Source organism: Metasolibacillus sp. (assembly GCF_025291715.1).
Taxonomy (GTDB): domain Bacteria; phylum Bacillota; class Bacilli; order Bacillales_A; family Planococcaceae; genus Metasolibacillus; species Metasolibacillus louembei.
On record NZ_JAMBIZ010000023.1, the window covers coordinates 1 to 56,803 of the forward strand.

Sequence of the window (56,803 nt, forward strand, 5' to 3'; positions counted from 1 at the left end):
TTTTTTTATTCGAAGAATAGATTACAGAAAATTCAGTATTATTTACCGTGTTAAATTATTTTAATGCGACGCTTGTGTTCTTCCATCAATATTATTCTTTTTCCTTGTATCGCAGTGGATCATGATTCCAGTATTGTTAGTTAGCTTAGGCATCTTTTTTTATCTGCTTTCTAAAAAACATAGAGTATGGATGGATATTACAATTGTTTGTATTGGTGGGGTATTAGCTAATTATTTAGCTAAGTTTATTTTGTATTTCTTTTCGCAGGGAAATAATTTTATATATGAATTGTTGTATATTTGCTCCTTTTTACTTATTTTTATTGCGTATATTTATCTTTATAAACAGCTTATACAAAAAATTAATGAAATTTTGATGTTATCAACAACTAGTAAATTTTTTATTTTTCTTATTTTATTTTTAACAGCGTTAGCATTTTATTTGAATATTTATTTTGCAGAACATATGAATTCAACATCTACATTAAATATGAATTTGATGATTCAGCTTTTGTATTTTATTATAGTGATTATTGTTTTAGGTGTATTTTTATATAGCATACATAACACATATAGGGCAAAGAGAAAAGTGCTAGAAACTGAGCAATTTATGCAATACATGACTGCACTTGAAGAAGTTAATCGTGATATGCAGAAATTCCGCCATGATTATACGAATATATTGCTGACAATTCAGGGCTATTTAGATCAAAAGGACATGGAAGGATTGCAATCTTATTTTCAGCAAAGCATTGTGCAAACAGGACGACAAACGTTGGTGAAGCATCAAACATTAGGACGGCTAGACAATTTGGAGTCAGTAGAATTAAAAGGCTTGCTTGCAACAAAAATATTGCAGGCAGATGCATTAAATATCCCATCTATTATTGAGATTCCTAGACCTGTACCGATGCTACAAATGAGTATTGTTGATATTGCAAGAGTTGTGGGGATTTTACTGGATAATGCGCTAGAGGCTGTAAAAGAGCTGCCAAAAGGCAATATTCGTGTGGCTATTTTCCCAACTGATAATGAAATGGTGCAGCTACTTATTGAAAATAGCTATGGAGATATGTCACCTAATATTGGAAAGCTATTTCAGCAAGGTTATTCTACAAAAGGTCAAGGACGTGGTAGCGGTTTAACGATAGCGAAGGCGATTATTGGGAGCTATCCAAATGCTATGATGCATACAAGGGTAGAGGATGGCAAATTTATTCAAGAGTTGAGCATTTATTAAGGTGGTGTATTTTTATGAAAGTAGTAATTTGTGAAGATGACTCACTTCATCGTCATTTGATTTATACAGAGCTGAAAAACTATGAGATGTTCCATAATCCAAGTGTAGAAATTGTATTAGAAACGGCAAGCCCTGAGGAAGTGCTTGCTTATGCAGCAGAGCAGCATGTGGATTGCTACTTTTTAGATATTGACTTATCGCATGAGTTAACAGGAATGGATGTTGCTTATGAGATTCGCAAGGACAATCCTTTGGCGAGCATCATTTTTGTAACAACGGATGCAGAGAAGTGGCATCTTGTGTTTAAATATCAGCTAGAGGCACTTGATTATATTGTCAAAGATACGCAAGAGAAAATGGCTGTGCAACTACGAAAAGTGATTCATACAGCCTTTGAAAAATATCAAAAGCTAGGGCAAAAGGAACAGGCGAATGTTTATCAATTAAAGGTTGATAGGCGTATTGTTAACATTCCATATGAGGATATTTATTTTTTCTCAACATCACCACAAGTACATAAAATCGAGCTGTATGCGAAAAATCATTATTATGAATTTTATGGCTCGATGCAGGAATTGGAAAAAATAGATGAGCGTTTTTATCGTTGTCATACAAGCTATGTGATTAATTTGCAGCATGTTGCCGAAGTTAATGCGAAGGAACGCACAGTAACGATGACAGATGAAAGTATATGTAAAGTGTCGTTTCGTGCGATGCGGACTTTGCGCAAGAAACTAGAAGCTAATTAAAAAGCTATCGAGGCAAATACTGACCTCGATAGCTTTTCATTTACACCTGTGCGTCAAATAATTGACCTTTATACGGGTGTTCAGCAGCGGGAGCAGGCATTTCTGCTAGCATTTCAACGACGCCAGCACCAGCATTTAATGTTTTGTCTAAAATCGACATTTGCAATGTTTGCTGTAGCTGTGCGAGTTGGCTTGACATAATTGAATTAATTTCCATTGTCACCCCTCCTTTGCTTTTATATCGGATTGTCTTTTTTAATTTGAATAAAGAACAGGCGATTTTGGCAACAATAGCAGTAGGAGGGATTATCATGTATAAAATAATTTTACTGAGCACGGCTTTATTATTATCGGGCTGTTCACTATTTCAAGCGAAAAAAGAAGAAGTAGAAGTGCCTGTTCATGCACCAAGCGCTGCTACAGCAACTGCGAAAATGCTCAATAGCAAAGGTGAGAGTGTCGGAGAAGTGACATTAAAGGAAGTAACAGAAGGTGTAGAATTATATGCAGAGCTACACAATTTGCCACCTGGAACACATGCTATTCATATTCATGAGGTAGGAAAATGTGAAGCACCATCATTCGAATCTGCGGGCGCACATTTTAACCCAGAGCATAAGCAGCACGGCATTGAAAACCCACAAGGGCCACATGCAGGTGATTTACCGAATTTAGAAGTAGCCGAGGATGGCACTGTAGAGCTTGAATTTACAACAAAGCTCGTGACATTAATGAAAGGTCATGCAAATTCGCTTTTTGATAAGGATGGTAGCTCCATTGTGATTCATGAAAAGGCGGATGACTATAAAACAGACCCATCTGGTAATTCAGGGGATCGCATTGCCTGTGGTGTCATTGAATAATGTGAAACTTCAATCAGTGGGGAGCTTTCTCCACTGATTATGGGTGTTGGCTGGAAGTTAGCTTTTACAAACAGTGAGCTTGTGGTGATACATGCCACATAATAAGGGATTAACAGACTAGTTTGACAACTGTTTTGATCCTCTGTAAAATGTAGAGTGATTAGCAAAAGAGGGGGGTTATGTTAATAATGAAGAAAAACAGTATATTATTCACAATTTTAGGTATGCTTTTACTTGTCTTAGCTGCATGTGGTGCAGGTGAAGAGGGAGGTAAAGAAAATACAGGTACAGATGGTGGCGATAAGCAATCGTTTGATGTAGATTTCTTATCTATTTTAACAGGTGGTACGCAAGGGACTTACTATCCATTAGGTGGAACATTTGCTGATTTGATTACAACTGACACAGGTGTAAAAACAACAGCAGAGGTATCTCAAGCGTCTGCTGCTAATATGACAGCATTACAAAATGGTGAAGGTGAAATCGCTTTCGTACAAACAGATATTGCTTACTATGCAACAGAGGGTACATTAATGTTTGAAGGGCAAAAGATTGATTCAGTAGTTGCTCTTGGCGCTCTATATCCTGAAACAGTACAACTTGTTACATTGGCTGACTCAGGCATTAAATCATATGAAGATTTAAAAGGTAAAAAGGTATCAGTAGGTGCTCCGGGTTCAGGTACTTATGCAAATGCTGAGCAATTGCTTGAAATTCATGGTTTAACAATGAATGATATTAAACCTCAAAATTTAGACTTTGGTGAATCAACAGATGGCATTCAATCTGGACAAATCGATGCAGCATTTATTACAGCTGGCTATCCAACAGGCGCTGTTGAAGCATTAAATGCGACAAACGGTGTATATATTGTTCCTGTATCAGATGACAAAGCAGAGGAGCTAATTGCGAAATATCCATACTATGCAAAAGATGCAATTCCAGCAGGTACTTATGGTTTAGAGGAAGAAATTCCAGCGGTATCAGTAGGTGCGATGCTCGCAGTGAAAAAGGATTTATCAGAAGACTTAGTGTATGCAATTACAAAGGCGATTTATGATAACACAGATAAAATTAGCCATGCAAAAGGTGCGTTTATCAAGGCTGAAAGCGGATTAGACGGTATTGGTATTGAAGTGCATCCTGGTGCTCAAAAATATTTTGATGAAGTAAACAACTAATCCGAAAGAAGGCTCTGTTGCGTATTGCTTCAGAGCCTTTTCTTATTTGAAGGGTAATAATTATGAAAAAATGGTATCTCCTCATTATTAGTGGCATATTGCTTATTATTCTTTTCATACCATTAGAAAAAGCTTTAACATTTACTGAAACAAGAGTAGAAAAAGCAAGAATATATTATTTACCATTGCAAAAGGAACAACAATTTCAACTATTGTTTATGCACTCTATCCATAAGACAGATGTGATTGAATCCTATGAAGTGCTGCCAAACAATGAATTGCGTCTGCTATCCATGCAATATGAAGATGTGGCAATTGGCATGCCAGGCTATCCGGAAGAAGGGCAAACATTAGTATATGATAAAGGTATCTACACTCTATCCTATGATGATGCTACATTGCCTAGCTTTAACCTATTTATAGCGAACATTGATGCTACATTACAACTAATTTATCAATCTAATTATGTAGATTTGAAGAAGCAATTAGAAAAGGGAAAATCCTATGTATTCGAAGTGAAAAAACTATCACTCTATGACAGGATGAAAGGAGTACGATTGTATGGGGAAAGAAAATAATACAAAGCCGGTTGCTCAAGATGAAGGCTTTGAACAGCTTTCAGCAGAGGACCAGCAAGCATTACTTGAAAAATATGATATTGAATCAAATACTCGTAATATTTCAAGTATGTTTAAATATGTGATTTATGCTGGATTATTAATATTTTCTTTATTTCAACTATATACAGCTATATTTGGCTTATTTCCAGCACAAATTCAACGGACAGTGCACTTAGGCTTCGGTTTAACATTTATCTTTTTGTTATTCCCAGCTCGACGTAAATCACGTAAAGATGTTATCCCGTTTTATGATTATATTTTAGCGATTGTTGCGATTGTAGTAGGCTCTTATTGGACGATTAATTATGAGCGTTTAGTACAAAGCTTAGGCCAGCTAGAACAAATGGATTTTATAATAGGTCTTTTAGCAGTTTTACTAGTTTTAGAGGCTGCTAGACGTGCTGTTGGTTTGCCAATCACAATTATTGCCTCACTGTTTTTATTGTATGCTTATTTTGGTCAACAGATGCCAGCTTTCATGGCACATAGAGGACAAAGTGTTGAAAGCATTGTCAATTTAATGTTTTATTCAACAGACGGTATTTTAGGTACCCCGATTAGTGTATCTGCCACATTTATTTTCGTGTTCTTATTATTTGGTGCCTTTCTTGTAAAGACAGGCGTAGGGCAATATTTTAATGACCTAGCTGTATCATTAGCAGGAAAGCTAACAGGGGGACCAGCAAAGGTTGCTATTTTCTCATCTGCATTACAAGGGACAATTTCAGGTTCTTCTGTAGCAAACGTAGTTACATCAGGCTCTTATACAATCCCAATGATGAAAAAGCTTGGCTATAAAAAGGAATTTGCGGGCGCAGTAGAAGCCTCTGCATCAACTGGTGGTCAGCTGATGCCACCGATTATGGGGGCGGCAGCATTTTTAATGGTTGAGTTTATTGGACGCGGTGTAACGTATTGGGATATTGCCAAGGCAGCAGCAATCCCTGCATTGCTTTACTTCACAGGTATTTGGATTATGACCCATTTTGAAGCAAAGCGCTTAGGCTTGAGAGGCCTTTCTGATGAAGAAATGCCAAATCGCAAAGAAGTATTGAAGAAAATTTATTTGTTAGTGCCAATTATTTTGATTATTGTTTTAATGCTAGTAGGTGTACCAGTTATGCATGCGGCTCTGTATGGAGTACTTGCTTGTATTTTAGTAGGTATGTTTAATAAAGAAACGCGTTTAGGACCTCTTGATATTTTAGATGCACTAGTTGATGGCGCACGTACAGCGCTTGGTGTGGTTGCAGCAACGGCTTGTGCGGGAATTATTGTAGGAGTTGTTGTGAAAACTGGTTTAGGTTTATCATTAGCGAACAGTTTAGTGAAGCTAGCTGGTGGTAGCATCTTACTAACATTAGTATTTGTAATGATTGCATCGCTTATTTTAGGGATGGGTGCACCAACAACAGCGAACTATGTTATTACATCGACAATTGCAGCTCCGGCAATCATTGCGCTATTAGCACCAAATACGCCACAAGATTTAGTGCCAGTTGTCGTATTGCTATCTGCACACTTCTTTGTATTCTATTTTGGTATTATCGCAGATATTACGCCACCAGTGGCGCTCGCTGCCTTTGCGGCCTCGGGGATTTCAGGGGGAGACCCAATTAAAACGGGTGTTAACTCTGCAAAGCTAGCAATTGCGGCATTTATCATTCCGTATATGATTGTATTTTCTCCAGCGTTACTAATGGTTGATGTAACAATCCTGCAAGTTATTTGGGTAGTGTTTACAGCTATCATGGGAATGATTGCGATTGGTGCAGGTATTATTGGTTATTGGTATAGAAAATTATATTGGTTTGAAAGAATCATTGTCATTGTAGCAGGGTTAGCGATGGTTTACCCAGAGTCAATTTCAGATATTTCAGGGCTGATTGTCTTCGGTATTATGTTCGTGATTCAGTTTATGACAAAAAATAAAAGTGGCGGCGTCACAGCAGCTAAAGCTTAAAAACTTGTATCAAACCTATCTGTTTCATAGATAGGTTTGATACTTTTTATGCATATAGTGAATTAATGACTTGCACATAAAAAAGCATCATAGTATTATATGAATAATCAGAAAATTCATTTAAAGGAAAGGGTGTTGTTTATGGGCAAGATTTTATCATCAAATCTTGAAACGTATTTGTTGGATGAGGAGTTAGAGCTTGAGCGTCATGAGGAGATGGATGTCTTTAAAGAGCATGATGGCTATGAGCAATATCCAGCAGGCTTCTTTACAAGCTTATAGAAAAGGCGAATGTTCAACTGAGCATTCGTTTTTTGTTTGCGTTATAATGATGGAGTGTGAAAAACAGAACAGTGTGGTGACAAAATGATTTTTCAAGGATATTTAGGTGAACATGAATTTTATGTACAGCCTCTAAAAAATACACAATTAACTCAAATCCAAAAGTTGCAGCAGGTTGTTTATGATGTATTAGAGGATAAGACAATTTTACAGCCTCTTAGTGATGAGGAGCTTTTATATATTTTAAATGGTCATGGTGTTATGATTGGCGCATTTGTTAACGAGCAATTGGTTGCGGTTCGTGCTTTATTAGAGCCAAATTCAGATGAAGAAGAGCATTTAGGGCTTGATATTGAGGCGGAGGATTTGGCACGTGTGCTATATCAGGAGGTTTCGTTTATCCATCCAACATTTAGAGGCTATGGACTACAGCAAACATTAGCAAGTATCATTATGTCACAAGTGGATATTGAAAAATATGATTGGGTATGTGCAACAGTTAAGCCATATAATATTGCCAGTCTAAAAGATAAGCTTGTACAAAATATGCATATATATGCGCTGAAATATAAATATGGTGGTAAACTGCGCTATGTGTTTGCAAAACCTTTACATAAAGAGCCAGTTTTCGCAGGTGAAAGGTTAATAATTGCGATGGGGGACACAGAGGCACAGCAGCAAGCTTTATGTAACGGCTACCGTGGCGTAGCAATTGAGCAGCAAGAGGATGAATGGTTTGTCCAATTTAATAGATGAAATAAGAGCGTAGTGATGCTACGCTCTTATTTTATTTCAACGGACAAAATCCACAGGCCATTAAGCCAGGGATATCCTTGGATTGGCAGCAGCTTTTGCGAACAGGTCTGTTTAACAGCTGCGAAGGGTGGTTGCCATCTGTATAATTTAAAAATAGCGATTTATCGGAAATGTAGCGCCATACTTTTGTATCTTCTAAAATTTCTAGGTCTTCATAGGCTCTATCAGCTAGCGCAGGGTTTTCAAGCAATGTATGGTAATGCCATAATAGGTAACCAAAAATGTTTTCCCACATAACGAGTGGTGAAATAGATGTTGTTTTACGTAGCTGCTGAATAATTTCAAAAGTTTGCTTATACAATATTTTTTGAATCACTGCCTCACGTTCATTATCCTCCACATAGCGAAAATCATTTGCTGAAATAAATGTGCCAAGCGTATTGATACCGTATTCGTGAACGAGGGCGAAGCGAATGTCCTCTAGTTTGCCATCCCAAACCTCATCATAAACTGCAAGCATATAAAATTGCATTGCAACAAACATACCGTAGCGACGAGTGAAATGGGAAATAGCAGCCGTTTCTGTAGCTGCCTGTGTAATGCCCATCATTAAGTTGCGAAAATCTGTTAAATAAAAGTCCTTTTGCAGATTTGCCAGCGTAAATAATGGACGCTCAGGATTTTCTGTATAAATGCTATAAGAATTTAATTGTTGAATTTGATCATAGGATAGTGCGGGCATAAACTCACCTTTTTCATTTATCATAACATTTTTTGATAAAAAATTATTTAAATAGTGTTGACAATCTAAATGAAAACGATTATCATTATCATTGTAAGCATTACTCATATGCAATACAGTGCTTATGAGCTTGAACTTTAGCTACTTTTCTCCAGAAGTTCGCTAGTTCAGAAAATACGTTCTACCCCCCTCATTTTAGAACGTAATTTTTTACCCTTTATATTTTCTTCAAAGCTTCTCTTTTGAGAGCCAATTTGAGCCGATCCCTAGCCATAGGATCGGCTACTTTTTTTTTATGCGCCAATAAAAAATCATTCTGTAGCTATCCGAGCACGTTTGGCGGCAAGCATTGTATGATAGCTATGCAGAAGCATACCAATAATGATAATTGCTAATCCTACAAGTGCAATTGGTGTCGGAAGGGGGATGCCTAATAAAAGCATTTCACCAATGATAACAAAAACAACCTCCGTTGATTGCGTTGCCTCAACCGCAGCAAGCTTTCCTTGATTGTCACGCACACGATCAGTTGCGATAAAGAATAATGTTGTTGCAATTACGCCTGAACTTAGTCCAACTAATAATGATTGAAATACTTGACTGCTTGAAGGTAGCCCAACGGTCATTATAGCGTAGATTGCCATTAAAATCCATACAGGTAAGGAAGCAATCGTCATACCGAGCACACGCTGAAATGTATCAATGCGCCCGTCGCATATGTCCATCATTTTGCGATTACCTAATGGATAAGCAAATGCTGCAATTAATACAGGTAAAATACCGAGAAGCAGAGCGGTTGTTGACACGGATTTAGCATGTGGGATTTGAATGAGCAATATGCCAATTAAGATCACACTGGAAATTAAAAGTGACACCATTGGGATTTTTTGCCGTATCTTTTGCCCTGCAATAATTGTTACGAAAAGTGGTGCGAGCAGTACCCCCGCAACGATTGTAAACTGCCAAGTACCCGAAACAAGCCAACCCGGACCATAGGCAGCCGCAAATGTAAGTGGTGCATAAAATAATACAAAACCTACGAAGCTCCACCCGAGCCATTGCCAAGGCCGTGCCTTCATTTCATTATGTAGCTGTCGGTAATTTTTTCTGTATAATACGATAGCAATTAAAAAGGGTAGCATAAAGAAATAGCGTAAGGAAGCGCTCCATAGCCAGCTGCCACCATCTAATTCCATAGAGTGATTTAAAATGAATGTAAAGGCAAAAAATAAAGCTGCAATAATACCGATTAAAATTTCTTTCATCGTATAAACACCTCCTATATAACTGAATATTCAGAATGGTAAAAGAAGAAAAAATGCTAGCATGATGCTAGCGCTTTTTCTAAATGATTATGCGCGTGCCTCGAAAGCTTGCACGATTTCTAAAATAACTTCAGTTGCTTTTTCCATTGTTTCTGCTGATACATATTCAAATTTACCGTGCATATTTTCGCCGCCAGCGAAAATATTTGGTGTTGGTAATCCCATGTAAGATAGCTGTGAGCCATCAGTGCCACCACGTACTGGCTCGATAATTGGTGTGATGCCAAGCTTTATCATAGCATCTTTCGCAATATCAACGATTTCCATAACAGGCTCAATTTTTTCTTTCATATTGTAATATTGATCTTCAATTTCCACAGTAATCGCATCTTCACCAAACGTCGCTTTAATTTTTTTCTCGGCGTCGATAAAGCGTGCTTTTTTCTCCTCGAATTTTGCACGATCATGGTCACGAATAATATATGTTAATGTTGCTTCCTCAATATGCCCATTAAAGCTCATTAAATGGATAAAGCCTTCATAGCCTTCTGTTTTTTCAGGTACTTCATCTAAAGGCATTTCATTTTGGAATTTAATCGCCATTGTTGTCGCATTAACCATTTTATCTTTAGCAGAGCCTGGATGCACACTTGTACCACGAGTTGTAACTTTAACACCTGCTGCATTGAAGCTTTCGTATTGAAGCTCGCCAAGTGGACCCCCATCTAACGTGTAAGCATACTTTGCGTCAAATGCTTCTACATCAAATTTATGTGGACCGCGACCGATTTCCTCGTCTGGAGTGAAGGCAACGCGAATTTTACCATGCTTAATTTCAGGGTGCTGTACTAAATATTCCATCGCTGTCACAATTTCTGCAATCCCTGCTTTATCATCAGCACCAAGCAATGTTGTCCCATCTGTTGTAATTAATGTTTGCCCAACATAGTTTTTTAAATTAGGGAAGTAGCTTGTTGACATAACTAATTGCTCGTTTAATTGAATATCGCCACCATCGTAATTATCAATGCGCTGTGGCTTGACATTTGTGCCAGAGAAATCTGGTGTTGAATCAACGTGTGCAAGGAAGCCCAATGTTGGTACATCACTTTTTTCTGTATTAGCTGGTAATGTGGCAAATAAATAACCATACTTGTCTAACGTAATATCTGTTAAGCCAATTGCTGCTAGCTCATCCTTTAAAACGTTTAATAAATCAAATTGCTTCATTGTTGAAGGTGTTGTAGTGCTTGTGAAATCTGATTGTGTATCGATTTTTGCATAGCGAATTAAGCGTTCGATTAATTGTTCTTTCATGGAATAATCCCCCTTGTTATCATACATCTACATTATTGTATCATTTTACTTCGCAGTGCGGAATATTGAACGATGCTGAGTGCGATAAATAATTGCGCTGCGTAGTATGTTAGCATGATCAATATATGTGAGTATGGGATATCTGTAATAAAGCGATTGATTGCTAAAATGGAATCGGACGAAATAAATAAAAGGGCGCCGATAATGGCGAAGCTGCTCGCTGTTCGAAACGAATTCCAGCCCATTAATAAAATGGCTCCAATATAAGCGCAAACGGCTAGTGCTAAAATGTAGCCTCCATCAGGTAAAATAAAGCTCAATAAAAATACCATCATAAAGCCTCCATAAGCAATTAACAGCATTTTCACTAAGCGATGAATTTCCCCCTCATTTGTTTGCTGGAAGGCAATGATATAAAAAATATGTCCGATTAAAAAGCTAAAAAGCCCAATGATAAACCATTGCAATGTATAATCACCAATTGCACAAAAAATAAGCCCACCAATAATAATTGTTTTATACTTTTTCTCGCCTTTTGAACGCAAGGCTAAAAAAATAAGCAATAGCATCGGAATCAGCTTGAACACCATTTGCCATGAAGCGGCAATTGTATAAAAGAAAAGGATATAATAAATACTGAAAATTGCAAATAACAATAAGATAATTTTTTTCTCCATCGAACTGCTCCTTTCTTAATTTAATGAAACTTTCCTGCACTCCATACGTAAAAATAAATAGAGGTGATGACAGTGGGACAATTATTTATAACAGTATTGATTGTGGCAATCGTCGCTACAATTTTAATAGTACCTTTAACAAAAAAGTTACCGAAGGGTGAGTTGACAGGTAAGCAGTTTGGAATACTATTAGCTTCCGTATTTTTCGGTAGTTTAATTTTAACATTTTTAACGGTTTATATTTCGAAAATTGATTTACATTGGACAATTTTCTTATACGTAATTCCTGTGATGGCATTAGTAGGTGCGTTATTGGCAGCTGGTATGGAACAAAAAGCGAAATCTGTAATTACGCTACTGTCAATTGTAGCGGTCGCTTACTTGTTAGCTGCCCCAATTTTTAACGCAGAGAAAAAATATCAATCCTCTGAAATGGAGGAGCAGGTGGAAATTCAGCCATTTGATGAAACAAAAACACCTGCAAGTGTGCCACCGAAGTTTGTGAAAAATAAAATGAAAAAAGCATTTGGGCAAGTGCCGAATACGAGCTACTATGAGCTAGGTCGCCTACAAATTCAAAAGGTCAATGGTGATTATGTGTATATTGCGCCAGTGGAATTTTCAGGGCTTTTTAAATGGTTTAACGGCAAAACAACACCAGGTTACTTCATGATGAGTGCAACTGATTCAAGCGACAATCCAAAGTTTATGGCGCACGATATGGCTTATATCCCATCAGCCTATTTTAATAAAAACTTAGAGCGCCATATTCGACTTCAATATCCAACGTTGATATTTTATGGCGATGCACAATTAGAAATTGATGATGATGGTGTGCCATATTATATTCGAACATATGGCAATTTCATTTCTGCCCGCAATGGCTTTGACGTCAAAGGAATTGTTAAAGTAGATGCGAAAACAGGGCAATCTGAAAAAATTGCCTTAGCAGATGTACCAGAATTTATTGACGGTGCGATTTCACCAGAGTCAGTGAGCTTACAAAATAGCTATTATGGTAATTATGTACATGGCTTCTGGAATAGTTTGTTTGGCAAAAAAGATGTCAAGCTGCCATCAGATGAAGGAACGGAGGCAAACGTTAGCCCTGTCTTTATGGAGGATGGAGAAATGTACTATTTCACAGATTTCTCTAGCCCAAAAGAGGGTGTCGATTCGATGCTTGGCTATTCTTTAACACATGCGCGCACAGGTCAAGCAACATATTACACAGGTAATTTAGAGGAATCATATATGGATTCACAAGGTGCTCTGGAAATTATCGAGAAGAAGTTTATCGAAAAAGAGTGGGAAGGTGAAATGCCAATTTTGTATAACTTCTACGGTGAAGCAAGCTGGCTTTCAGCAGTGTTAGATTCAAATGGCTTCCTGCAAAACTACTTTATCGTATCTGCTGCAAATCCAGAAATTTCAGCATATGCTTTGACACCGAAGGAGGCATTGAAGCAATATAAAACTGCGCTTAGTCGTGGGGGCAGTACAGTAGATGGCTCTTCAAACGCAGAGGAAGCACAGCTCATTGCCAAAATTGTTCGTGTGTATAAAGAGCGTATTGGTGACTTTACGGTTGTGTCACTGTTAACAGATTCAGGGCAAAATTTCATCGTTAGCTCAGAGGTAGCGCCACTTGCTATTTATTTAGAGCAGGGTGATGAGGTGAATATCACTTATTACGCAACAGGAGAGCAATTCCAGCCAATTAAGCAGCTTGAAATTGTCAATATGGAAAGATAGTTAAAAGGCTATCGGGAAATTAGGCTATTACCTATATTTCTCGATAGTTTTTTTGCTAAAAAAATTTGTTTAGCATGGATGATTTTGAAAGTTGTTATGATGAAAAATGTCGAAATATGTAGTATACTAGCACATTTGTATTTTCTTATTAAGAAATGCTAGCTAAAAATAAATGGGGAGCAATGCTTATGAAGATTAAATCGATGTTAATGATGGTTTCAGCAATTGCGGTAATTTTATTTGTGATTAATAGTGTTAGTTTAGGTCTTCTTGTGATGAACACCAAACAGCAGGTGCAAGCATTTCAAAAAGAAAATACAGTGCTTCAATTAAAGGAACAGCTTGTGATGGTATCCGATTATTTAACAACAGAAGCACGTGCTTATGTAAGTACAGGGGATAAGGCATTTTATGAGGCGTATATGAGAGAAGTAAATGACACGCAAACATATGCTAAGGTTATTGCTGAGTTTGAAAAAATACTACCAGATGATATATTAACGATTGTACACAATGTGCAATCAGAGTCAGGGCAATTAGCTCAAATTGAGGCACAAGGCTTTCAGTTAATGCAGCAAGGCAATCAACAGGCTGCCATTGATATGATGTATGATGATAATTATTTTGCAGGAAAAAATCGCATTAATGATTACTTACAAGCCTTTAATGATGAAGTCTCGACATGGGTGGATGAATTATCTACAACAGCTAAAAATGGTGTAACAATGAGTATAGTTATTTTAATTTCATCTGTTGTCATTTCATCTTTGTTTAGCATAATAGCAAGCATTTTAATTATTTCTAAATTTAAGCCGCTGTTTGCTGTTATTCAGCAAATTGAAGAAGTGGCAGATGGCAATTTAATGATCCAGCCTCTTACAACAAAAGAAGGAGCAAAGGATGAAATTTCCCAGCTATCTATCGCGTTTAACACGATGTTTGGGAATTTAAAAAACACTATTGTAACTGTGAATGATGCAAGTATGGAATTATCGGCATCTACAGAGCAATTAAGCGTCAATGTTAGTCAATCAACAGATGCAACAGAGCGCGTAACAGAGGCTACAGATGGCATTGCTGGAGGAGCACAAACCCAGCTTGAGCAAATACAAGAAAGCTCACAGGCGATGATGGAAGTAGCACAAGGTATTCAACATATTGCGTCAGCGGCATCTGATGTAGCAACTTCCTCTACAGAGGTATCGAAACAAGCAGATGAAGGAGGACAGGGCTTGCAGCATGCGATTGAGCAAATGCAGGAGGTTGATGTAGCTGTAAATGAGGCGATGTCCTCTATCGAATCTTTATCAACACAATCTCGAGAAATTGAAAATATTGTAGAGACGATTACAGGCATTGCAGACCAAACGAATTTATTAGCATTAAATGCTGCGATAGAGGCAGCAAGAGCAGGGGAAAGTGGAAAAGGCTTCGCTGTTGTGGCGGATGAGGTACGTAAATTAGCGGAGCAATCAAACCAATCTGCTAAGCAAATTGCTACTATTATTCATATGATTCAAGGAGATATGCAGACAACTGTCCAACAAATGAATAAGGTTAACGATAAAGTTTCGATAGGAACCCAATCTATTACGCATACTGGTACATCTTTTGCAACGATTATTCAAGCTATCCAAACAGTAACAAATCAAATTCAAGAGGTTTCGGCAGTTTCTGAGCAGATGGCAGCAAGTGCACAACAAGTTTCAGCCACTTTCGATTCATTGCAGGTAATTTCACGCTCTTCAACAGAAACGACACAACATGTAGCGAGTTTATCTGAGGAGCAGCTTGCCTCTATGGAGGAAATTGCTTCGGCGACACAGATGCTTAATCAATTAGCAATGAATTTGAATAATGCTGTAGGGAAATTCAAATTACTATAATAACAAGGAGCGCTATGCGAAATCGTACAGCGCTCCTTGTATTTTAGTGAGAATATATAGGGGATGATGGTAGTTCCTTGTCAGCATAATGCGCTGGAACTACAGGTGGCTTTGCTGCCAGAGCTAAGACGATACCTACTACAATCACTACAAATGTTACAGCAAACGATGCGTTGTATGAGCCCGTTTTATCAGCAATCCATCCAGAAATAAGTGGGCTCAATGTGCTAACAACGGATAAAACCCAACTAACAGAGCCTTGAATAGCCGCAAAGTTTTTATTGCCATAGTAAGTATAGAAAACAGTTTATTGTTTATTCAAAAATTTATAGCTGTAGCGAATAATGATGTCATGAATACAATTGTTGAAAATTTAAAGGATCGAATTATTATGAAGTTCATAACAGGGTGGAAAATCAATCCTAATGTAACGAATTATGGCGCGAATAACATCAATACATTATTGTTAGAGGCAATTAAGGCAAATGACTATAAAGAGGCGGTAGCTATTTTAGAGAAGGCAAGTGCGCTCGTAAAGGACCAGCTTGTTACTCATCATTTATTGTAGAAGGGCAAAAAGTTGCAACTTTTTTAGAGGTACTAGCGTTCATATAGCATAGAGGAAATTTGAAGGAGATGTGGACTTGGAAAAAAGTGAAGTAATCAGCTGGATTAAAACAATCGTGTTTGCTGTTGTATTGTCTGTCGGGATTCGCGTCTTTTTGTTTACACCTGTTAGCGTTGAGGGTGCTTCCATGATGCCGACATTTGAGAATGAGGAAAAAGTAATTGTTAATATTATTGGTCCTGCATTATCGGATTATAACCGCTTTGATGTGATTGTTTTTAAGGCGCCAAGTGGAAAAAATTATATTAAACGCATTATTGGTTTGCCAGGAGATCGTGTAGAATATCATGATGATGAGCTGTTTATTAACGGAGAGAAGTTTGATGAGCCTTATTTGGAGACGAATCGAGCCGAGCTATTGGATAGCGGAGATTTAACAGGAGACTTTACTTTGCAGGATACACTCGGTGAGGAAGTTGTACCTGAAGGACATTATTTTGTACTTGGAGATAATCGCCGTTACAGCTCTGATAGCCGCGATATACGAGTTGGCTTCGTAGCACAGGAAAAAATACTGGGCACAGTACCGGTTGTTGTTTGGCCATTACCAAATGCACGGGTAATTAAAGACTGAAAATAACAATTTGCACAAATGCAAAAAGGGAGCTGTTTAGAAAGTTATCACTTTCTAGACAGCTCTTCTTCAATATATTGAAGCATTTTTGCATAACGCAAGGTGAGTTGTTCTTCTGCGAACAGTTGTAGCTTGTCAAAAGCTTGCTGCTGTTCTTGAACAATTTGACGTTCCTGTGTAAAAGCGATAGCAGGCTCATGCTGGAAAATATATCGTAAATGAAATAGCTGAAGCATTGCAACTTCAGGGCTTTCTAGATTGTATGCGAATTTCATATTCCAAACGGTTGTATAAGATATATATTGATTAATATAAGCTGTAGCATGCTGGTATTTTGCTTCATCAATCATTGGCTGAATCTTTTTATGAACATCAGCCAATGCTAAATTAATATCGGCAATGGCGTAATAAAAGCGACGAATCGATTTTAATTGCTGGCGCTCGATTGATTTTGCTGTATGTCTATTCATTTGCATAGGCGAACACCTCATAATACTTTCATGTATTGTAGGTATATTTTATCATGATTCAGTAGAAAATGCCCACCTCTATAGGTGGTGCGATGAATGCTTAGACTACTTTGATTCAGTAAGTGTTCAAACGCCTACTGAATCATAATAAAGCCTCCGGCGGATGTCAGGGATTTTGAAAGGAGCCCATTGTGCAAGCACAATGCAAAATCCCGACGCAATTACGCCAAGGCGTAATTGATCATGATTCAGTAGGAAATTCCTAGCTCTACAACATGCCTTAAGCAATCTATGATTCAGCGACTGTCACAAAAAGCTTGGACGCAACTATGCGAAAGCATACTTGCTGATGTGCAAAATAACCTTGCTACTATTTCCAAGTAAAGCCTTGCTGTGCAAGGTAGTCTTTTATGAATGGGCGCTTTTGCTCAATTAAATAATCCGCCATTTGCTTTGTCCATGTTGCCGTTTTTTGATTGGCTGAGCGGCTTGCATAATAGCTTTCCATCGTTGCATCATATTCATCTAATAAAGCGTCGTATTTCATCACATCATAGCTATTTTCATGTAAAATAGCTGCAACAGGCAAGCGCGGTTTCGTTTCGTTGCGCTTTGTTGGTGTGCCAATTGTCATGGCGAATAGCGGAAAGACATTTTCAGGTAAATTAAATAACTCCGTAATAGCTGCTGGGTTGCTACGCGCGCCTCCAATATAGCAAATACCGTAGCCATGTGCCTCGGCAGCAATGACGAAGTTTTGGGCGAATAAAGATACGTCCGCTACACCAACAAGTAAATTTTCTGCTGAATCCGTGACGATGTTTGTACCATGCTTTTGCCCCGCTACTTGTAAACGTTTGAAATCAACACAAAATAAAAATGAAGCACCTGCTGTTTGAAATTGAAATTCATTTTTTGATAATTCACCAAGCTTTTTCTTTTTATCCTCATCCGTTATCCAAATGACGCTATAGGCCTGCACAAAATGTGAGCTAGCTGCCATTTGCGCTGTTTCGATTAAATCAATAACTATTTCGTGTGAAATTTGTTCCCCTGTATATTTACGCACAGATGAATGACTGCGTAAAAGCTCTCTCGTATCCATTTCCATCCCCCTAAATAGATGTATTCTCCTCACTATTTTATACTACTCAAGCTAAATAACCAATCATGTTGGCTGGGGGTGATGATTCTAGCAATTTAAAAAATTTTAAAAATAATAGTTGACTTCTTGGTTTACAATGATTTATACTCAATTTCAACGATGGAACATGAATCAAATACTCTTATCAAGAGTGGCGGAGGGACTAGGCCCTAAGATGCCCAGCAACCGGTAGGCGACAAGCTTACAAAGGTGCTAATTCCTACAGATTCGAATTGGAATCTGAAAGATAAGGGGAGGAAAACTTGCTCATTTGCAACCCTCTTCTTAGGAAGAGGTTTTTTTGTTTTTCTACCCTCCTCAAAATTCACTGCCATCGAATAAATTTTAGGAGGAATATCATGTCAGCATTACGGCCAGAAACATTGCTACTACACGGTGGGCAAAAGCCTGATCCAGTAACAGGAGCAATTGCAGTACCTATTTATCGTACAACTGCCTATGCATTTAATGACACTGCTCATGCGCAGCGACTATTTGCATTAGAAGAAGCTGGGAATATTTATTCTCGCATTATGAACCCAACTGTAGGAGCATTTGAAGAACGTGTCGCCTTGTTAGAAAAGGGCACAGCAGCAGTAGCACTTTCTTCAGGAATGGCAGCTATCTCATTTTCCATTTTAAATATTGCTGGTGCAGGAGACCATATCGTATCGGCAGGCTCTTTATATGGTGGTACTTATAATTTATTTGCGACAACATTGCCACGCTATGGTATTACAACAACATTTGTCGACGAAAGTGACCCGGAAAACTTCCGAGCAGCAATTCAAGAAAATACAAAAGCAATCTTTGCAGAAACAATTGGTAATCCAAGCTTAAATGTACTAGATATTGAAGCGATTGCTAAAATCGCACATGAGCATGAAATTCCATTAATTATTGATAATACATTCCCTTCTCCATACGGCTCTAACCCAATTGAATTTGGAGCGGATGTTGTCATTCATTCGGCAACAAAATGGATTGGTGGACATGGTACAACAATCGGTGGCATTGTTGTTGATGCAGGGAAATTTGATTGGACACAAGGTAAGTTCCCAGGCTTTACAGAGCCAGATTTAACATATCACGGCATATGCTATGGAATTGATACAGCAGCGGCTGCATTTGCCACAAAGCTACGTGTACAATTATTGCGTGATTTCGGTCCGACATTGAGTGCGGATGCGGCATTTAATTTCTTACAAGGGTTAGAAACGCTTCATTTGCGTGTAGTAAGACATAATGAAAATGCTAAAAAAGTAGCTGAGTATTTACGTGATCACCCATTCGTGGAATACGTAAATTACAATGGCTTTGAATATGCTGACTCGCATTCATTGGCGACAAAGTATTTGAAAAACGGCTTTGGTTCTATTGTAACTTTTGGTATTAAAGGTGGCAGAGATGCTGGGCGAGAAGTAATTGATAATGTTCAATTATTCTCACATGTAGCGAATGTAGGAGATGCGCGCTCCCTTATTATTCACCCTGCATCTACAACGCATCAGCAACTATCTGCGGAGGAATTGAAAATCGCTGGTGTATCAGAGGAGCTCATTCGCTTATCGATAGGCTTGGAGGCAGTAGAGGATATCATTGCAGATTTAGAACAAGCATTTCAACAGCTTTCACTAAATAAGTAAAGACAAAGGCTCTGTAGGCTGCATCATTTCGCAGTCACAGTTGCCTATAAAAAATAATACCTAGTATTTTTATAAGAATTATTGACTTCTTCTGTTTTATGAATTACAATTAAACCAACCAACTTGCAGGGAATTGAAATGATAAATAAAAGGAGTGTTGGACATGGGACGTACATATAGTGCACAAAATATCGCATCTTATATCGTATATGAATTAAATGAAACGTATACATTTGTTAATGCACAGGCGATTCAATTATTATTGGCAAATGTTGAAAAGATGTGGATGAAAGTATTTGGACACAGTGCGTTCTTAGAAACAACATGCGATTTATCAAATGGCTATATTATTAAGGAAGTTTACGATGCGTATACAGACTGTGGAAGTCACCATATTGATATACCAGCAAAAGAATGGTTTTTGCGCTATGGTGAATTCCAGCTTATCCAACGCACATATGCAGTGCCTGCGTTTACAGCTTTAGAGGAAAAAATTATGCAATCAATTTTACAAAATTACCGAAGTAGACAATTGACACAAGTCAGCTGAAATATTTCTTACTATATAATAGAAGAAATTCCCCCATTTCTTTTATTCATAAATGTCAAGGGCTGTCGGGAATTAACTTCCTAGCAGCCCTTTTAAATTTCGCAACGCACATAAAGTGACCTCTCTGAAAAAACAAATGTCCATTTAAGGTAGAATTTCCTTGTAATATCCTAAGGATTGCGCTAGAATCACTATATAATAACTAGAACGATGCATCAAAATAAAGTCTTTAGTGCAAATTTTGAAGTGATTATCCTAAGGAAATTTAGATAAAATGGCACTAAGATAAAACGAATTGTAATTTTTGTACATCATACAAAGTATGATTGGTCGTGAAAGGAAATTTGGAGGCGAATTAGATAATGGCAACAATAAAGGCAGCCATCCTCGGCTTTGGAACCGTGGGGCAAGGAATTTATCATATATTAAAGGAGAGGAAGCAGGAGCTCCTAGAGAAGCTAGGTGTGGAGCTCGAGGTAGCAAAAATATTAGTAACAGATGCAAGTAAAGAGCGTGTACCAAATACACGGCATTTAATGACGGAAAGTATTGAAGATGTATTGGCAGAGCCAGGCTTACACGTTGTATTTGAAGCAATTGTCAACGAGGAGCCAGCATTTTCTTATTTAAAGCGCGCAGTTGAGCATAAATGTCATGTGATTACAGCGAATAAGGTGATGTTTGCAAAGCGCGGGCAGGAGCTTGAGCAGCTTGCAAAAGAGCACGGTGTAGGTGTAGGGTATGAAGCATCTGTAGCAGGTGGCGTACCTGTTATTAAAACGTTGAAAAATATACTGTTAGTAAATAATGCACAGCGCATTCAAGGGATTTTAAATGGAACGACAAATTTTATTTTAACAAAAATGCGCATTGAAAATGTTCCCTTTGAGGAAGCTTTAAGTGAAGCACAGCGCCTAGGCTATGCAGAAGCAGACCCCTACAATGATGTCTCAGGGCAAGACGCCTTCAAAAAACTAATGATTTTATCAAGCTTAGCATTTGGTGAACAGCCAAATTGGGCAGAAATAGAAGTAATCGGTGTTGATACAATTTCTCAAACGGATATGGAAGCAGCAAATTTACAAAATTCGCGTTATCGCCATGTTGCTGAAATTGAGCGTTTAGCAGACGGAACGCTAGTTGGCAAAGTGACACCGCTATTAGTAGACAATATGCATCCATTATATTCAATCGATGATGTAAATAATGCTGTTACCGTTGATACAGACTACATTGGAACAATTACACTTGTAGGACCAGGTGCAGGTATGTACCCAACTGCAAGTGTGATGGTAGAAGATTACGCAGCAATTATGTTGAAGGGCGTAGGGCAGGCTGTATCCATCTAAATAAGTGCCAGGCACAGAAACAATTCTGAATTGTTTCTGTGCCTGGCACTTTTAATCTTCATCCTTTACATCAATATCTTCAGGAATGGGTGTATGACGCCAAATTTCAATTTCCTCTTTAATACGTTCAATTTGCTCATGATATGTATCGAATTGACCGCTGTTAATTAAAAATTGTTCCCCATCGTGTACTGCTTTGATGCGGCCGTTATGAATATAATGTAAAATTTGTTCTTCTGGCATATTTAAATCTATCGCTGTTTGGGCTACAGTTTTATACATAAACGACATTTCCTTTCCACTTCTTCAGAATTTCTTAAGATTTACAATAAGCAATACTTCATTTTTATCCTTTATTATAACATTATAAGAACTTATAGTGAGGTGAACGATATGACAAAATTGACGGTATTAGTCGTGGATGATGACCAAGATATTCGCGATGGTATCGAGATTTATTTAAAAAATGATGGCTATCATGTATTGAAAGCTGGAGATGGTGTAGAGGCTTTAAATATGCTGTCACAGCATGAGGTGCATTTAATCGTTTTAGACATTATGATGCCTAATATGGATGGCATTACAGCGACTTTTAAAATTCGAGCAGAGCGCAATATCCCTATTATTATGCTGAGTGCAAAGGCAGAGGATTCGGATAAAATTCACGGCTTATCAGTTGGAGCAGATGACTACATTACGAAGCCGTTCCACCCGTTAGAGCTGATGGCACGTGTGAAATCACAGCTTCGTCGCTATGTTGAGCTAGGAACATTTCAAAATAGTGCAGTACAGGTAGAGGGCTTGGAGCTAGATGCCGCAGGGCGTCAAATTTTGAAGGACGGAGAGCCTATAAAGCTAACGCCAATTGAATATAAAATTACTGAATTATTATTAAAAAATGCAGGTCGTGTTTTTTCCATTCAAGAAATTTATGAAATGGTTTGGAAGGAAGAGGCCTATAATGCTGAAAATATTGTTGCAGTCCACATCCGAAAAATCCGCGAAAAAATTGAGACAGATCCAAAAAATCCACGTTATTTAAAGGTTGTTTGGGGACTTGGCTACAAAATGGAGAAATAATGTTGCGCTAATTTGTACAGTTATTAGTGCGGTAGCTAGTGTGATCGGTCTTATTTATATCGGGATATTTTTGTGGGCGGCAAAGGCGGATTTAATCAATACATTACAGTTATTACGAAAGCTTTTTTAGGAGGATAAAGGAATGAAGAAAGGGAGAGGCGTCCTTACAGTTTTTCTAATCTTTTGGACGGTATTTGCGCTAACGTCTTTTGTAAAAGACGCAGATAAAATTATAGGTAAATCCTTCGTAACCTCAGATGAATTTCAATCAGAGCTACGCAATTATTATGAGGGATTATATCAACATGTTTTAAACACATTTGATGCAGAGAAGGTAAAGGAGCAAATAACCGTTAATAAAGATGAAATTCAGTATTATCGCAATTATTACGGCTCGTTAGAGGAACAAGTAGGGAATGTTGCATCACAATATGATTACCGCATACAGGAGGAGGGCGTTTCTGCTGAAGTAAAGGAAGTATTAAAGCAAGAGCGCGACCGTAAGATTGAGGAAATTAAGAAAAACTTTGCAGATGATGCGCATGTAGAAGCGAAAATTCGCACATTAAAAGAACAGCTGATTGATAAATATGCTGAAGAAAGAGGGCGTTATCGCCGAGATTTCCTTAAATCGACTAGCTATAGCATGTTCAGCTATGATTTAGTAAATGTTGAGACAGGACAAAGCTTTTTGAATAGCAGCACGAATGCACCGAGTATTTTTAAACAGCAATTTACAGGAGATGGTGGGGAATATTTTACACCTGATGCTAATGGAAGCTTTGTCTATGCTGAGGCCATGACAGATTGGGCTATGTGGTCTGATAACGTTGCAACATCGATTGATACAGAAATTTATTTGGATGGGGCAGTGGAAGAAAGCTATGCTTTATTAAACCACTCTGTGCCACTGACACTTGAACAGCCAAAATTTACGGGAACAATTTCTTTACCTAAAGCAGCATTAAAAAATACAGAGTTAAAAAGAAACTATGAAGGCTTTCAAACATTTAAAATGCTCTCCTACCTTATTTGGGCAATCGGTTTAGTTACATTCGCCATATTGCTCTATATAATACGTACTAAAAAAACGGGAATTAGCGTTTTGTTCCCAAAAATTAAGCGATTGTTTGATAAGCTACCGATGGATATAGCACTTGCTTTAGCTTTATGTGGCATCATCCTACTTATTGGTGCTATTGATGGGCTAGTACATTCACTTTATAGCGTTGCTTATTACATTAAACATAATACAGGATTTTTATGGGATTCTATTATCTTCTTTGTATTGAGCACTAGCCTATTTACAATAGTAGCTATTTGCGCAGTATGGCTAATGGAGGATATTCGTAATATCGAGCGTTGGCAAAAATCGTTTTCGTTAAAGCTTTGGCAAGTAGGTCAAGAAGCCTTTTTAAATCGTTCAATCGGTGTCCAAACAGTCGCAATACTTATCATATTTTTCCTTGCAGGGATAGGGTTTGTAGGCGCTATGATTGATGGTAAGCTGTTCCTTATTTATATACCGTTGTTCTTATTTATACTTGTGCCAGCATTATATATATTCCTTCATCGAATGGGCTACCTAAATCGTGTGATGAAGCAAACGGAGGATATGGCAGAAGGGCGTTTAACGAGCGATATTGAAGTGAAGGGCAAATCGCCGATTGCAGTACATGCAGAAAACTTAAATAAATTAAGAGATGGTGTTCGTACATCGATGACGGAGCAGGCGAAGAGTGAGCGCTTGAAAACAGAGTTAATTACAAATGTTAGCCATGATTTGCGTACACCGTTAACGTCGATTATTACGTATACAGATTTATTAAAAAAACCAGATTTATCAGAGGAAGAACGCAGTAAATATATTGATATACTTGATAAAAAATCAGCACGTTTGAAAACGCTAATTGAAGATTTATTCGATGTGTCGAAAATGGCTAGTGGCAATGTCGAGCTATTGAAGCAGCGTGTCGATTTAGCACAGCTATTACAGCAAGCGATTGGTGAGCATGAAGAGGCATTTGTGACAGCTAACTTAGATATGCGTGTTAATATTGAAAGCCAGCCAATTTTCGCCTATGTGGATGGGCAAAAATGGTGGCGTGTAATCGATAATTTAATCGTCAATGCACAAAAATATTCGTTACAAGGTACACGTGTTTACATTACATTAAAGCAACAGGGCGCAGAGGCAGAGCTTATTGTGAAAAATGTAGCGAAATATGAGCTTGTAGAAAATGTTGATGAGCTAACGGAGCGCTTTAAACGTGCAGATACATCACGTCATACAGAAGGCTCTGGCTTAGGCTTAGCGATTGCGCAATCTATCGTGGACTTACATGGAGCGCGAATGAAAATTGAAGTAGATGGCGATTTGTTCAAAGTAACAGTCGCAGTACAAGTAGCATATTAAAAACAAGGCTGACGGAAAAATTTTCGTCAGCCTTTTAAAATTAAGTTTTTGTTTTGAGGTTTATATTTTTCTACACACAATTAGTAATGATATACTTTTGCATGTAGAAAAAAACAGGAGGATACTGTACAGTGCAATATTTAATTGGTACATTAATAGTTGTTATTTATAGTGGGCTTACATTTTACATAGGCTGGAATTTTAATTTATGGCTAGTATCTATAAATATACATATATCAAATTTTATTTTTTGGCCGATTCTTTACATAGTAGCGTTTGGCTTTTTATTAGGGAGAATTCATGAATACTTGCGTCCGTTATCGATTTTAGGTAACTATTGGATGTTTATTTTTGAATATGGGTTAATTTTATGTATTATTGCAAATATCGTTGTCTTTATAACACCATTGACAGCACGTACGACTGGTAGTGCTGCAATCATTATTTTTATTATGCTTTTCGTTTATGGAACGTATAATGCATATTCTCCTGTTGTACGAGAAACAACAGTCAAGGTGGATATTGATCAACCTTTGAAAATCGTAATGGCATCAGATTTTCATTTAGGTGTCTTATCAAATAAAGCCCATTTGCAACGATTTGTAACATTATCAAATGAGCAAAATCCTGATGTTGTCCTATTGGCAGGAGACTTAGTGGATGACAAGCCAGACCTGTTTATTAGGAAGGGTATGGGAGAAGTGATGGCACAGCTAAAATCGACATATGGTGTATATGGGGTGCTAGGTAATCATGAGTATTACGGAAACGCTATTGCAGAAGTTGTTGCTGAGCTAAAAAAAGCAAATGTAAAAATGCTATTAGATGAAACCATTTTAGTAGCAGAGCGTTTCTATTTAACAGGGCAGGAAGATTCGACAAATAAAGAGAGAAAACAGATTGCAGATTTAGCACCGATAGAGCGAGATAAGCCTTGGATTGTGATGAATCATACGCCGAATGATTTACAGTCTCCTGCACAGGCAGGCGTGGATTTGCACGTATCAGGGCATACGCATTTAGGGCAATTATGGCCAAACAACTTTATTACAGATAAAGTATTTGAATTGGATTACGGCTATAAAAATAAAGATGGTATGCATGCGCTCGTTTCAAGTGGCTTCGGCTTTTGGGGGCCACCAATGCGGGTAGGGAGTCGCTCGGAGCTATGGGTAATTCATGTTGAACCAACTAATTAATATTGGAGGAGTTACGGAGTGGAATTAATCGAATTATTAAAAGCCTTGATTTTAGGTTTTGTAGAGGGGATGACCGAATTTGCACCTGTATCATCAACAGGACATATGATTATCGTCGATGATATGTGGTTGAAAACGAAGGAGTTTTTAGGCTCTAGCTCTGCGAATACATTTAAAATTGTCATTCAGCTTGGCTCAATTTTAGCGGTTGTTGTTGTTATGTGGAAGCGCATGCTGAGCTTAGTAGGCTTGTATAAAATTGAAGGGCAAACAGCGAAGCAGCGATTTCATTTAGGTCATGTTATTGCAGGTATTATTCCAGCGGGTATTTTTGGCGTATTATTTGAGGATTTTATTGATGAGCATTTATTTTCAATTAACACAGTGGTGATTGGTTTAATTATTGGGGCATTTTTAATGATTATTGCTGATAAATTTGGTCCACAAAAACCAACAATTACTTCATTAGATCAAATTTCATATGCAAAAGCATTGAAAATAGGCCTTGTGCAATGTTTATCGTTATGGCCAGGCTTCTCACGCTCAGGCGCTACAATTTCTGGAGGGGTTTTATTAGGCTTAGATCATAAAACAGCAGCGGACTTCACATTTATTATGGCTGTGCCGATTATGGCAGGGGCAAGTGGCTTATCTTTAATTAAGCACTGGGAGGATATTAACCCAGACCACTTTATCTTTTATGCAGTAGGCTTTATTAGTGCCTTTGTCTTTGCATTAGTATCAATTAAATTCTTCTTGAAATTAATTTCACGTGTGAAACTAACGCCGTTTGCGATTTATCGTATTGTATTGGCAGCCGTGTTATTAGTAGTGTTGTATTTATAAATAAAAAGCCTCATTGTGCATAGTTTTGTACAGCGAGGCTCTTGTTTGTTAAAAAACGGATTTTAGGCTTGCATTATCATTGTCAGAGTCGCCATTTTTTACTCCATATGCAGTGAATTAAATGTAAAATGAATTTTAATAGTTAATTCTTTAAAAAGTCTTGTTTCTAATCATGGCTGTTCTGATACAGTAGACCATGATGGCAGTTCAATTATTGCAAGACAAGATAAGGATAAGTAATTGAGTATTCTGGAAAAAGGGGACTTGAATGGTGATAGACGTTCAAAAGGTGAAAGAACGAAAAAAGTTGAGGTTAGAAATTTTAACGCAACTCTATAATCTTCATTATTTTGCTGTTACGCAAAATAATAATTTGCACGGCAAAACGAGTGAATTATTTGGAGAAAGAAATAGTGAAAAACATTTAGCTTACCATTATCTTCTTACAGCTGGATATATCGAAATAGAGAGTATTGAAGATAATTCAGCAATAACACTTACAGCAAAAGGTATTGATTATGTAGAAGATTTTTATGAAAAAAAAGAATAGAATTAGAAGGAAGCTAATCTCGAATTTTAATTGAGATTAGCTTTTTTACATCGTTTACTTATTAAATAAATCGAACAATCCACCAATGCCGCCTTCATCGCTTGAGCGACCACCACCGCCCTTGCTCGCTGGAGCTGCTGCGAATACGCGGCTTGCTAATCGGCTAAATGGCAATGATTGTACCCATACAGTACCAGGACCACGCAATGTTGCTAAAAATAGACCCTCTCCACCAAATAATGCAGTTTTTACGCCACTTACCATTTCGATATTGTAATCAACATCCTGTGTCATTGCCACGAGACAGCCTGTATCAACACGCAATGTTTCGCCAGGCTGCAAATCGTGACGGTGAATTGTGCCACCTGCATGGATAAATGCCATGCCGTCACCTTCGAGCTTTTGCATAATGAAGCCTTCTCCACCGAAAAAGCCTGTTGCTAATTTGCGTTGGAATTCAATACCGACAGAAACGCCTTTCGCCGCTGCTAAAAAAGCATCCTTTTGACAAATAATTTTGCCACGCCAAACGCTTAAATCAATCGGAATAATTTTTCCAGGATAGGGTGCTGCGAAAGAAACATGTCGTTTGCTAGAGCCTACGTTTGTAAATGTCGTCATAAATAAGCTTTCACCCGTTAATAAGCGTTTACCAGCACCCATAAGCTTATCCATAAAACCGCCACCACTGCTTGCAGAGCCATCACCAAATATCGTTTCCATACGAATGTCATCTTCCATCATCATTAAGCTGCCCGCCTCAGCAACGACTGTTTCAGAAGGGTCAAGCTCCACTTCTACAAATTGCATATCATCCCCGTAAAGCTTGTAATCAATTTCATGGTTATTCATTATTTTTTCCTCCTATCAAAATCTCATTTTATTAATATGTACGTATTTTGAAGAAAAGAAGTTTCAAAATATTAAGACTAGAAAAAGGATTTAAAGAGGAAAATGTCGAATAATTTGTAGTGTAACATGAGAAATGAAGTTTTTGCGTATGGAAAGGAGAGAATCAATGGAACTGAAAAACTATATAGCTGGAGAATGGGCTACGAATGAGCTACAAAGAATGCCGATTATAAATCCAGCAACAGGTGAGCAACTAGGTACAGTGCCACTCTCAACAAAAACGGAAATCGATGTAGCTGTCCAAGCAGCAAAGGAAGCACAAAAAAGCTGGGCTTTGCTACCCGCACCAAAACGTGCAGATTATTTATATGAAATAGGCTTTAAACTAAAAGAGAAAAAGGAATATTTAGCTCAAATTTTGACGAAGGAAATGGGCAAAGTAATTGAAGAGGCGCGTGGAGAGGTACAGGAAGGTATCGACATGGCGCTGTATATGGCTGGTGAAGGGCGCAGATTATTTGGTGAAACAACACCATCTGAGCTAACAAATAAATTTGCAATGAGCGTGCGAGCTCCGATTGGTGTAGTGGGATTAATTACACCGTGGAATTTTCCAATTGCTATTGCGACATGGAAGGCATTTCCTGCACTTGTAGCTGGCAATACATTCATTTGGAAGCCCTCAAATGAAACGCCAATGATGGCATATGAGCTGGCGAAAATTTTTGATGAAGTTGGCTTACCTAAAGGTGTTGCAAACATTGTATTTGGTACGGGGCCAACGATTGGGACCGCGATGATTGAGCATCCAGATGTGCGCGTAATTTCCTTTACAGGGTCAACAGCAACTGGCAGTAAAGTAGCGGAGCTTGGTGGGAAGCATTTGAAAAAAATATCGCTTGAAATGGGCGGTAAAAATGCAGTTATTGTCATGGATGATGCAGATGTTGATTTAGCTGTACAAGGCATTGTTTGGAGCGCCTTTGGAACCGCAGGGCAGCGATGCACCGCGTGTAGCCGTATCATTGTACATCGCGATGTGAAAAAGGAGCTTGAACAAAAGCTTTTAAAGGAAATGCAAGCGATTACAATTGGTGATGGGCTTGACCCCAACGTCAAGGTAGGTCCGGTAATTAATCGTCAGGCACTTGAAAAAATTAATCATTATGTGCAGCTTGGTAAGCAAGAGGGAGCCACGCTACTAACGGGTGGTCATATATTAGCTGATGCACCATATGATAAAGGCTTTTATTTTGAGCCAACTGTTTTCACAAATGTCCTGCCAAATATGATTATTGCACAGGAGGAAATCTTCGGACCTGTCGTCAGCATTATTGAGATTGATAGCTTAGAGCAAGCAATTGAAGTAAATAATGGCGTGCGATTTGGCTTATCCAGTTCTATTTTCTCACGCAATGTGAATACGATATTTAAAGCACAGCAGCTTTTAGATACAGGTATCGTTTATGTCAATGCTGGAACGACAGGAGCGGAAATTCATTTACCATTTGGCGGTACAAAAGGGACTGGCAATGGCCATCGTGACTCCGGTCAGGCTGCACTGGATGTTTACACAGAGTGGAAAAGCATTTATGTAGACTATAGTGGGACATTACAAAGAGCACAAATTGATAGTTAAATCATCTTTTTAACGGAAAGTATTAAGCTGTAACAAGGATATACGATGTTTCAAGAAGTAATTTTGATTTACTAATAATGACATACTAAATAAAAGGGGTTGGATTACATGAAAGTAGTAGTTCTAGGTGCAGGCTTAATGGGGAAAGAAGTAGCACGTGATTTAGTAGCAAGTGAATCAGTTGAGAAAGTATACTTAGCAGACTTAGTAGTGAGTGCAGCAGAGGAGTTTGTTGCAACGTTAAATACAAATAAAGTGGAAGTCATTGAGCTTGATGCTACCTCAAGTGAATCCTTAGAAAATGTGATGTCAAAAGGGAATGTAGCAATCAATGCATTGTTTTATGAATTCAATGAAACAGTGGCAAAGGCAGCGATGGCGACAGGTGTCCATACAGTTGATTTAGGTGGACATATTGGTGGCATAACAGAGCATGTACTGGCGATGGCTGATGAAGCAAAGACTGCGGGCGTTACCATTATTCCAGATTTAGGTGTTGCACCAGGGATGGTCAATATTTTAGCTGGATATGGTGCAACAAAGCTAGATAAGGTAGAGTCTATTAAACTATATGTAGGCGGTATTCCAACAGAGCCGAAGCCACCGTTACATTACACGCATGTATTTTCATTGGAAGGTGTGTTTGACCACTATACGGAGCCATCTAAAATGATTCAAGAAGGCAAGCTCACAGAGGTGGAATCGCTAACGGGAGTTGAGCCAATTTACTTCGACGAATTTGGAGTATTGGAGGCGTTTTATACATCAGGAGGTATTTCGACACTGTACCAAACATTCCCGAATGTCAAAACGCTAGAATACAAAACAATTCGTTATAAAGGGCATGTCGAAAAGTTCAAGCTATTGGCTGACTTAGACTTCCTCAGCAAAGACAATGCAGTAGAGGTGAATGGGCAAGAGGTAAGCGTGCGTGATGTTGTGCGTGAGGCTTTAAAGAAAAAGCTAGAACTTGGAAAGAAAGTGGATGCCGTATTATTACGTGCAATTGTTTCGGGTGAAAAATCCGAGGAACAAGTAACGTATGAATATGAAATGGTCGTGAAAAAGGATTTAGAAACAGGTGTAACAGCAATGGCTCGTGCAACAGCAAATACAGCATCTGTTGTTGCGCAAATGATTGGTAGTGGGCTCATTTCGGAGAGAGGTGTTTTCGCACCGGAATCGATTGTGCCAGGTGGAGCGTATATCGAGGAAATGGCGAAGCGTGGCGTGGTTATTAGAGAAACGTCCCATCGTTCAGCAATGATTGTTAAATGGTAGAATGCAATATGGCTGGAGGGGAAAGTATTCCCCTCCAGCCATATTTGTTTTATAAAGAAAGTTAATAACATATAAATGAAAAATGTCGATTAAAGTAGTTTTACATCGTAATTTGTCTAAATAATGTTATAGATACTTATTTTGGATTGTATTATAATGAATTATGTAATTTGGTAATTTAAGTATTTGTAAGGTGGTAAAGTAGGAGAAATGAAATTTTGAATATACTTCGTTATTGGTGAATTGCAGCATATTGATTAATTAATTTTGACTAAGGAGTGATTTATTTGAACAAACTAAAATTCCCAACAATCTTTACAACAGCAGCACTAAGTCTTTCAATTTGGGGTATTTCCTCAAATTTTGCACATGCAAATGAAGGTAATTCCATACCAAGGGTAACTCATGAAAAACAAGGTCATTTGGATATAACAACTTATTACTATGATGAGCCTGTGAATTATGATTTTCAAACCTATATGTTGCCTAACTACACTCCATACTATATACCAGACGACTTTAAAGAGTATGCACTAAGCACTCAAACACTCTACAAGCAAAAGGCATGGGGCTCAGAAATTAGAAATGATAGTCCATTAGCCGATTCTGTTACACGTTCTGTAGTACGTACTAAATTTGCTAATGGAAAAATAGGGGCTTCAGCAGAAACAGCAGTGAACTGGAAGTTAATACAAGGTAAAGTAGGGATAAATGGAGAAGCTGCATGGGGGAGTTCTACAACAATTACAGTTTCATACAATATTCAATTACCTGCAAAACATAAAACATATGTAGAAATTGGTACAAGGGCAGTGAAATCAACAGGTTCAATTGTTGAATATCGCTCAGGAGTAGAGGTTAAAAGGACGGCAGTAAATGTAGATTATTCATATGATGAGTATATGGATAAAAAATCAACACCACTTTAACAAGGGAATATTGAAGTATGAAAACATTACAATCATTCATAACCCTTGTTATCATTACATTATTGCTTCTTCTTGGGGGATGTGTGCAAGAATCGAATGAACCAGATAATCCACAAGACCAAATTACTGATAAAGTAACAATTCCGTTACAAAAGAGGTATTATTCAGTATTAGACTATAATAACTTTATTACTGGTGAACATTTAGTATGTGGAATACCTGATATTTCTTATGAGGGGAATTATTTAAATATTAAATTAAAGATTCGAATTTCATCATTATTACAAGAAAAAATGTTAAATACAGAATCGCCATTTTATTTCAATATAGCAGATATTCCTGGGCATAATACTCTATTAGATGTGACTGCGGAGCCACCTATATTTGTAGAGGGTGATTTAGATAAATTAAAAGATGGTAATTACTATATCATCACGCAATCTATAAAGCTTATTGAAGATGTGCCTGCTGAAATAATCGAAAAATTATTACTTCCCGATACTTATGTACTTGAAGTAGTAAACGAGGAAACATTAGTAGTAGCTATATTTGCTGGGCTAGAAGTAGATATGCTGGATAAACCTATGTAATAATTGACGTGTTGATTATAAAAAACATGCGCAATTTATCAATATAATTGTTAGCTTAATACTTTCGTAGGGAGATAAATCTCTTTGCGAAAGTATTTTTTGTTTTGTTCATAGGCACTAGGAATAAGATAATAGGTACAGAAATTTTACATGACTACTATTGTTAATTTTAATAATGAGAAAGAAATACAATAAGAGGAGAAAATGCACTTATTATTTTTCAGAGTTTTTAAAATTTGTGTAACGAATTTTATTATGTCTCGTCTTATTTAATGACATGGAAAGAAAACCATAAAAAGGAGTGGAGCACAACATGGTTAAAAAGCGAACAATGGTCACCATCTTTGTTGCGGCTATTATGTTTATCGCATCAACTGTTTTATTTGAAAATAAAACACTGGCAAATAGCGCTACAACAGTATTGGAAGGGCAGCCATTTTACGCCGAGCTTGCAAAGGGCATTGAAGCGGCAAGCTTAACAAATGGTAAAGTGTATGTGACAAATGCTGCTGGAAAAGAGGTTGAAGCAACTTTAACATTAAATGAAACAAGCGATGCGATTATCGTTTGGGGGCTAAATCAAGGAGAATACACGCTACATGTTGAAAAAGGAGCGTATAAAAAATTGTCATTAAACCATCAGAAAAAAACGATTAAGTTTAATGTTGTGAAGGCAGTCAAGCAAATAAAATCAACAAAGGATTTAGTTACTTATTTTGAGACGGTAATAAATAATCAAAGCTTTACACGCAATGGTGTAACTGAGGAAATGGAAATGTCTGATGCTGCTGTAGGAAATGAAGCATCGAGCAATAAATCCGCTGATCATTCTACGACGAACAACCAAGTAGAAGGTATTGAAGAAGGAGATATTGTTGTAACAGACGGGCGCTATATTTATGCAATCGTTGAAAATGAGCTTGTCATTACAGATGCAAAAAATCCTAAAAATATGAAAGTTGTCGCAAAAAAAGCATTTAAGGAAAATCAATATTTATCCACTTTAATACTGCATGATTCATTATTAATCGTTGCCTATAATAGCTATGAGGAACGCCCTCTACCAGGAAAAGATTACATGCAGACAGTTTCGCTATCAAAATTTGCATTCTTTGATGTGAAGGATGCTGCAAACCCGAAATTAATACGTGAAATTGGGCAAGAAGGTCACATGGCAGGCATTCGTAAGCAGGGTGATGTTCTATATATGGTAACAAACTCAACACCTGATTTTTGGCTGTTACGTGAAGGTGTAGATGTAGAATTGCGTCCATACACATATGATAGCAATGTACAAAACACATCACAGCCAATGCCGATTGAGAAAATCTCAATTTTCCCTGGCAATACAGAGCCGAATTACACAACATTATCAGCAATTGATTTGAAAAATCTAGCTAAGAATGAAGTGAAAACAGAAAGCTATTTAGGTAGTGGCTCTCAGTTATATATGTCACCAAAAGCAATTTATGTAACAGCACCTAAGTATGATTTTGTAAGCCCAGCAGCAACAGGGGCGAAGCGTATGGTGACGGATATGATGATTATGCCAGCTACATCAAATACACAAATCTATAAGTTTGATGTAAATGGAACAGCGATTAAGCTAGCGGCACAAGCAGAAGTAAAAGGAACACCATTAAACCAATTTTCGATGGATGAGTATGAGGGGCATTTCCGCATTGCTACAACAGAGGGCTTTGCATGGGGACGCAATGCTGATTCGAAAAACCATCTATTCATTTTAAATAGCGAGTTAAAGCAAGTTGGGGCATTAACAGATTTAGCGCGAGGTGAGCGCATCTTCTCAGCACGTTTTATGGGCGATAAAGCGTATCTCGTAACATTCAAGGAAGTAGATCCACTATTCGTTATTGATGTAGCAAATCCAGCCCAACCAAAAGTGCTAGGAGAGCTAAAAATTCCTGGCTTTAGTAACTACTTGCACCCGCTTGATGACAAGCATTTAATCGGTATTGGCTACGATACAGAGGTTCGCATAAACGAATATTCTAAAGAGCCATTTGTTGTAACGAAAGGTATGAAGCTAGCATTATTTGATGTGAGCGACTTAGCTAATCCAAAGGAAAAAGCAGCTGTTATTATCGGTGGGCGCGGCACATATTCCGATGTGCAATATGACCATAAAGCGTTGCTAAGACACATCGAAAAGGGCTACTATGGCTTCCCTGTAACATTGTATGAGGAAAAGAACGTTAATGAAATGCTTTATAAAGGTACAGGGTCACAAGTATATGAAGTGACGACAAACGGCATCAAGCTAAAAGCAGATTTAATTGAACCTGCTCAATCTAGTCAAATGTACGAGGAATGGGATAAGGCAGTACGTCGCCTGATTTATATTGATGACGCACTTTACACAATTTCTCAAAGCGGTATTGTCAGCTATGATTTAAATACATTTAAGAAATTAAATACCGTGAATTTTGCTAAGTAAAACAATTCTACTTGCTTTAAGGCTATTCTTGAAGCAAGTAGTTTTTCTATGTATAGAAGGTTAGGTGAATAAAATGGATGAATTACTTCAGCAGCTATTAAATATTGGCGTGAATTATATAAAGAGCGATAGTGGGATTAGTCTGGAGATTTTGGAGTACAAGCCTCATCAAGCAGCAGAAATCGATTTACTTATTAATAAGCTGTTAGATCAGCTACAGGCATATGATTTGAATACAGTGAGGCTAGAGTGTCCAGCAGCTTTTTTAAATCATCTAGCTTACACTAAAGGGAAAATGCAAATTGTTGGTGAAAGAGTACTGTATAAGAGTAGTTTTATAGCACCACTGGATGTTTCAGAGCAGGATAATGCACTGTGGTCGATTTTTGATAGTAGCTCTATTGCTTTTCTCGCTGCAGTGATGGGAAAAAGCTTTCAAGATGCAGAAAAATTTTTAATGGAAATGAATGCAGAGCTGCCATCACAGGCACAGAAAATGTACACCGTATATATAGTTAATCAGGAACCGATTGGTGTAGTTTTTCCGCATATAGAGCCGAATACAAAGCAAGAAGGTCGCCTCTTTTGGATAAGGGCACTGAAAAACTAGAAACAATCATTTTTTTACAATACAAATCTTGCTTCTTTATTCAATTTAACCATTAAAAAAGTCGATTTATATCACAAAACTTGTGACAAATCGACTTTTTCAGTGCCCTCCTTTTGGATAGGGGTGCATCCTAATTATTTAGGGCAAGGTTTAGGAAAGAAGCTGCATGCAATTGGGCTGTATCGATTAAAAAATGAATTGAAGGCGAACTCTTATATGGGAATTACTCAAATTGATAATCATCCAATGAGAAAGATTATGGTTGCAAATGGTTGTATACAGTATAAATATACATTAATGTCATTATGTTATTCTATAAAAAATCGCCGCTCTTGTAGGCAGTAAGCTTACAAGAGCGGCGTAATTGCTTTAATGATACTTCAAAACCTCACTAACGGTTACAAATGTATAACCTTCCTCAGTTAAATATTTCAATACATCCTCCAAGCCATCGGCAGTAGATGCATGGATGTCGTGCATTAAAATAATGGCGTTATTATGCATATGATTTTTAATAACAGGCAATAGCTGCTTAGCATCACGATGCTTCCAATCCAATGTATCAATCGTCCAATTGACTACAGGAATTGGAATTAATCCATTTACGCGTTGATTTGTCGCACCATATGGAGGACGGAATACAGTGGCAGATTGTCCAATAGCTTGTTGTAGTGCTTGGTCTGTTGAGTTGTATTCTGCTAAAACTTGCTTAGATGTTAACTTTGTCAGCACAGGATGGCTCCAAGAATGGTTGCCTACTTCATGTCCAGCATCGTATACTTCTTGCGCGATTTCTGGATAATACTGTACGCGGCTACCAAGCATAAAGAAGGTTGCTTTTGCATTATACTGCTCTAAAAGCTGTAGAACATGTCTTGTTACTTTTGGGTCAGGACCATCATCAAATGTAAGTGCAACACGTTTTATATTATCCTGCTCGACTGCATCGTCTGTTGTTTCCTGTCCAGAGATAATTGTTTCAGAGTTCACCATTTGCTCTTGGAATTGCTCGGCTAAAATCGGATTAATATATGAAAGTGAGGTTGTGACAGTTGATATACCCATTTCAGGGCTAGCAATCTCACCTGAATCGAAATACAGAACTAATGCGTCATTTTGAATGGCGAAGCGTTGGAATAATTTCCATTTAGGCTCTGTTTTCGCCAGCATCTCTTCTGCTAATAAATGCCCTTCGAATTCTACGCTATCCGTAATTTGTGAGCGAATATGTGTTGACAATACTTCTAAGTTTTTTAGATTCTCTCCTAAAATAGCACGAATATCTAGTAGCTCACCAGTTTCATAATTATAAAAATAAGTTGTGACTGTCATATCATCACTACTGTTTGTTCTTAATTTTTTCTTTAATACAAACGAGTAATAGTGCTCTTTGTATGGATATGTTTCAAAGATAATATTCAGTTCACCGGGCTCGATTTTATAATTATCGACATTTTTTTCTAAACGCATTTCCGCTATGTAATTTTCTTTTGAAGCTGTAATAAATTTTGTGACGGCTTCATTAAAGGAATCTGAATCTGATTGAGGATATTGAATTGCATATGGCATAGTTTTATCATTTGAAATATCTGTTACAATACGAATACCGGGGAAGCTAGACTGACTTTCTGTTACTTCTCCTTGTATTGTATCTTTCGGTTCATCTTCAGTGGCTTGTTGTTGATCTGGATTAATAACTGTAAAGAATACAACAGCAGCAGCTAAAACGATGATTGCCCCAATAAGAATAAGGTCAATCCATGGGCCGCGTCTTTTTCTACGTTCATTTTTCATGTTGCTTAAAGAGCTCCTTTCTGTTATAAAATATAGACGAATAAGCGCTGAAAAAAGACGACAAATTTTAGAAAAACATTGATAATGTCAATTTTGTATATAACTAACTATAGTAATATGGTTGTTTGAATAATAGACTTTGCGTTTAATCAAGTTAGAATACCAAGGGAGGTTTGAAAGATGATAGAGAAGCCCCAGCAAAACGAACTAGCTATTGATTGTTTTCTATTAGCTGGTCGCATTATGATGGAAAGTGGAGCAGAAACATATCGGGTGGAGGATACGATGCTTCGAATGGCTCGCTCACAAAATATGAACGATGCACAAAGCTATGTTACTCCAACGGGTATTATTTTTTCTCTTGGTAAAACACAGCCAACACGTATTTCAGCTATTTCGACAAGAGTTACCGATTTACATCGTATTGCACTTGTTAATAATGTATCGCGAAAGCTTACATCTCACATCATAACATTAGAGGAGGCATATGACGAGCTAAATACGATACAAAAGACAAATTATTTCCTGCCCGTCACTTTACAAGTATTAGCCGCATCATTTGCTAGTATTAGTTTTTTGATATTATTTGGCGGAATATGGGGAGATATGCCAGCCGCGTTTATCGCTGGAGGCATAGGGCAGTATGTTGTGATGGTCATGCAGAAGCTATCACGCGTTAAATTTTTCTCTGAGTTTGTAGCGACGCTCGGCGTAGGCATGGTTGCCTCCTTGGCGCTTTATTTTGGATATGGAACACAAATAGATAAAATTATTATCGGCTCTGTTATGCCACTTGTACCAGGGCTTCTTATCACGAATGCAGTACGCGATTTAATGGCAGGGCACTTTACAGCAGGCATGGCAAAGGGAGCAGAAGCTTTTTTAACAGCCTTCGCCATCGGAGCTGGTATTGCGCTTGTCATGGCATGGTAACGGAGGCGAACAGATGGAATATATCATTCAAATGATTTTTAGTTTTATTGCAACAGCTTGTTTTGGTGTTATTTTCAATGCGCCAGTTAAAGCCATTCCATATTGCGGTATTGTTGGCTCAATTGGCTGGATTATTTATTATCAGCTTGGCATAAATGGTGTAGATGAGGTCAAAGCTTCCTTTGCAGGAGCATTTGTTGTAGCGATTTTGGCAATGGCGCTAGCAAGGAAATTCCGCATGCCGATGATTATTTATAGCGTGTCAGGTATCATTCCTCTTGTACCTGGTGGAGTGGCATACAATACGATGCGCAATATTGTGGAGCTAGATTACGCACTAGGTATGCAAAATGGGATGCGTGTATTTATGATTTCAGGTGCCATTGCGATGGGTCTTGTCTTTGCTGAAGTCATTATGCAAATTTTATTCCGCATGCTGCGAAAAGGAAAAACATCTATTCAATCATTCATAAAGGTGAAAAGATAACAAATAGAGATTAATAATTAGAAGCGCATGAAATCAAGTTGGTTTCATGCGCTTTTATTTTTAAGCCTTTTGATAATAAAGATTTTTTACAGCATTTGCGGCTGTTGGCTTACATATATGATAGCCTTGTGCTAAATCGCAGCCGAAGCCTTTGAGCAAATCAAATTGCTCCGCAGTTTCAACTCCTTCTGCTAAAATAGTCAGCTGCATTGATTTAGCTAACTGAATCATGCCGCGTACAAGCTGCTCTGTTTTTTCAGACTGCATCATAGAGCGGATAAACGTTGCATCAATTTTGACTGTTTTTAAAGGCAATAGCTGCATGTAACGGAAAGAAGCATAGCCTGTACCAAAGTCATCAAGTACAAAAACGATTCCTTCCTGTTCTAGCTGGCGCATTTGCTTCATAATCGCCCCTTCGCTCTCTGCCTCTAAAGCAAACTTCTCTGTAATTTCGATTTGAATTAAATCAGCAGGGCATTTTGTACGCTCTAACGTTTCTAAAATAGAGCGTGCCATATTTTTATCACGGAATTCGCGAATCGACACGTTAATGCTTACCTTTAACGGAATCCCTTCTTTTTGCCATGCTAAAGCTTGCTGACATGCTTGCTCTAAAACGAATGACCCAATCGAGTGGATAAGTCCCGTTTCCTCAGCAATCGGTATTAACTCATCTGGTGAGACAACCCCGATATTTTCGTCCACCCAGCGAACTAATGCCTCTGCTGCTATAATTTTCCCTGTTTGTATATCAAGCTGTGGTTGATACAGCACATTTAAGTTTTTTTGATCAAGTGCAAGTAGAAGGTGTTTTTCAATCGTTGCCTGTCGACTTAAAGCTTTATGCCCCTCTTTTGAAAGTGACATAATGCTATTGCCACCTGCTTTTCTTACATTTGTAATTGTTAAAGTAGAGGCTTTCATCATTTGACCAAATGTTAGCTGATCCTCTGGGAAGCGCGTAATGCTACCACTAATAGAAAGAGGAACCGCGGTGTGCTCATTGTAAATAGGATTTTGCTGTAAATATGATAAAAATCCTTGAATAAACCATTCAGGCAATGGTGTAATAATAACAAAATCGCTCGCATCAATGCGGGCAACAGTACTATCCTGGAAGTAAATTTTAATTCGTTTAGCAAAATCTGCTGCTAAGTTTTTAGCTGCATTAAATTCCGTTAAGTCCTTCAGCGTGTAAAATTTATCAATGCTAATGTAAACAAATGAGAAGCGACGATCCTCTTGTATCATTTCATCAATTAAATGCTCCAAGCGATGAACATTCATAAAGCCTGTTTCTGTATCGATATAAGCAATTTTTTCAAGCTGCAACTGAATAGTTTTTTCATTTGTAATATCTTTTTCAATTAATAAAAAGGAACGGTTACCTGGCACTGGGATTGCCAGTAAATCAGTCCAATAAAGCATGCCATCTTTCGTTATTTTTTCTACTTCACCTTTCCATACTTCGCCTCTTTGTAGCGTTTCCCAAATTTCCTCCGAGGCTTGCACTCCTGTAGGTGATTTAGGGAACAGCTGCCAAAATGACTTCCCAATCACGCGCTTTGGTGTCCAATGACTTGTTTTTAAAAATAAATCATTACATTGTGTAATAAGTCCTTCATAGTCAAGTGTAACAACCATGAAATAAGACATAATACTGTTTTTTAAGTGGATAAGCGTATCGCCATCATCCTGGAATGTGCGAATGCTTTTCATAGGAATACAAGTAATTTGCATGCCTTGCTGTTCTCCAAATTGACAAGGTGTTGTCATTAGTGTCATTTCTAACAGTTGATCATGTTTAGTTAAAAGTTGTAATGAATCCAGCTTTAGTGCACCATTGCTATTTAAAATCGTTTCGTGTATATGTGATGGAGCAACCGAAAATAGCTGCTCGTTAAATATAGCTGAATGGGAAGAGAAATCCTTTGCTGTGTATCCAAATAAATCTTCACAAGCAGATGTCCAATGCAATAAGCATCCATATTGACTGATGATAAAGGAAGGGAACTGTGCTTGATTTAATAATTCTTTATCTACTTTATAGCGTTGCAAATCTTTCATACTGAGTAATCCTCCTTTATTTTATATTTCAAAGGGATAGTTATATATAGTTTTTGGGTATAAAGTACGAATATGAGTTTTTAATTGAGTATATTATATATCTTTTGAAACAGTATGTGTGTAAATTTTGAAAAAAATATTAAGAAAAGAGTTACCAATGTTTACTTATATGAAAAAAAGGGAGAATAATTTCTAAAAAAAATATAAGTCTATTTGCTTCATATTTACTATAGAGCATAGTGAAGTTTAATTTTTAAGAATATTGTGGCATAATTATATTTCGGGTTGCAAAATAAAGTAGGACTTGTTACAAGGGGTGTTGGAATGAAAACAGTGTTTGCTTATGTCAAGCCGTATAAATGGCCTGCCATCATTGCACTCATCTTAATGTTAATTGAATTATTCGTAGAGCTTGTGCAGCCATTAATTATGGCAAAGATTATAGATGATGGTATTTTAGTACAAGATGGGCAAGCTGTGTGGCATTGGGGTTTAGTCATGTTTGCACTATCAATGTTAGCACTAATTGTAGGGGTGACAAATTCCTATTTTGCTTCACATGCTGCGCAAAGCTTTAGCTATGATTTACGCAATGCGTTATTTAGTAGAATTCAGTCGTTTACAATGGCGACGTATTTAAAATTTCCAACGTCTAGCTTAATTACGCGTTTAACGAGCGATATTACTCAAGTGCAAAACGTTTTCTTTATGAGCTTGCGCATTATGCTACGCGCGCCATTGATGGTCGTTGGAAGCATGATCATGGCCTTTGTCGTCAATGCGAAAATTGCGCTATTTTTAATTATCGGTGCACCATTTTTAATATTTTTCCTTGTTATTATGGTAAAGCGAGGTGTAGCGTATTTTAGTGAGGTGCAAGGGCGTCTTGATCGTGTCAATCGTGTGCTACAAGAGAGCTTGCAGGCGATGCGCTTAGTAAAAGCATACATGCGAGGTCAGTATGAGGAGAGCCGCTTTAACCGCGTGGCAGAAGCCTTAAAAATTGATACGGTGAAAGCTCTGCGCACGATGGAGCTGATTATGCCGATTTTGCTTTTAGTGATGAATGTCAGCCTGCTTGCAGTGCTTTGGTTCGGAGCTGCAGAAGTAAGCAGTAGCAATGCACAGGTAGGGGATTTAGTCGCAATCGTCAACTATGCAATGCGCATGACAGGCTCATTTTCGATGTTTGCTTTTATCATCATTGCGCTTGCTCGTGCGAAGGCATCAGCAGAGCGTATGGAGGAAATTTTACTTGTTGAAGAGGGGCTTGAGGTGCGTACAGGACAAGCAATAGAGCTTGACGCAGCTGAATTAGGAACAGTGCGTTTTGATAATGTGTCATTTGCTTATAATGAAGAGCAAACTGTTATACATAATGTATCTTTTGATGTAAAGCAAGGCGAGAAGCTAGCGATTATGGGAGCAACAGGAGCAGGAAAGTCGACGCTACTCAATTTAATTCCACGCTTTTACGAAGCGACAGATGGTCACGTTTTAGTAAATGGTCGAGATGTGAAAGCATGGGATTTAGATGATTTACGGGCAATGATTGGCTTTGTACCACAGCAGTCATTACTTTTCACAGGCTCAATTTTGGAAAATGTGAGCTGGGGGAAAATCGAGGCAAGTTTAACAGAGGTCGAAATGGCAGCGGCACAGGCTCAAATACATGAGTCTGTTGAAAGCTTCCCAAATGCATATGAGACGCGTGTTGGACAAAAGGGCGTAAATTTATCTGGTGGGCAGAAGCAACGTTTATCGATTGCACGTGCTTTGATTCGCAAATCGCAAATACTGCTATTAGATGATAGTACATCTGCGCTTGATGTAAAAACGGAGGCAGCGTTATGGGATGCTCTAGAGGAAGAGCATGCAACGATGCTTGTTGTAACGCAGAAAATCCGTACAGCACAAGGAGCGGACCGTATTTTACTTTTAGATGCAGGGCGAGTTGTAGGCTTTGGTAGCCATGATGAACTATTACAAACAAGTGAGCTATATAGAAAGATTGCACAATCACAGCAGGAACAGGGGGATGCACAATGAAATTCCTTGAAAAACCTTTTGGCTACGAGCGTGTACTGACAAAGGAAGATTTGCAGCAAGTAACGAAAAAGAAAAAAGGGCCACGTGCAAATGATTGGAAGTCAGTGCTAGCCCGTATTTGGAAAATCGTTGATGAGCAACGTTTCTTATTAGTGATGGTCTTAGTGATGGTTGTAATGAGCTCAGCTTTAGCTTTAATTGGTCCATTTTTAATTGGGAAAATTATTGATGAATATATTGTGCCAGGTCAATTTGAAGGCATGCTATGGATGGTTGGCATTTTAATTATCATTTACATTGTCTTGTCGATATCGCTCTATTTACAAAACTATTGGATGATTGGTATTGCACAGCAAACGATTTATCGTATGCGTGTAGGTGTTTTTAATAAATTACTGCGCCTGCCGATTAGCTTTTTTGATAAAAGGCAGCATGGGGAGCTAATGAGCCGTGCAACGAACGATATTGAGACGGTCAGCTCAACATTAAATAGCGCATTTATTCAAGTGTTTTCAAGCGTGCTCACTTTAACAGGGACGCTGCTAGTGATGCTCTATTTAAGCCCGTTGCTAACTTTGCTAACGATGAGTATTATACCTGCTATGTTTATTGCGATGCGTTGGATTACGCGCAGAACAGGTAAGCTTTTTAAAGAGCAGCAGGCAGCGGTCGGTGCGTTAAATGGTATGATTGAGGAAACGATATCAGGACAGCGTATCGTCAAAGCATTTTCACAGGAAGAGCGTGTGAAGGCGGAGTTTCAGGAAAAAAGCGCGCGCCTTCGTTTAGTCGGCTTTTGGGCTCTAGCTTATTCAGGCTACATTCCAAAGGTAATGAATACACTGAACAATGCGAGCTTTGCAATTGTTGCAGGGGTTGGAGGCTTGCTTGCAATCAATAACCATGTTTCAATTGGTGTTATCGTTATTTTTACGGAGTATGCAAGGCAGTTTACACGCCCGCTAAATGATTTAGCGAACCAGTTCAATACAGTGCTATCGGCTATTGCTGGGGCGGAGCGTGTATTTGCTATTATGGACGAAGCGGATGAAGTGGAGACGGGGCATATTGGTAAGGAGCAGCAACTAAAGGGAGCAGTTGCCTTTCAGCATGTTTCGTTTAAATATGAACAGGCAGAGGAGGCACACACACTACGTGATGTCAGCTTTGTTGTTAAGCCAGGACAGACAGCTGCTTTAGTTGGGGCAACAGGTGCTGGCAAAACGACAATTATGCAGCTAATTTCTCGCTTTTATGATACAAATGAGGGGGCAGTATTGTTTGATGGGGTAGATGTGCGTGATTTTACACGTGAGGCATTACGCAGTCAAATGGCATTTGTTTTACAGGAACCGTTTTTATTTGAAGCGACGGTTTATGAAAACATTCGCTATGGTCGTTTAGATGCGACAAATGAAGAAATCGAAGAGGCTGCTAAAAAGGCCAATGCACATGATTTTATTATGAAATTACCACAAGGCTATAATACATTGTTAACTGCTGATGGAAGTGAAATATCACAAGGACAAAAGCAATTATTATCAATTGCACGTGCCTTTGTAGCAGACCCTGTCATTTTATTGTTAGATGAGGCGACGAGCAGCATTGATACAGTGACAGAAATGAAAATTCAAGAGGCGCTTGAAGTGCTAATGGAGGGACGTACAAGCTTTGTTATTGCGCATCGCTTGAATACGATTCGCAATGCGGATGTCGTCTTTGTTATGCAAAAAGGAGAGCTTGTTGAGGCGGGCTCACAGCAGGAACTTATTGCGAAAAACGGTATTTATGCTTCGATGGTTAATTAGATGAAAGAAGGGAAAGAAATGAGCTTTTCAACGGTGACAGTATCATTTCCTGTTGATATGGAAACATTTGAAGAAATGCGTGCTCTATGTTCAGAAGCAGGGCAGGCGGATAATGTACGCTATGAGCTGATTATGAATTTACAGGCTGCTAAAAATTATGAAATGTCTGGCTTTTGTGTGCTTGCCTATGACGATGAGCAAAATCAGCTGATTGGCTTAGCAAGTGCGATTGATATGATGGGCTTACATACTTATGAATGGTCAATTGTTGTAGCACCAGCATATCGCCAAAAGGGGATTGGTCAATCTTTATTGCAGGAAGTGTATAACGGGCTAGCTGTGCGTGGAGCGGATGGCACACTTGCCTTAACATTTGAAGAAGGACCGTATGGCGCACAATTTTTAAAGAACAATGGCTATAGTTATAGCTTTTCTGAGGCGACATTGCAAGGGGCAGCGCAATCTGCTGAGCGACCTGACAATATAGAAATTCGTCGCTATGAAGAGGCAGATCGAGAAATGCTCGTAGCAATCTTTACTGCAGCATTTGGTGACACAATGGAAGAAGCACACGATTTAATCGATTACAATTCAATCTCTGAACAGCTCACTTTGTGGGTAGCAGTGCTGGAAAATCAAGTTGTTGGTACTGTGACGACACGTCAAGAGGAGTCTGTTCAATGGCTAACAGCATTAGCAGTACATCCACAGCATACAGGGCTTGGCATCGGCTCTACATTACTGAAATGGGTGCAGCAGCTTGCGTTTGATGGGGGGCAGCAGCATGTGTTGTTAGATGTGGAAATAGATAATGCACGTGCGCTGTCTATTTATGAAAAGGCAGGCTTTGTTAAGGCTTTGCAAATAGATTATTATGTCTATGTAAAATAAGCATAATAACGCTTTTTCTATCATATAAATATAGTAAACTAAGGCTGTTGGGAAAGGTATCCAACAGCCTTATCATGATTGAAAAGGAGATTTTATAATGCGTATGCCTGCACTGCCTAGAAGCCGAAATGAAGCAGAAAAAAAGACCATTTTTCAAAAATTGCGTAGCAAGCTGCCTCAGAAATGGTTTGCCAAAAAGCCATTTTTTAAAGTGCCGCCACGCCAAAAGTTATAATAAGAACGTTTCCTTTGATGGACCAACTAAATATAGCTCATGCATCGCACGCGTTAAAGCAACGTATAGTAGCTTACGGTCGATGGCATGGTCGTAAAAGGCGATATCAAAAGCGGCGATAATGACTGCATCGAATTCAAGTCCTTTTGCTAAATGACAAGGGACGACAAGCAGTGTCGTTTGATCAATACTAGAATGTTCATTGAGCTCTGCCGCATTTACAGCATGGGCTTGTAGCAATGTGACGAATTCCTTCGCCTCCTTTGTCGTTTTACAAATAAGTGCGATAGAGCGATGTCCTGCTGCTTGAATTGATGCATAGAGGTCTGCAATAGTTGCTGCATCGAAAGCCTGCGCCTGTATAAAGGCTGGCTCTTTTCCATGACGAACAACGGGCTCAACTAATGGCAAATCCTCATCCATTTGTGCTAATACTTTATTGGCTACTTCCATAATTTCAATTGTCGTTCTATAGCTTTTTTGTAGAGTAGCATATGTTGCTCTTGGGAATAGCTCAAGCACAGGATTCCATTCCGTCACAGAACGGTAGCTATGAATACCTTGTGCTAAATCACCAACCATTGTAAACATATCCGTTTCAAGCCCTACCTTTAAAGCAGTGAGCTGGAATATGCTGTAGTCCTGCACCTCATCAATAAAGACAACGCGCATTTTCCACTTATCATCAATTCCTTTAATACGTGCATGTAAATAGTAGAGAGCTGCTAAATCTTCAAATGCCCAGCGCTCTTTTTGATGTGCCTGTAAAAACAGCTCCTGTTCATCTAGCGTCCATTCAAGAGCAAGCTCCTGCAACAATGGACGATTGGTCACAATATCACGGTAAGCAGCTTTTATTTTTAATTTGCTAAAACGTTTCATATAGGCAGATGTTGTTGTTTTAGCTTCTGCTTTTACTCTTGGTATGCGTGCATCGCGTTCGTCAATGTATTTTGTCACAATACGTCGGCGATTTTCGGCATTGCGTATCCCGTTTAAAGCACGTCCGATGGCTTCCTCATAGCGTGCATTTAATGAATTTAAAATGGCAGTCGTTTTGCGTTTGACCTCTGTTTGAATAACTAATTTAATACGCTCCAACCTTTTTTCAATCGGCATATAAGCAAATTCCTGTAAAAAGAGCTTTTGTAAATGAGCGCCCCGTATAATGCGGTATTTTTCGATAGATACATCTTCAAACATAGAGGCGAGCTGCTCCTCATAGCGCCGCACATAGCGCTCCATTATAGCGCGATAGCCAAGTGAGCCCTTTGCCTGTGGAATAGAAAAGGCAGGAAGTGTGGCGCTACTGTTTTCGATAATATGCTCTAATTGCTCATTCGGATTTTGTAGCTTTAGCTTGATACCAATTGCATTTTGCACATAATCAGCATAGGTCGTTTGACAAATTTTATCGACGCCTAGCTCTGGCAGAACGTCACCAATGTATTCGATAAACAATTGGCTTGGTGCTAAAATCATGAGCTGCTCAGGCTTGAAGTGCTCGCCCATTGTATAAAGGAAATAGGAGATGCGGTGTAGCGCAATAGTCGTTTTTCCACTACCTGCAGCGCCCTGCACTAAAATCGGCTGACGCAAATGCGCACGAATAATTTCATTTTGCTCCTTTTGAATAGTAGAAACAATTTCCGTTAAGCGTACATCTGCTTTTCCAGCTAATGCCTCCTGCAACAGCTCATCATTTGTCGTTAAATCGACATCGCGAAAATCGAGCAGCTCTCCTTGCTCAATTTTATATTGCCGCTTGGCAAATAAATGTCCCTCATGCTCCTCATCGCGTACTTGATATGTAACATCGCCTAACCGTCCATCATAATAAACATTGGCAATAGGTGAGCGCCAATCGATGATAATAGGCTCATTCGTATCCTTGTCAAATAATGAGGTTTTGCCAATATATAAAAATTCCTCTTGCTCATCAGTACGCTGGAAATGGATGCGTGCAAAATAAGGCTTTTGCATAACAGCCTCTAATCCTTCTTTTTGTGTACGAGCCATTTCGAAAAAACGCGCATTCGTTAAAATATTCAAAAAGCTATCACTAGAATCAAGGTATTCAAGGTTTGCCATAGCAGAGCGAATATTTTGCTGTGCTGCCTGTAAATCATGTTCAGATGTCGATAAAATATCATACATATAGGCTTTTGTTCGTTCTAACCGTTGTACTTCGTCTTGGTAATCAGGATGTTGCATGTAGTCCATTCCTCCAATCGTCTTTTAAGTCAGAAATTTATCATGATTCAGCAGAAAACGCCCACTTCTATAGGTGGTACGATGAATACTTAGATTACCTTTCATTCAGTGCTGTTCACAAACTTACTGAATCATAATAAAGCCTCCGATGCAATTACGCCAAGGCGTAATTGATCGTACCAAATTATAGAAGTAATAAGCAAGTAGGAGCTTGATGTTTAAAAGCAATTCATGCTGGGTATACATAATAACATAGAAAGGGGAAGATACAATGAGTACAGCTTTAACTACAAATAAACGCACAAAGGGGCAGCATTCTGCGTTAACGAAGCTACGTCAGCAAGGTGCGATTCCAGGAGTAGTGTACGGCTATCAAGTTGAGTCTACACCAATTTCAATTGATGCAAAGAAATTTGCGAAAGCTTTATCTGACAACGGAAGCAATGGTGTTTTTCAGCTGGAGCTAGATGGTAAAAAGGTTAATGCCGTTTTATCAGAAGTACAGCGCGATGCTTTAAAAGGCTTTGTGAAGCATATTGATTTCCAAGTAATTAATATGTCAGAGGATTTAGAAGTAAATGTCCCAGTTATAACAACAGGTGATTCAGTCGGTGTAGCAGAAGGCGGATTGTTGTTACAACCGGCTCGTGAGATAACGATTAAAGTAAAGCCGAATGCGATTCCAGAGGCCGTTGAAGTCGATGTAACAAATTTAGCAATCGGCTCCTCATTAACAGTTGGCGATATTCGCTCACAGCAAACGTACGATATTTTAAACGCTGATGAGGAAGTGTTGGTTACAGTAGCAGCACCAGCTGTTGAGGAAGAAGAACCAGCGGAAGTAGAAGAAACAACGGAAGAAGCAGAAGAATAAATTGAAAAACTGTCGGGAAATTAGGCGAGGTTAGCCACTATATTTCTCGGCAGTTTTTTGTTTATAAGAATTATCTATGTAATGCTTTTTGCAATGCAGCCAATGAACGAAAGGCGATGGGGCAGTGACTACCATTTGCCATTATGATTTGGCGCTTTTTAAAATCCACTTCCTTGATATTGTTCAGATGCACTAAAAAGCTTTTATGACAGCGGAAAAAGTCATCACCTAAATTGATCTCTTTTAAAGAGCCGTAAAAGGAGTGACAGCCATTACGTTCATATAGTTGGATTTTATGTGGCTGTGTAGCCGTTTCGAAAAAGTAAATATCCTCTATTTCTATATTTTTGATCTTTTCCCCAATTTTTATTTGAAACCATTTTGTTTGGTCAATTGTACCGAGCTGCTGATATTTCATAAAGGCAGCTTGTAATGCCTCGGTTAGGTCAGCCTGTATTTGTGCTGGTGAGTCCTTCACGATGAAGTCGAGTGCTGCTAATTTGTATTTAAAAGTTAAGGTTAAATACTGCGCATATGTTGTAATGAAAATAATATGTGCAAGCGGGTCTCGCTGACGTATTGCTTGTGCAATCTCTAAACCATTCACACTACTATTCAGCTCAATATCAAGTATGTAACAATCGGCCGTCTCAGTTGAAGGCTGTGCTGTACATGATACAATTTGAATGCTAGGTGCTTGGAATAAGGCGTAATTTTTGACTGTTTCTACAATAAGCTGCTGATAGAAGGTATCATCCTCACATATCGCGACGCGCATTTTCTTCCTCCCTTTCAATCATCATTTCTTGAACAAACCATCCATCCTCGACATATGTATTCAATGTTATGTTTGGGTAGTGCCTTAATAATTGCTGTACATTATATAAACCTAATCCTTGATTATTTGATTTGGTAGAATAATTTTCTTTAAATATTTCTGTTATATCACTATAACTTCTATTTGTTGTGTTACGAATAATAAGTAGCTGCTCATTTTCGCTTATCGTTAAAATTGCCAGCTCAATTTTCGGTGTAGCGTGCTGTATAGTCGCCTCCATTGCATTATCGAAGAAAATACCTATAAGGCGAACTAAATCAATTGATTCAATAAATAAATGTTCAATAGTATTAGGTATTTCGATATTTACGGCGATGGAGAAATGGTGGGCTTTAACAATTTTCGCGCTTAGTAGTCCTTTTAGCTCTAGCAACTGAATATTTTCAAGCTGCTGCAAGCTATGAATAGCAGGTGACTGTGTAGTTGTAGTCACTTTTTTGAAATAATTTCTAAGCCCTTCCACATCTTCTTTTTCTATGTAGCCCCTGATTGCTAATAATATATTAGAATAATCATGCTGTACTTGCCGAATTTCTCGATTCATTTGCTCCAGCTGTAATGTATATTCATAAAAGGATTGCTGGGCTAACTCCTTTTGTGTAAGTGCCATCTCTTTGACAACAACTTTTAGCACGATATTGATTGTCATAAAAAGAAAAATTGAATAGCAAAGTAGCAGGCTAAATTGAAAAAGAGAAAGTGTGATATTGCCGACAAAGACTGTTACATAAAAAATAATAAATGTAATGATTGCCATCGTAATAAGTAATAATTGAATTTTTAATGGGACAACTGCTATTTTATTTATTAATTTTTTATACATATAAAGCGCAATGACAAAGAATATGAGTATCAACAAAGCGTGTGCAATCGTTGAAAGCTGGAATGCGTCAACGAGCAATAAGCTCGCATATTCCACTGGAATTACTAGTAAAACTATGATGAGGCTATGAAAAAAGGCGATGCCTTGCTTTGTGAGACAGTAAAAGAAGCCGCCACTAAAAAGAGTGCTTAGCACGAGTGCAATCCATTGGGCAGGTGTGAAATAAAAAACACTCATCGCAAGCATTGTATTGACTAATAAAGTGATGGCAAGCATTTTGAAGGTAGGGCGAACATGTAATAAATAAAAGAGTGAGCCAAAGACAATCAAATAATTTAATAAGCTAAAAGCCCAAAAGAATAAACTCATTTCAAGCCTCCTTCGACATCAGACGTTTAAGAAGAAATTTCTAACGCTTAAGATAAAGTTCAGCTTTTTCTACTATAACTTTCTACAATGAACAGTATAACATTTACACTGTAGAAAGAGGGAAATGGATGAATTACTTTTCATTAAGCAGCAATGCTCTATTGCTTGCATTTATTTTATTGTTAATTGCCATCATTCCGTTTGGCTATGCAACGAAAATGAGACATGCGGCAAGCTGGAAAATAGCATTGGTGTTAACATGGACTGCTTTTATATTGCAAATCATATATTTCGTATGTAGATGGATTGCGGTGGGGCATGCTCCTATTAGCAATATGTATGAATTTATGACGTTTTTTGGCATCATGTTAATTGGTTCTATATTGCTGATAAGCTCGCTTTATAAGCAATGGTCAATTGGTTTTTTTGCTATTCCAATTACATTGATTATTTTAGGCTATGGTAGCGTATTTTCCAATGAAGCATCGCCACTAATACCGAGTTTACAAAGTCATTGGTTAGCGATTCATGTGATTACAGTCGCCGCGTCAAGCGCAATTTTATCGGTTGCCTTTATTACAAGCTTAATATATTTGCTGAAAACAGCGAAAGCATCGAAATGGCTGGAGTTTGTATTGTTTCAGCTTGTGGCCGTTATAGGGTTTATTTTAATTTCAACGTTCTGTCACTTGTTCTTTAGTCCTCGAGCTGTAGAGTTTACGAATAAAGTAGGGGGAACTGAAATTGCTACATATATGCTACCAATTATTACTTCAAATCATGCAGATGTAGGCTTACTAGCATTATCTAATAGTATTGATGCAAAAAAATTTAATACGATACTTTGGGCTTTTCTTGTAGGTGGGATACTTTATTTTCTCATTCGTGTTGTAGCACGTAAAACGCTTTGTGAGATATTGCGGCCATTTACGTTAAAGATGGATTTGAAGCTGCTTGATGAAATTTCACATCGGGCAATTTTAATTGGATTTCCTCTATTTTCACTCGGCGGTTTGTTTTTCGCGATGATTTGGGCACAAATGGCGTGGGGCAGGTATTGGGGCTGGGATCCAAAGGAAGTATGGGCCTTGATTACATGGCTATTTTATGCGGCATTACTCCATCTGCGCTTAACAAAGGAATGGGAGGGGAAGTGCATAGCATGGCTCGCAATTATTGGCTTTGGGTTGATTGTTTTTAATCAAGTGTTTGTCAATTTGGTGATTGCAGGGTTGCATTCATATGCGTAAGTTGAGACAAACGCAGATAATCTAGTAAAATTCGCAGATAAGTTAGGAGAAAGCGCAGATATCTCAAAGGAATTCGCAGATAAGTCCAGAAGAAGCGCAGATATCTCAACAGCTACCTTGCAAAATGAAGAAAAAATTAGCACATTCTATAGAGAAATGTGCTAATTTTTGCTTTTACCATTTCGCAACATGTTCCTCAATACAGCCGAGCATTTGTTGAATCATTAATGTTTCGCCAGTAGGTAATGTAATTGTTCCATGGTAATAGCCTACGAGTTGATGTACCTCAGATGTCACTAATTTTGCATCTGTTTTTGCTACACGTTCAAAAAATGGTGTGAAGGTCAATTCTACTTGATTGCTTGATTTAGAGCGAATTGCCCATGGTTGCATAAAATTCGCTCGGTTATATGTAAATGCTACATCTTCGCTAATTTTAATCATTTTACCATCGATAAAAATAGCATTTTCAGTCATGCCAGTACCATCTGTCCATTGTCCCCCGAAATTGAGCCCGATGCGTTTTCCACGAATACGCTGTGAAGCCATCCCCCAGTTCCATACCGCTTTGCGCGGCCAAACACCACGCCCATAATCAAGCACAGCAAAGCATTCCTCTGGATTGAATGTGTAGCTTCGTTGCCCGATATGAACACTACCAGAGGCTGGCAATGTATGATGCTTCGCAGTAAATTGGAACATTTGTCTGCTCCAAGGGATGACCACATTTAATGACTCATCATGTGGAGGGTGCTGAATTGTTAAATCTGCCTGTAAATACTCGTTATCAAAATCAGGTATGGATACTGAAAGCTGTGTCGTCTCATTGCTATAAGTAAAGCGAATATCGAGCTCATTATTTGAAAATTTTACTGTTTCAAGTACTTGTGTTGGCATTTTCACACCTGTGCCAAGTGGGATTGTGACAGTTTTTTCGAAATAGCGCTGTGTTTCATATTCTAAGAAATAGACGAAGCAAACAGCTGCATAATCTAAATGGCTAATTGTGGCTGAAAATAATATATCCTCACCGTATACACACCAATAATTCCACTTTTTCTTGCGTAAATAGTGGCCTTTTACATTGCAATCAATTAGCGGTTTTCGTGCAAAACCAATTGCAGCAGGATTTAAATTGCCTTTTTTATCACACAAAGGTGTGGGAATTGTCACTTCACGTTCTGCAACTAGCCTCATAAAAATCATCCCCCTTGCATATTGCTATTACTGAATAGTGTAACAAATCATAAAGGAATATGGGAGCTTTTGACACGATAAATGAAAATATATGTAAATAGGAGAAAAGGAGGATGGTAAATGCGTTATAATCGTGAGGCAGCTGTTGCCTATGCAAGGATGTGGTGGAATGGACGCAATCCCGCTTTTCCTGCCTTTCAAGATGATTGTACAAATTTTGTATCACAATGTTTATATGCAGGAGGGGCGCCAATGAGGGGGGCACCGAATCAATCTGAAGGCTGGTGGATGCGATCGGAGCAAGGTATTTGGAGCTTTAGTTGGACGGTTGCACATTCATTGCGCTGGTATTTAGAAACATCTAAAAAAGGACTTACAGCAACACGAGTTTACTCGCCGACAGAGTTAGAAATTGGCGATGTCATTGCCTATGATTTTTCAGGAGACAATCGCATTGATCACACGACAATTGTGACAAGTATTCAAGGGGGCATTCCATATATACATGCCCATACGTCCAATAGTGCTGATCGAGCGTATCATTATCGTGATTCAACAGCAGCTACACCAAATATGCGCTACTATTACTTTCACATAGCAGATGTATTTTCGTGGTGAAAGCTTTATAATTGAGAAGGAGCATCAATTGCAGAAGGGGAGATTCCATAATGACAAAAGCATTAACAGTGCGAGAAGCGATTACAACACGCCGCTCAATTAAAAAATTTAACGGACAGCTTGTAAAGCGAGAAGATTTACTAAATATTATTGAGGATGCAGCATGGGCACCTAACCATGGTACACGTGAGCCTTGGCGTTTAGTAGTTGCATGTGATGAGCAATTACCAAAATTGCTTGAGCTATTGCGTGACTTAGCTGTACCGAAGTGGCAGGAACTATCAGATGAGGCTCTAGCTACACAAATGCAAAAATTTACTTTAGCAGGTGGCTATGCATTTATGGTTGTACCTGAAGATGTACGTCAAAAGGAGCGCTTAGAGGACTATGCAGCTGCATCAAGCTTTTTACAAAATATGCAGCTGCTTGCATGGGAGAAAGGCATTGGCTCATGCTGGAAAACACCAGGCTTTTTAGATGTACCAAAATTCCGCGAAGCACTTGGTGTAAAAACTGGTGAGCGAGTGATTGCCATGCTACAGCTTGGCTATTTTGACGAGCTACCAAAAGGAAAAGAACGCAAAACAGCAGCTGAAATTGTTACGTTTTTCGGAGAATAAGCAGAAAATCCATTGCTATGAGCAGTGGATTTTTTATGTGTAAAACCGCATGGAATAAGGATTCAACCATTTATTTTTCATGATTACTGAGTCATTTAAAAATATGGAATAAGTGTAAAAAAGTACTCTAATGGAAGTATTAGAAAAACTATTGAGCTTATCACGAAGAATCAAAGGGTAAATAAAATCTATTATACGGATATTTCTTCTGCGGAAATTATTTATCAATATATACAAAAGATGTCACCATATGATTTTAGTCCAGATGCTGTGTATTTGAAGGTAACGATGCATAATGGTGTAGAAATGGAGCTCAATTTAAATAATACATCAATGACATTTCTTCCACAGTTCATTGCATTTTTGCAAAGACAGCATGTACATGTGACTGATAATCATGCAATTGTACAGGAATTGATTGCAAAAGATTATTTAGTAGGATAAGGATATCGTGTAAGAGACTATACCTCTGATTGAGCGTATTATTTTATCATGAGAAAAGGGAAACTGCACCTCCAATGATTTTAATCATTAGAGATGCAGTGAAAGCTCTTATTTAAATTTATACATGTCCTTTTGTTCATAGCGAGGATAGTGCTCTATAGATTGGCTATGCGTATATATGTCTATTGAACAGTTAATCGTTAATAAAGATTTCATAATGTTAGAAGGGATAGAAACATGCGTAAGGGAATCTTGAGCAGAAAACAAATATATTTCTAAATAACAAATAGCATTATATCGATTTTGTATGTCAATAATAAGGCTTTGTTTAACTGTTAAAAACTGTTCGTTAAACTGCTCTAATAAGTGCTGTATATAGCCATCTGGATGAGTGTATTGCTCCTCATCATAATATCCGCCTAATCTGTAAATCCATGAAGAACACCAAGGGTTTCCAGGACGCCTTGATCTAGGGGGCTCTTTACGTTCTAAATCATAGGCCTGTGTTTGAATTGGTTGAACTTGTAAAGCTTTAGTTATCTCACTTGGGTCAAAATGTTCAAACTTATTGTCTGGGTCCATATTTGTTTCAAGAGAAAATGTAATAAATATTTTTGGCTGCATTAAGAACATCTCCCTTTACGGTGTAGTTATTACATAACCAGTTTCAATAACGATTTTTCCTGATTTATCTATTAAGTATACTTTTTTAGTGTCTTTAATATAAGCAATATCAAATTTCGAAACATTTGATTTGCCAACAAAATCCTCTTTAAAGCTGTGTTCATTAGTATTTTTAGATTTTACAAATTGAGCGGCTTGAGAGCGACTCATTCTGACAAGACTTCCAACATCTACTTTTTGTTTTTCAGGAAGCCTTTGTTGGATAGAAAAATCTTCATCTACAAGAGTTAGAGTTTGTTCAAAACTTAAATCAGTCGTTGCTAAGGTAGGTTGTAAATTTACCCCACTAAAAATTAATGTTAATAAAATAGTAAAAAAGCAATTTTTCTTAACATATTCCATTTACCTCCAATAATCATAATTTTACATAATAATAACAAACTTAAATGAATTTAAGCAATTAATTTTATATAAAATATTTCACTAGCGTCGCATAAATTTTAACTGAATTTTCTGTTTTCTTGTTTTTACTCATGAGAAGAAAAACAAAGACATTTG

General features: G+C 38.1%; 55 protein-coding genes and 1 riboswitch. Of the genes, 37 read left to right on the plus strand and 18 right to left on the minus strand.

Features of this window, described 5'->3' with window-relative positions:
- The first annotated feature begins 190 nt into the window (after positions 1–190).
- Positions 191–1,240, plus strand: coding sequence for a GHKL domain-containing protein (locus M3Z76_RS13525; RefSeq protein WP_293928024.1), 1,050 nt, complete (start codon positions 191–193; stop codon positions 1,238–1,240).
- A 14-nt stretch (positions 1,241–1,254) separates the two neighbouring features.
- Positions 1,255–1,989 carry a LytR/AlgR family response regulator transcription factor gene (locus M3Z76_RS13530; RefSeq protein ID WP_293928021.1) on the plus strand — a complete coding sequence of 245 codons (735 nt, stop codon included), beginning with the start codon at positions 1,255–1,257 and terminating at the stop codon, positions 1,987–1,989.
- 40 nt (positions 1,990–2,029) lie between these two features.
- On the opposite strand, the gene M3Z76_RS13535 is transcribed toward M3Z76_RS13530, so the two are convergent.
- Positions 2,030–2,206, minus strand: a complete 177-nt coding sequence (locus M3Z76_RS13535) for a putative motility protein (RefSeq protein WP_293928018.1) — start codon at positions 2,204–2,206, stop codon at positions 2,030–2,032.
- A gap of 94 nt (positions 2,207–2,300) precedes the next feature.
- Here M3Z76_RS13535 and M3Z76_RS13540 point away from each other — a divergent pair, with 94 nt between their 5' ends.
- The 6 genes from M3Z76_RS13540 to M3Z76_RS13565 all read left to right on the plus strand — a co-directional run bounded on the left by M3Z76_RS13540 (position 2,301) and on the right by M3Z76_RS13565 (position 7,654).
- A complete protein-coding gene (locus tag M3Z76_RS13540; protein ID WP_293928015.1) occupies positions 2,301–2,852 on the plus strand; it encodes a superoxide dismutase family protein in 552 nt (183 codons plus the stop codon).
- Positions 2,853–3,040: 188 nt separating this feature from the next.
- The gene (locus M3Z76_RS13545) at positions 3,041–4,033 is read left to right on the plus strand and encodes a TAXI family TRAP transporter solute-binding subunit (RefSeq protein ID WP_293928012.1); all 993 of its coding nucleotides are present in this window, start codon (positions 3,041–3,043) and stop codon (positions 4,031–4,033) included.
- A 62-nt stretch (positions 4,034–4,095) separates the two neighbouring features.
- Positions 4,096–4,611, plus strand: coding sequence for a DUF1850 domain-containing protein (locus M3Z76_RS13550; RefSeq protein WP_293928009.1), 516 nt, complete (start codon positions 4,096–4,098; stop codon positions 4,609–4,611).
- A complete protein-coding gene (locus M3Z76_RS13555) occupies positions 4,595–6,616 on the plus strand; it encodes a TRAP transporter permease (protein ID WP_293928006.1) in 2,022 nt (673 codons plus the stop codon). Before M3Z76_RS13550 ends, M3Z76_RS13555 begins: the two co-directional genes overlap by 17 nt.
- 141 nt (positions 6,617–6,757) lie before the next feature.
- Positions 6,758–6,898 carry a hypothetical protein gene (locus tag M3Z76_RS13560; protein ID WP_293928003.1) on the plus strand — a complete coding sequence of 47 codons (141 nt, stop codon included), beginning with the start codon at positions 6,758–6,760 and terminating at the stop codon, positions 6,896–6,898.
- Between the two features lie 84 nt (positions 6,899–6,982).
- Positions 6,983–7,654 (plus strand): GNAT family N-acetyltransferase, encoded by a 672-nt coding sequence (locus tag M3Z76_RS13565; protein ID WP_293928000.1) that lies wholly within the window; start codon positions 6,983–6,985, stop codon positions 7,652–7,654.
- 31 nt (positions 7,655–7,685) lie between these two features.
- Here M3Z76_RS13565 and M3Z76_RS13570 read toward each other — a convergent pair whose 3' ends face one another.
- From M3Z76_RS13570 to M3Z76_RS13585, 4 genes are all read right to left on the minus strand, one after another.
- Positions 7,686–8,396 carry an IucA/IucC family C-terminal-domain containing protein gene (locus M3Z76_RS13570; protein ID WP_293927997.1) on the minus strand — a complete coding sequence of 237 codons (711 nt, stop codon included), beginning with the start codon at positions 8,394–8,396 and terminating at the stop codon, positions 7,686–7,688.
- Positions 8,397–8,707: 311 nt separating this feature from the next.
- A complete protein-coding gene (locus M3Z76_RS13575) occupies positions 8,708–9,661 on the minus strand; it encodes a DMT family transporter (RefSeq protein WP_293927994.1) in 954 nt (317 codons plus the stop codon).
- Between the two features lie 87 nt (positions 9,662–9,748).
- Positions 9,749–10,978 (minus strand): peptidase T, encoded by a 1,230-nt coding sequence (pepT, locus tag M3Z76_RS13580; protein WP_293927991.1) that lies wholly within the window; start codon positions 10,976–10,978, stop codon positions 9,749–9,751.
- Positions 10,979–11,010: 32 nt separating this feature from the next.
- A complete protein-coding gene (locus M3Z76_RS13585; RefSeq protein WP_293927988.1) occupies positions 11,011–11,655 on the minus strand; it encodes a lysoplasmalogenase in 645 nt (214 codons plus the stop codon).
- Positions 11,656–11,727: 72 nt separating this feature from the next.
- Here M3Z76_RS13585 and M3Z76_RS13590 point away from each other — a divergent pair, with 72 nt between their 5' ends.
- The gene (locus tag M3Z76_RS13590) at positions 11,728–13,410 is read left to right on the plus strand and encodes a TMEM175 family protein (protein ID WP_293927985.1); all 1,683 of its coding nucleotides are present in this window, start codon (positions 11,728–11,730) and stop codon (positions 13,408–13,410) included.
- 188 nt (positions 13,411–13,598) lie between these two features.
- Positions 13,599–15,296, plus strand: coding sequence for a methyl-accepting chemotaxis protein (locus M3Z76_RS13595; RefSeq protein ID WP_293927982.1), 1,698 nt, complete (start codon positions 13,599–13,601; stop codon positions 15,294–15,296).
- Positions 15,297–15,339: 43 nt separating this feature from the next.
- Here the strand turns inward: M3Z76_RS13595 and M3Z76_RS13600 are convergent, their stop codons facing one another.
- Positions 15,340–15,519, minus strand: coding sequence for a hypothetical protein (locus M3Z76_RS13600; protein ID WP_293927979.1), 180 nt, complete (start codon positions 15,517–15,519; stop codon positions 15,340–15,342).
- Between the two features lie 87 nt (positions 15,520–15,606).
- Between M3Z76_RS13600 and M3Z76_RS13605 the strand changes: the two genes are divergently transcribed.
- Positions 15,607–15,864 (plus strand): hypothetical protein, encoded by a 258-nt coding sequence (locus M3Z76_RS13605; protein WP_293927977.1) that lies wholly within the window; start codon positions 15,607–15,609, stop codon positions 15,862–15,864.
- A gap of 70 nt (positions 15,865–15,934) precedes the next feature.
- A complete protein-coding gene (gene lepB, locus M3Z76_RS13610) occupies positions 15,935–16,498 on the plus strand; it encodes a signal peptidase I (RefSeq protein WP_293927975.1) in 564 nt (187 codons plus the stop codon).
- Positions 16,499–16,545: 47 nt separating this feature from the next.
- On the opposite strand, the gene M3Z76_RS13615 is transcribed toward lepB, so the two are convergent.
- Together M3Z76_RS13615 and nfsA are read right to left on the minus strand one after the other, a co-directional pair.
- Positions 16,546–16,974, minus strand: coding sequence for a hypothetical protein (locus M3Z76_RS13615; protein WP_293927972.1), 429 nt, complete (start codon positions 16,972–16,974; stop codon positions 16,546–16,548).
- Between the two features lie 364 nt (positions 16,975–17,338).
- Entirely contained in the window at positions 17,339–18,073 is a 735-nt protein-coding gene (gene nfsA / locus M3Z76_RS13620) for an oxygen-insensitive NADPH nitroreductase (protein WP_293927969.1), read from the minus strand.
- 178 nt (positions 18,074–18,251) lie between these two features.
- Positions 18,252–18,366: riboswitch (SAM riboswitch) on the plus strand.
- 105 nt (positions 18,367–18,471) lie between these two features.
- On the opposite strand from nfsA, the gene M3Z76_RS13625 reads away from it, so the two are divergent.
- From M3Z76_RS13625 to M3Z76_RS13635, 3 genes are all read left to right on the plus strand, one after another.
- Entirely contained in the window at positions 18,472–19,758 is a 1,287-nt protein-coding gene (locus tag M3Z76_RS13625; RefSeq protein WP_293927966.1) for an O-acetylhomoserine aminocarboxypropyltransferase/cysteine synthase family protein, read from the plus strand.
- A 163-nt stretch (positions 19,759–19,921) separates the two neighbouring features.
- Positions 19,922–20,308, plus strand: a complete 387-nt coding sequence (locus tag M3Z76_RS13630; protein ID WP_293927963.1) for a hypothetical protein — start codon at positions 19,922–19,924, stop codon at positions 20,306–20,308.
- A gap of 362 nt (positions 20,309–20,670) precedes the next feature.
- Positions 20,671–21,657 (plus strand): homoserine dehydrogenase, encoded by a 987-nt coding sequence (locus M3Z76_RS13635; RefSeq protein WP_293927960.1) that lies wholly within the window; start codon positions 20,671–20,673, stop codon positions 21,655–21,657.
- Positions 21,658–21,708: 51 nt separating this feature from the next.
- Here M3Z76_RS13635 and M3Z76_RS13640 read toward each other — a convergent pair whose 3' ends face one another.
- A complete protein-coding gene (locus M3Z76_RS13640) occupies positions 21,709–21,939 on the minus strand; it encodes a MerR family transcriptional regulator (protein WP_293927958.1) in 231 nt (76 codons plus the stop codon).
- 111 nt (positions 21,940–22,050) lie between these two features.
- Here M3Z76_RS13640 and M3Z76_RS13645 point away from each other — a divergent pair, with 111 nt between their 5' ends.
- The 5 genes from M3Z76_RS13645 (at position 22,051) to M3Z76_RS13665 (ending at position 27,748) form a co-directional block, all read left to right on the plus strand.
- Positions 22,051–22,737: a response regulator transcription factor gene (locus M3Z76_RS13645; protein ID WP_293927955.1), complete on the plus strand. Its 687-nt coding sequence runs from the start codon at positions 22,051–22,053 to the stop codon at positions 22,735–22,737.
- A gap of 142 nt (positions 22,738–22,879) precedes the next feature.
- Positions 22,880–25,153 carry a HAMP domain-containing sensor histidine kinase gene (locus M3Z76_RS13650; protein ID WP_293927952.1) on the plus strand — a complete coding sequence of 758 codons (2,274 nt, stop codon included), beginning with the start codon at positions 22,880–22,882 and terminating at the stop codon, positions 25,151–25,153.
- A 131-nt stretch (positions 25,154–25,284) separates the two neighbouring features.
- Positions 25,285–26,352 (plus strand): metallophosphoesterase, encoded by a 1,068-nt coding sequence (locus M3Z76_RS13655; protein WP_293927949.1) that lies wholly within the window; start codon positions 25,285–25,287, stop codon positions 26,350–26,352.
- 18 nt (positions 26,353–26,370) lie between these two features.
- Positions 26,371–27,198 carry an undecaprenyl-diphosphate phosphatase gene (locus tag M3Z76_RS13660; RefSeq protein ID WP_293927946.1) on the plus strand — a complete coding sequence of 276 codons (828 nt, stop codon included), beginning with the start codon at positions 26,371–26,373 and terminating at the stop codon, positions 27,196–27,198.
- 268 nt (positions 27,199–27,466) lie between these two features.
- Positions 27,467–27,748: a hypothetical protein gene (locus M3Z76_RS13665; RefSeq protein ID WP_293927943.1), complete on the plus strand. Its 282-nt coding sequence runs from the start codon at positions 27,467–27,469 to the stop codon at positions 27,746–27,748.
- Positions 27,749–27,802: 54 nt separating this feature from the next.
- Here the strand turns inward: M3Z76_RS13665 and M3Z76_RS13670 are convergent, their stop codons facing one another.
- The gene (locus tag M3Z76_RS13670) at positions 27,803–28,600 is read right to left on the minus strand and encodes a TIGR00266 family protein (RefSeq protein ID WP_293927940.1); all 798 of its coding nucleotides are present in this window, start codon (positions 28,598–28,600) and stop codon (positions 27,803–27,805) included.
- Positions 28,601–28,766: 166 nt separating this feature from the next.
- Between M3Z76_RS13670 and M3Z76_RS13675 the strand changes: the two genes are divergently transcribed.
- From M3Z76_RS13675 to M3Z76_RS13700, 6 genes are all read left to right on the plus strand, one after another.
- On the plus strand, positions 28,767–30,239 hold the full coding sequence (locus M3Z76_RS13675; RefSeq protein ID WP_293927938.1) for an aldehyde dehydrogenase family protein: 1,473 nt from the start codon (positions 28,767–28,769) through the stop codon (positions 30,237–30,239).
- A gap of 108 nt (positions 30,240–30,347) precedes the next feature.
- Complete coding sequence (locus tag M3Z76_RS13680; protein ID WP_293927935.1) at positions 30,348–31,520, plus strand: saccharopine dehydrogenase family protein; 1,173 nt, start codon at positions 30,348–30,350, stop codon at positions 31,518–31,520.
- 287 nt (positions 31,521–31,807) lie between these two features.
- Positions 31,808–32,449: a hypothetical protein gene (locus tag M3Z76_RS13685; protein WP_293927932.1), complete on the plus strand. Its 642-nt coding sequence runs from the start codon at positions 31,808–31,810 to the stop codon at positions 32,447–32,449.
- A 17-nt stretch (positions 32,450–32,466) separates the two neighbouring features.
- On the plus strand, positions 32,467–33,039 hold the full coding sequence (locus tag M3Z76_RS13690) for a hypothetical protein (RefSeq protein ID WP_293927929.1): 573 nt from the start codon (positions 32,467–32,469) through the stop codon (positions 33,037–33,039).
- A gap of 313 nt (positions 33,040–33,352) precedes the next feature.
- A complete protein-coding gene (locus M3Z76_RS13695) occupies positions 33,353–35,497 on the plus strand; it encodes a beta-propeller domain-containing protein (protein WP_293927927.1) in 2,145 nt (714 codons plus the stop codon).
- A 73-nt stretch (positions 35,498–35,570) separates the two neighbouring features.
- Positions 35,571–36,107, plus strand: coding sequence for an N-acetyltransferase (locus tag M3Z76_RS13700; protein ID WP_293927926.1), 537 nt, complete (start codon positions 35,571–35,573; stop codon positions 36,105–36,107).
- Positions 36,108–36,476: 369 nt separating this feature from the next.
- Here M3Z76_RS13700 and M3Z76_RS13705 read toward each other — a convergent pair whose 3' ends face one another.
- A complete protein-coding gene (locus M3Z76_RS13705) occupies positions 36,477–37,901 on the minus strand; it encodes a polysaccharide deacetylase family protein (protein WP_293927924.1) in 1,425 nt (474 codons plus the stop codon).
- Between the two features lie 180 nt (positions 37,902–38,081).
- On the opposite strand from M3Z76_RS13705, the gene M3Z76_RS13710 reads away from it, so the two are divergent.
- Both M3Z76_RS13710 and M3Z76_RS13715 read left to right on the plus strand, forming a co-directional pair.
- Complete coding sequence (locus M3Z76_RS13710; protein ID WP_293927922.1) at positions 38,082–38,834, plus strand: threonine/serine exporter family protein; 753 nt, start codon at positions 38,082–38,084, stop codon at positions 38,832–38,834.
- A 13-nt stretch (positions 38,835–38,847) separates the two neighbouring features.
- Positions 38,848–39,321 (plus strand): threonine/serine exporter family protein, encoded by a 474-nt coding sequence (locus tag M3Z76_RS13715; protein WP_293927921.1) that lies wholly within the window; start codon positions 38,848–38,850, stop codon positions 39,319–39,321.
- Positions 39,322–39,381: 60 nt separating this feature from the next.
- On the opposite strand, the gene M3Z76_RS13720 is transcribed toward M3Z76_RS13715, so the two are convergent.
- On the minus strand, positions 39,382–41,391 hold the full coding sequence (locus M3Z76_RS13720; protein ID WP_293927919.1) for a GGDEF domain-containing phosphodiesterase: 2,010 nt from the start codon (positions 41,389–41,391) through the stop codon (positions 39,382–39,384).
- Between the two features lie 324 nt (positions 41,392–41,715).
- Between M3Z76_RS13720 and M3Z76_RS13725 the strand changes: the two genes are divergently transcribed.
- The 4 genes from M3Z76_RS13725 (at position 41,716) to M3Z76_RS13740 (ending at position 46,374) form a co-directional block, all read left to right on the plus strand.
- Positions 41,716–43,440: an ABC transporter ATP-binding protein gene (locus M3Z76_RS13725; RefSeq protein WP_293927917.1), complete on the plus strand. Its 1,725-nt coding sequence runs from the start codon at positions 41,716–41,718 to the stop codon at positions 43,438–43,440.
- Positions 43,437–45,248 carry an ABC transporter ATP-binding protein gene (locus tag M3Z76_RS13730; RefSeq protein WP_293927914.1) on the plus strand — a complete coding sequence of 604 codons (1,812 nt, stop codon included), beginning with the start codon at positions 43,437–43,439 and terminating at the stop codon, positions 45,246–45,248. The genes M3Z76_RS13725 and M3Z76_RS13730 overlap by 4 nt, the downstream gene beginning before the upstream one ends.
- Positions 45,249–45,266: 18 nt before the next feature.
- Positions 45,267–46,139, plus strand: a complete 873-nt coding sequence (locus M3Z76_RS13735) for a GNAT family N-acetyltransferase (RefSeq protein WP_293927912.1) — start codon at positions 45,267–45,269, stop codon at positions 46,137–46,139.
- 97 nt (positions 46,140–46,236) lie between these two features.
- Entirely contained in the window at positions 46,237–46,374 is a 138-nt protein-coding gene (locus M3Z76_RS13740; RefSeq protein ID WP_293927910.1) for a hypothetical protein, read from the plus strand.
- Here M3Z76_RS13740 and helD read toward each other — a convergent pair.
- Positions 46,369–48,588 (minus strand): RNA polymerase recycling motor HelD, encoded by a 2,220-nt coding sequence (gene helD, locus M3Z76_RS13745; protein WP_293927907.1) that lies wholly within the window; start codon positions 48,586–48,588, stop codon positions 46,369–46,371. The two genes, M3Z76_RS13740 and helD, sit on opposite strands and share 6 nt — an antisense overlap.
- Positions 48,589–48,859: 271 nt before the next feature.
- Here helD and M3Z76_RS13750 point away from each other — a divergent pair, with 271 nt between their 5' ends.
- Entirely contained in the window at positions 48,860–49,462 is a 603-nt protein-coding gene (locus M3Z76_RS13750) for a 50S ribosomal protein L25/general stress protein Ctc (protein ID WP_293927904.1), read from the plus strand.
- A gap of 70 nt (positions 49,463–49,532) precedes the next feature.
- Here M3Z76_RS13750 and M3Z76_RS13755 read toward each other — a convergent pair whose 3' ends face one another.
- Complete coding sequence (locus M3Z76_RS13755) at positions 49,533–50,240, minus strand: LytR/AlgR family response regulator transcription factor (RefSeq protein WP_293927902.1); 708 nt, start codon at positions 50,238–50,240, stop codon at positions 49,533–49,535.
- Complete coding sequence (locus tag M3Z76_RS13760; RefSeq protein ID WP_293927899.1) at positions 50,221–51,492, minus strand: sensor histidine kinase; 1,272 nt, start codon at positions 51,490–51,492, stop codon at positions 50,221–50,223. Before M3Z76_RS13760 ends, M3Z76_RS13755 begins: the two co-directional genes overlap by 20 nt.
- A gap of 128 nt (positions 51,493–51,620) precedes the next feature.
- Between M3Z76_RS13760 and ccsB the strand changes: the two genes are divergently transcribed.
- Positions 51,621–52,742: a c-type cytochrome biogenesis protein CcsB gene (ccsB, locus tag M3Z76_RS13765; RefSeq protein ID WP_293927897.1), complete on the plus strand. Its 1,122-nt coding sequence runs from the start codon at positions 51,621–51,623 to the stop codon at positions 52,740–52,742.
- A 174-nt stretch (positions 52,743–52,916) separates the two neighbouring features.
- Here the strand turns inward: ccsB and M3Z76_RS13770 are convergent, their stop codons facing one another.
- A complete protein-coding gene (locus tag M3Z76_RS13770; protein ID WP_293927894.1) occupies positions 52,917–53,939 on the minus strand; it encodes a DUF2804 domain-containing protein in 1,023 nt (340 codons plus the stop codon).
- Between the two features lie 120 nt (positions 53,940–54,059).
- Here M3Z76_RS13770 and M3Z76_RS13775 point away from each other — a divergent pair, with 120 nt between their 5' ends.
- From M3Z76_RS13775 to M3Z76_RS13785, 3 genes are all read left to right on the plus strand, one after another.
- Complete coding sequence (locus M3Z76_RS13775; RefSeq protein WP_293927892.1) at positions 54,060–54,557, plus strand: amidase domain-containing protein; 498 nt, start codon at positions 54,060–54,062, stop codon at positions 54,555–54,557.
- A 50-nt stretch (positions 54,558–54,607) separates the two neighbouring features.
- Positions 54,608–55,177 carry a nitroreductase family protein gene (locus M3Z76_RS13780; protein WP_483310170.1) on the plus strand — a complete coding sequence of 190 codons (570 nt, stop codon included), beginning with the start codon at positions 54,608–54,610 and terminating at the stop codon, positions 55,175–55,177.
- 240 nt (positions 55,178–55,417) lie between these two features.
- On the plus strand, positions 55,418–55,621 hold the full coding sequence (locus M3Z76_RS13785; protein ID WP_293927889.1) for a hypothetical protein: 204 nt from the start codon (positions 55,418–55,420) through the stop codon (positions 55,619–55,621).
- 108 nt (positions 55,622–55,729) lie between these two features.
- Here the strand turns inward: M3Z76_RS13785 and M3Z76_RS13790 are convergent, their stop codons facing one another.
- On the minus strand, positions 55,730–56,245 hold the full coding sequence (locus M3Z76_RS13790) for a DUF4279 domain-containing protein (protein WP_293927888.1): 516 nt from the start codon (positions 56,243–56,245) through the stop codon (positions 55,730–55,732).
- A gap of 15 nt (positions 56,246–56,260) precedes the next feature.
- Entirely contained in the window at positions 56,261–56,647 is a 387-nt protein-coding gene (locus tag M3Z76_RS13795) for a hypothetical protein (protein WP_293927885.1), read from the minus strand.
- Positions 56,648–56,803 lie beyond the last annotated feature (156 nt).

Coding starts and splice junctions, on each gene's coding strand:
- M3Z76_RS13615 (WP_293927972.1), bottom strand. CDS start 16,974: ATGCAAATGAATAGACATACAGCAAAATCAATCGAGCGCCAGCAATTA.
- M3Z76_RS13725 (WP_293927917.1), top strand. CDS start 41,716: ATGAAAACAGTGTTTGCTTATGTCAAGCCGTATAAATGGCCTGCCATC.
- M3Z76_RS13560 (WP_293928003.1), top strand. CDS start 6,758: ATGGGCAAGATTTTATCATCAAATCTTGAAACGTATTTGTTGGATGAG.
- M3Z76_RS13555 (WP_293928006.1), top strand. CDS start 4,595: ATGGGGAAAGAAAATAATACAAAGCCGGTTGCTCAAGATGAAGGCTTT.
- M3Z76_RS13650 (WP_293927952.1), top strand. CDS start 22,880: ATGAAGAAAGGGAGAGGCGTCCTTACAGTTTTTCTAATCTTTTGGACG.
- M3Z76_RS13570 (WP_293927997.1), bottom strand. CDS start 8,396: ATGCCCGCACTATCCTATGATCAAATTCAACAATTAAATTCTTATAGC.
- M3Z76_RS13735 (WP_293927912.1), top strand. CDS start 45,267: ATGAGCTTTTCAACGGTGACAGTATCATTTCCTGTTGATATGGAAACA.
- M3Z76_RS13715 (WP_293927921.1), top strand. CDS start 38,848: ATGGAATATATCATTCAAATGATTTTTAGTTTTATTGCAACAGCTTGT.
- M3Z76_RS13680 (WP_293927935.1), top strand. CDS start 30,348: ATGAAAGTAGTAGTTCTAGGTGCAGGCTTAATGGGGAAAGAAGTAGCA.
- M3Z76_RS13670 (WP_293927940.1), bottom strand. CDS start 28,600: ATGAATAACCATGAAATTGATTACAAGCTTTACGGGGATGATATGCAA.
- M3Z76_RS13780 (WP_483310170.1), top strand. CDS start 54,608: ATGACAAAAGCATTAACAGTGCGAGAAGCGATTACAACACGCCGCTCA.
- M3Z76_RS13710 (WP_293927922.1), top strand. CDS start 38,082: ATGATAGAGAAGCCCCAGCAAAACGAACTAGCTATTGATTGTTTTCTA.
- nfsA (WP_293927969.1), bottom strand. CDS start 18,073: ATGGATACGAGAGAGCTTTTACGCAGTCATTCATCTGTGCGTAAATAT.
- M3Z76_RS13550 (WP_293928009.1), top strand. CDS start 4,096: ATGAAAAAATGGTATCTCCTCATTATTAGTGGCATATTGCTTATTATT.
- M3Z76_RS13700 (WP_293927926.1), top strand. CDS start 35,571: ATGGATGAATTACTTCAGCAGCTATTAAATATTGGCGTGAATTATATA.
- M3Z76_RS13565 (WP_293928000.1), top strand. CDS start 6,983: ATGATTTTTCAAGGATATTTAGGTGAACATGAATTTTATGTACAGCCT.
- M3Z76_RS13730 (WP_293927914.1), top strand. CDS start 43,437: ATGAAATTCCTTGAAAAACCTTTTGGCTACGAGCGTGTACTGACAAAG.
- M3Z76_RS13630 (WP_293927963.1), top strand. CDS start 19,922: ATGGGACGTACATATAGTGCACAAAATATCGCATCTTATATCGTATAT.
- M3Z76_RS13770 (WP_293927894.1), bottom strand. CDS start 53,939: ATGAGGCTAGTTGCAGAACGTGAAGTGACAATTCCCACACCTTTGTGT.
- M3Z76_RS13690 (WP_293927929.1), top strand. CDS start 32,467: ATGAAAACATTACAATCATTCATAACCCTTGTTATCATTACATTATTG.
- M3Z76_RS13625 (WP_293927966.1), top strand. CDS start 18,472: ATGTCAGCATTACGGCCAGAAACATTGCTACTACACGGTGGGCAAAAG.
- M3Z76_RS13755 (WP_293927902.1), bottom strand. CDS start 50,240: ATGCGCGTCGCGATATGTGAGGATGATACCTTCTATCAGCAGCTTATT.
- M3Z76_RS13585 (WP_293927988.1), bottom strand. CDS start 11,655: ATGGAGAAAAAAATTATCTTATTGTTATTTGCAATTTTCAGTATTTAT.
- M3Z76_RS13740 (WP_293927910.1), top strand. CDS start 46,237: ATGCGTATGCCTGCACTGCCTAGAAGCCGAAATGAAGCAGAAAAAAAG.
- M3Z76_RS13720 (WP_293927919.1), bottom strand. CDS start 41,391: ATGAAAGATTTGCAACGCTATAAAGTAGATAAAGAATTATTAAATCAA.
- M3Z76_RS13695 (WP_293927927.1), top strand. CDS start 33,353: ATGGTTAAAAAGCGAACAATGGTCACCATCTTTGTTGCGGCTATTATG.
- M3Z76_RS13775 (WP_293927892.1), top strand. CDS start 54,060: ATGCGTTATAATCGTGAGGCAGCTGTTGCCTATGCAAGGATGTGGTGG.
- M3Z76_RS13640 (WP_293927958.1), bottom strand. CDS start 21,939: ATGTATAAAACTGTAGCCCAAACAGCGATAGATTTAAATATGCCAGAA.
- M3Z76_RS13665 (WP_293927943.1), top strand. CDS start 27,467: ATGGTGATAGACGTTCAAAAGGTGAAAGAACGAAAAAAGTTGAGGTTA.
- M3Z76_RS13540 (WP_293928015.1), top strand. CDS start 2,301: ATGTATAAAATAATTTTACTGAGCACGGCTTTATTATTATCGGGCTGT.
- M3Z76_RS13795 (WP_293927885.1), bottom strand. CDS start 56,647: ATGGAATATGTTAAGAAAAATTGCTTTTTTACTATTTTATTAACATTA.
- M3Z76_RS13595 (WP_293927982.1), top strand. CDS start 13,599: ATGAAGATTAAATCGATGTTAATGATGGTTTCAGCAATTGCGGTAATT.
- M3Z76_RS13530 (WP_293928021.1), top strand. CDS start 1,255: ATGAAAGTAGTAATTTGTGAAGATGACTCACTTCATCGTCATTTGATT.
- ccsB (WP_293927897.1), top strand. CDS start 51,621: ATGAATTACTTTTCATTAAGCAGCAATGCTCTATTGCTTGCATTTATT.
- M3Z76_RS13790 (WP_293927888.1), bottom strand. CDS start 56,245: ATGCAGCCAAAAATATTTATTACATTTTCTCTTGAAACAAATATGGAC.
- M3Z76_RS13635 (WP_293927960.1), top strand. CDS start 20,671: ATGGCAACAATAAAGGCAGCCATCCTCGGCTTTGGAACCGTGGGGCAA.
- M3Z76_RS13760 (WP_293927899.1), bottom strand. CDS start 51,492: ATGAGTTTATTCTTTTGGGCTTTTAGCTTATTAAATTATTTGATTGTC.
- M3Z76_RS13535 (WP_293928018.1), bottom strand. CDS start 2,206: ATGGAAATTAATTCAATTATGTCAAGCCAACTCGCACAGCTACAGCAA.
- M3Z76_RS13750 (WP_293927904.1), top strand. CDS start 48,860: ATGAGTACAGCTTTAACTACAAATAAACGCACAAAGGGGCAGCATTCT.
- M3Z76_RS13675 (WP_293927938.1), top strand. CDS start 28,767: ATGGAACTGAAAAACTATATAGCTGGAGAATGGGCTACGAATGAGCTA.
- M3Z76_RS13525 (WP_293928024.1), top strand. CDS start 191: ATGGATATTACAATTGTTTGTATTGGTGGGGTATTAGCTAATTATTTA.
- M3Z76_RS13645 (WP_293927955.1), top strand. CDS start 22,051: ATGACAAAATTGACGGTATTAGTCGTGGATGATGACCAAGATATTCGC.
- helD (WP_293927907.1), bottom strand. CDS start 48,588: ATGCAACATCCTGATTACCAAGACGAAGTACAACGGTTAGAACGAACA.
- M3Z76_RS13705 (WP_293927924.1), bottom strand. CDS start 37,901: ATGAAAAATGAACGTAGAAAAAGACGCGGCCCATGGATTGACCTTATT.
- M3Z76_RS13545 (WP_293928012.1), top strand. CDS start 3,041: ATGAAGAAAAACAGTATATTATTCACAATTTTAGGTATGCTTTTACTT.
- pepT (WP_293927991.1), bottom strand. CDS start 10,978: ATGAAAGAACAATTAATCGAACGCTTAATTCGCTATGCAAAAATCGAT.
- M3Z76_RS13785 (WP_293927889.1), top strand. CDS start 55,418: ATGTCACCATATGATTTTAGTCCAGATGCTGTGTATTTGAAGGTAACG.
- M3Z76_RS13575 (WP_293927994.1), bottom strand. CDS start 9,661: ATGAAAGAAATTTTAATCGGTATTATTGCAGCTTTATTTTTTGCCTTT.